At 39.8% G+C, this 57671-nt stretch carries 62 protein-coding genes and 6 pseudogenes (2 of these 68 only partly in view); 17 read left to right on the plus strand and 51 right to left on the minus strand.

The annotated features are described in order from the left end of the window. The 10 genes from ACGG81_RS13560 to ACGG81_RS13605 all read right to left on the minus strand — a co-directional run. Window positions 1-241 carry the start of an ABC transporter substrate-binding protein/permease gene (locus tag ACGG81_RS13560; RefSeq protein WP_330678887.1) on the minus strand. Its footprint begins 1271 nt before the window's first position, so the window shows 241 of its 1512 coding nt (coding positions 1-241); its start codon is at window positions 239-241; its stop codon lies beyond the left edge, outside the window. 62 nt (window positions 242-303) lie between these two features. Then, a complete protein-coding gene (locus tag ACGG81_RS13565) occupies window positions 304-1140 on the minus strand; it encodes a sugar phosphate isomerase/epimerase (RefSeq protein WP_270602106.1) in 837 nt (278 codons plus the stop codon). A 41-nt stretch (window positions 1141-1181) separates the two neighbouring features. Further along, the gene (locus tag ACGG81_RS13570) at window positions 1182-2276 is read right to left on the minus strand and encodes an SIS domain-containing protein (protein WP_270602105.1); all 1095 of its coding nucleotides are present in this window, start codon (window positions 2274-2276) and stop codon (window positions 1182-1184) included. Window positions 2277-2298: 22 nt separating this feature from the next. Continuing rightward, entirely contained in the window at window positions 2299-3165 is an 867-nt protein-coding gene (locus tag ACGG81_RS13575; protein ID WP_270602104.1) for a PfkB family carbohydrate kinase, read from the minus strand. A gap of 11 nt (window positions 3166-3176) precedes the next feature. Further along, a complete protein-coding gene (locus ACGG81_RS13580) occupies window positions 3177-4151 on the minus strand; it encodes an SIS domain-containing protein (RefSeq protein ID WP_270602103.1) in 975 nt (324 codons plus the stop codon). Between the two features lie 103 nt (window positions 4152-4254). Beyond that, window positions 4255-5679 carry a YfcC family protein gene (locus ACGG81_RS13585; RefSeq protein ID WP_270602102.1) on the minus strand — a complete coding sequence of 475 codons (1425 nt, stop codon included), beginning with the start codon at window positions 5677-5679 and terminating at the stop codon, window positions 4255-4257. Between the two features lie 15 nt (window positions 5680-5694). Beyond that, a complete protein-coding gene (locus tag ACGG81_RS13590; RefSeq protein WP_270602101.1) occupies window positions 5695-7245 on the minus strand; it encodes an amidohydrolase in 1551 nt (516 codons plus the stop codon). A gap of 224 nt (window positions 7246-7469) precedes the next feature. Next, on the minus strand, window positions 7470-8195 hold the full coding sequence (locus ACGG81_RS13595) for a GntR family transcriptional regulator (RefSeq protein ID WP_270602100.1): 726 nt from the start codon (window positions 8193-8195) through the stop codon (window positions 7470-7472). A gap of 399 nt (window positions 8196-8594) precedes the next feature. Beyond that, window positions 8595-8825, minus strand: a complete 231-nt coding sequence (locus ACGG81_RS13600) for a hypothetical protein (protein WP_270602099.1) — start codon at window positions 8823-8825, stop codon at window positions 8595-8597. Between the two features lie 145 nt (window positions 8826-8970). Further along, window positions 8971-9150 carry a hypothetical protein gene (locus ACGG81_RS13605; RefSeq protein WP_270602098.1) on the minus strand — a complete coding sequence of 60 codons (180 nt, stop codon included), beginning with the start codon at window positions 9148-9150 and terminating at the stop codon, window positions 8971-8973. A gap of 587 nt (window positions 9151-9737) precedes the next feature. On the opposite strand from ACGG81_RS13605, the gene ACGG81_RS13610 reads away from it, so the two are divergent. Next, a complete protein-coding gene (locus ACGG81_RS13610; protein WP_330678886.1) occupies window positions 9738-9902 on the plus strand; it encodes a helix-turn-helix transcriptional regulator in 165 nt (54 codons plus the stop codon). A 106-nt stretch (window positions 9903-10008) separates the two neighbouring features. Next, window positions 10009-10659 (plus strand): annotated as a pseudogene (locus ACGG81_RS13615) (transposase); the annotation flags it as partial. Window positions 10660-10661: 2 nt separating this feature from the next. Here the strand turns inward: ACGG81_RS13615 and ACGG81_RS13620 are convergent. The 19 genes and pseudogenes from ACGG81_RS13620 to ACGG81_RS13710 form a co-directional block, all read right to left on the minus strand. Then, window positions 10662-11012 (minus strand): annotated as a pseudogene (locus ACGG81_RS13620) (ParB/RepB/Spo0J family partition protein); the annotation flags it as partial. Window positions 11013-11703: 691 nt separating this feature from the next. Continuing rightward, the gene (locus ACGG81_RS13625; RefSeq protein ID WP_270602096.1) at window positions 11704-12678 is read right to left on the minus strand and encodes a translation initiation factor 2; all 975 of its coding nucleotides are present in this window, start codon (window positions 12676-12678) and stop codon (window positions 11704-11706) included. 15 nt (window positions 12679-12693) lie between these two features. Next, window positions 12694-13131 carry a DUF4869 domain-containing protein gene (locus ACGG81_RS13630; RefSeq protein WP_022238954.1) on the minus strand — a complete coding sequence of 146 codons (438 nt, stop codon included), beginning with the start codon at window positions 13129-13131 and terminating at the stop codon, window positions 12694-12696. A 64-nt stretch (window positions 13132-13195) separates the two neighbouring features. After that, entirely contained in the window at window positions 13196-13636 is a 441-nt protein-coding gene (locus tag ACGG81_RS13635; protein WP_270602095.1) for a DUF4869 domain-containing protein, read from the minus strand. 189 nt (window positions 13637-13825) lie between these two features. After that, on the minus strand, window positions 13826-14500 hold the full coding sequence (locus ACGG81_RS13640; RefSeq protein ID WP_330678884.1) for a hypothetical protein: 675 nt from the start codon (window positions 14498-14500) through the stop codon (window positions 13826-13828). After that, entirely contained in the window at window positions 14493-15887 is a 1395-nt protein-coding gene (locus tag ACGG81_RS13645; RefSeq protein ID WP_270602092.1) for an AAA family ATPase, read from the minus strand. Before ACGG81_RS13645 ends, ACGG81_RS13640 begins: the two co-directional genes overlap by 8 nt. A gap of 206 nt (window positions 15888-16093) precedes the next feature. After that, window positions 16094-16583 (minus strand): annotated as a pseudogene (locus ACGG81_RS13650) (site-specific integrase); the annotation flags it as partial. A 434-nt stretch (window positions 16584-17017) separates the two neighbouring features. Next, on the minus strand, window positions 17018-17776 hold the full coding sequence (locus tag ACGG81_RS13655) for a MerR family transcriptional regulator (protein ID WP_390108846.1): 759 nt from the start codon (window positions 17774-17776) through the stop codon (window positions 17018-17020). Between the two features lie 245 nt (window positions 17777-18021). Then, window positions 18022-18273 carry a hypothetical protein gene (locus tag ACGG81_RS13660; RefSeq protein WP_270602088.1) on the minus strand — a complete coding sequence of 84 codons (252 nt, stop codon included), beginning with the start codon at window positions 18271-18273 and terminating at the stop codon, window positions 18022-18024. A gap of 3 nt (window positions 18274-18276) precedes the next feature. Then, window positions 18277-18402 carry a ParB N-terminal domain-containing protein gene (locus ACGG81_RS13665; protein ID WP_390110404.1) on the minus strand — a complete coding sequence of 42 codons (126 nt, stop codon included), beginning with the start codon at window positions 18400-18402 and terminating at the stop codon, window positions 18277-18279. Window positions 18403-19329: 927 nt separating this feature from the next. Beyond that, the gene (locus ACGG81_RS13670) at window positions 19330-19770 is read right to left on the minus strand and encodes a DUF4869 domain-containing protein (RefSeq protein WP_009247014.1); all 441 of its coding nucleotides are present in this window, start codon (window positions 19768-19770) and stop codon (window positions 19330-19332) included. A gap of 41 nt (window positions 19771-19811) precedes the next feature. Then, window positions 19812-20270, minus strand: coding sequence for a Fis family transcriptional regulator (locus ACGG81_RS13675; RefSeq protein ID WP_008977274.1), 459 nt, complete (start codon window positions 20268-20270; stop codon window positions 19812-19814). 15 nt (window positions 20271-20285) lie between these two features. Then, window positions 20286-20723, minus strand: a complete 438-nt coding sequence (locus ACGG81_RS13680; protein WP_008977275.1) for a DUF4869 domain-containing protein — start codon at window positions 20721-20723, stop codon at window positions 20286-20288. Between the two features lie 123 nt (window positions 20724-20846). Continuing rightward, window positions 20847-22097 carry a Fic family protein gene (locus ACGG81_RS13685; protein ID WP_008977276.1) on the minus strand — a complete coding sequence of 417 codons (1251 nt, stop codon included), beginning with the start codon at window positions 22095-22097 and terminating at the stop codon, window positions 20847-20849. Continuing rightward, complete coding sequence (xerC, locus tag ACGG81_RS13690) at window positions 22097-23488, minus strand: tyrosine recombinase XerC (protein ID WP_039925177.1); 1392 nt, start codon at window positions 23486-23488, stop codon at window positions 22097-22099. The genes ACGG81_RS13685 and xerC overlap by 1 nt, the downstream gene beginning before the upstream one ends. A gap of 1 nt (window position 23489) precedes the next feature. Then, the gene (locus ACGG81_RS13695) at window positions 23490-24449 is read right to left on the minus strand and encodes a helix-turn-helix domain-containing protein (protein ID WP_009247017.1); all 960 of its coding nucleotides are present in this window, start codon (window positions 24447-24449) and stop codon (window positions 23490-23492) included. A gap of 100 nt (window positions 24450-24549) precedes the next feature. Then, a complete protein-coding gene (locus ACGG81_RS13700) occupies window positions 24550-24726 on the minus strand; it encodes a helix-turn-helix domain-containing protein (RefSeq protein WP_009247018.1) in 177 nt (58 codons plus the stop codon). 100 nt (window positions 24727-24826) lie between these two features. After that, window positions 24827-25099: a hypothetical protein gene (locus ACGG81_RS13705; RefSeq protein ID WP_009247019.1), complete on the minus strand. Its 273-nt coding sequence runs from the start codon at window positions 25097-25099 to the stop codon at window positions 24827-24829. Between the two features lie 30 nt (window positions 25100-25129). Next, the gene (locus ACGG81_RS13710; protein ID WP_009247020.1) at window positions 25130-25540 is read right to left on the minus strand and encodes a peptide deformylase; all 411 of its coding nucleotides are present in this window, start codon (window positions 25538-25540) and stop codon (window positions 25130-25132) included. A 374-nt stretch (window positions 25541-25914) separates the two neighbouring features. On the opposite strand from ACGG81_RS13710, the gene ACGG81_RS13715 reads away from it, so the two are divergent. From ACGG81_RS13715 to ACGG81_RS13740, 6 genes are all read left to right on the plus strand, one after another. Continuing rightward, entirely contained in the window at window positions 25915-26307 is a 393-nt protein-coding gene (locus tag ACGG81_RS13715; RefSeq protein ID WP_016439442.1) for a plasmid mobilization protein, read from the plus strand. Further along, window positions 26279-27826 (plus strand): relaxase/mobilization nuclease domain-containing protein, encoded by a 1548-nt coding sequence (locus tag ACGG81_RS13720; RefSeq protein WP_390108853.1) that lies wholly within the window; start codon window positions 26279-26281, stop codon window positions 27824-27826. Before ACGG81_RS13715 ends, ACGG81_RS13720 begins: the two co-directional genes overlap by 29 nt. 27 nt (window positions 27827-27853) lie before the next feature. Next, window positions 27854-28180, plus strand: coding sequence for a hypothetical protein (locus ACGG81_RS13725; RefSeq protein ID WP_004606466.1), 327 nt, complete (start codon window positions 27854-27856; stop codon window positions 28178-28180). Then, window positions 28167-28946 carry an FAD-dependent thymidylate synthase gene (locus ACGG81_RS13730; RefSeq protein WP_009247023.1) on the plus strand — a complete coding sequence of 260 codons (780 nt, stop codon included), beginning with the start codon at window positions 28167-28169 and terminating at the stop codon, window positions 28944-28946. The genes ACGG81_RS13725 and ACGG81_RS13730 overlap by 14 nt, the downstream gene beginning before the upstream one ends. Beyond that, window positions 28936-29349 carry a dUTP diphosphatase gene (locus tag ACGG81_RS13735; protein ID WP_009247024.1) on the plus strand — a complete coding sequence of 138 codons (414 nt, stop codon included), beginning with the start codon at window positions 28936-28938 and terminating at the stop codon, window positions 29347-29349. Before ACGG81_RS13730 ends, ACGG81_RS13735 begins: the two co-directional genes overlap by 11 nt. Window positions 29350-29432: 83 nt before the next feature. Continuing rightward, on the plus strand, window positions 29433-29642 hold the full coding sequence (locus ACGG81_RS13740; protein ID WP_009247025.1) for a helix-turn-helix domain-containing protein: 210 nt from the start codon (window positions 29433-29435) through the stop codon (window positions 29640-29642). A gap of 104 nt (window positions 29643-29746) precedes the next feature. Here ACGG81_RS13740 and ACGG81_RS13745 read toward each other — a convergent pair whose 3' ends face one another. After that, window positions 29747-29923 carry a hypothetical protein gene (locus ACGG81_RS13745; RefSeq protein WP_008976817.1) on the minus strand — a complete coding sequence of 59 codons (177 nt, stop codon included), beginning with the start codon at window positions 29921-29923 and terminating at the stop codon, window positions 29747-29749. Between the two features lie 182 nt (window positions 29924-30105). Between ACGG81_RS13745 and ACGG81_RS13750 the strand changes: the two genes are divergently transcribed. The 3 genes from ACGG81_RS13750 to tet(40) all read left to right on the plus strand — a co-directional run bounded on the left by ACGG81_RS13750 (window position 30106) and on the right by tet(40) (window position 34013). Continuing rightward, complete coding sequence (locus ACGG81_RS13750) at window positions 30106-30456, plus strand: TnpV protein (RefSeq protein WP_035102904.1); 351 nt, start codon at window positions 30106-30108, stop codon at window positions 30454-30456. A gap of 366 nt (window positions 30457-30822) precedes the next feature. Next, a complete protein-coding gene (tet(O), locus tag ACGG81_RS13755) occupies window positions 30823-32742 on the plus strand; it encodes a tetracycline resistance ribosomal protection protein Tet(O) (RefSeq protein ID WP_000691758.1) in 1920 nt (639 codons plus the stop codon). Between the two features lie 50 nt (window positions 32743-32792). Continuing rightward, window positions 32793-34013 (plus strand): tetracycline efflux MFS transporter Tet(40), encoded by a 1221-nt coding sequence (tet(40), locus tag ACGG81_RS13760; RefSeq protein ID WP_009247026.1) that lies wholly within the window; start codon window positions 32793-32795, stop codon window positions 34011-34013. Window positions 34014-34240: 227 nt separating this feature from the next. Here the strand turns inward: tet(40) and ACGG81_RS13765 are convergent. Then, window positions 34241-34525 (minus strand): annotated as a pseudogene (locus ACGG81_RS13765) (phage integrase N-terminal SAM-like domain-containing protein); the annotation flags it as partial. A 287-nt stretch (window positions 34526-34812) separates the two neighbouring features. On the opposite strand from ACGG81_RS13765, the gene ACGG81_RS13770 reads away from it, so the two are divergent. Then, window positions 34813-35235 (plus strand): hypothetical protein, encoded by a 423-nt coding sequence (locus tag ACGG81_RS13770; protein WP_002801797.1) that lies wholly within the window; start codon window positions 34813-34815, stop codon window positions 35233-35235. Between the two features lie 32 nt (window positions 35236-35267). Here the strand turns inward: ACGG81_RS13770 and ACGG81_RS13775 are convergent, their stop codons facing one another. The 4 genes from ACGG81_RS13775 to ACGG81_RS13790 all read right to left on the minus strand — a co-directional run bounded on the left by ACGG81_RS13775 (window position 35268) and on the right by ACGG81_RS13790 (window position 37023). Next, on the minus strand, window positions 35268-35501 hold the full coding sequence (locus ACGG81_RS13775) for a PF20097 family protein (protein WP_009247027.1): 234 nt from the start codon (window positions 35499-35501) through the stop codon (window positions 35268-35270). A 28-nt stretch (window positions 35502-35529) separates the two neighbouring features. Continuing rightward, window positions 35530-35772 (minus strand): hypothetical protein, encoded by a 243-nt coding sequence (locus ACGG81_RS13780; protein ID WP_009247028.1) that lies wholly within the window; start codon window positions 35770-35772, stop codon window positions 35530-35532. Window positions 35773-35793: 21 nt separating this feature from the next. After that, window positions 35794-36165, minus strand: a complete 372-nt coding sequence (locus tag ACGG81_RS13785) for a DUF2500 domain-containing protein (RefSeq protein ID WP_009247029.1) — start codon at window positions 36163-36165, stop codon at window positions 35794-35796. A 204-nt stretch (window positions 36166-36369) separates the two neighbouring features. Further along, the gene (locus ACGG81_RS13790) at window positions 36370-37023 is read right to left on the minus strand and encodes a Spy0128 family protein (RefSeq protein ID WP_009247030.1); all 654 of its coding nucleotides are present in this window, start codon (window positions 37021-37023) and stop codon (window positions 36370-36372) included. A gap of 1206 nt (window positions 37024-38229) precedes the next feature. Between ACGG81_RS13790 and ACGG81_RS13795 the strand changes: the two genes are divergently transcribed. Then, window positions 38230-39450, plus strand: coding sequence for an MFS transporter (locus ACGG81_RS13795; RefSeq protein ID WP_002584949.1), 1221 nt, complete (start codon window positions 38230-38232; stop codon window positions 39448-39450). Window positions 39451-39530: 80 nt separating this feature from the next. On the opposite strand, the pseudogene ACGG81_RS13800 reads toward ACGG81_RS13795, so the two are convergent. Then, window positions 39531-39866 (minus strand): annotated as a pseudogene (locus tag ACGG81_RS13800) (transcriptional regulator); the annotation flags it as partial. A 61-nt stretch (window positions 39867-39927) separates the two neighbouring features. Between ACGG81_RS13800 and ACGG81_RS13805 the strand changes: the two are divergent. From ACGG81_RS13805 to ACGG81_RS13820, 4 genes are all read left to right on the plus strand, one after another. Continuing rightward, the gene (locus ACGG81_RS13805) at window positions 39928-40872 is read left to right on the plus strand and encodes a M protein trans-acting positive regulator PRD domain-containing protein (protein ID WP_009247031.1); all 945 of its coding nucleotides are present in this window, start codon (window positions 39928-39930) and stop codon (window positions 40870-40872) included. Window positions 40873-40948: 76 nt separating this feature from the next. Continuing rightward, window positions 40949-41167 (plus strand): hypothetical protein, encoded by a 219-nt coding sequence (locus ACGG81_RS13810; RefSeq protein ID WP_009247032.1) that lies wholly within the window; start codon window positions 40949-40951, stop codon window positions 41165-41167. Window positions 41168-41199: 32 nt separating this feature from the next. Continuing rightward, a complete protein-coding gene (locus tag ACGG81_RS13815) occupies window positions 41200-41433 on the plus strand; it encodes a hypothetical protein (protein ID WP_009247033.1) in 234 nt (77 codons plus the stop codon). Between the two features lie 87 nt (window positions 41434-41520). After that, a complete protein-coding gene (locus ACGG81_RS13820) occupies window positions 41521-41838 on the plus strand; it encodes a hypothetical protein (protein ID WP_009247034.1) in 318 nt (105 codons plus the stop codon). Window positions 41839-42095: 257 nt separating this feature from the next. Here the strand turns inward: ACGG81_RS13820 and ACGG81_RS13825 are convergent, their stop codons facing one another. The 15 genes and pseudogenes from ACGG81_RS13825 to ltrA form a co-directional block, all read right to left on the minus strand. Continuing rightward, on the minus strand, window positions 42096-42413 hold the full coding sequence (locus ACGG81_RS13825; RefSeq protein ID WP_390110408.1) for a molecular chaperone: 318 nt from the start codon (window positions 42411-42413) through the stop codon (window positions 42096-42098). Beyond that, complete coding sequence (locus ACGG81_RS13830; protein WP_390108877.1) at window positions 42347-43357, minus strand: DUF5688 family protein; 1011 nt, start codon at window positions 43355-43357, stop codon at window positions 42347-42349. The genes ACGG81_RS13825 and ACGG81_RS13830 overlap by 67 nt, the downstream gene beginning before the upstream one ends. A 12-nt stretch (window positions 43358-43369) precedes the next feature. Further along, on the minus strand, window positions 43370-45481 hold the full coding sequence (locus ACGG81_RS13835) for a DNA topoisomerase 3 (RefSeq protein WP_118393224.1): 2112 nt from the start codon (window positions 45479-45481) through the stop codon (window positions 43370-43372). Between the two features lie 75 nt (window positions 45482-45556). Continuing rightward, window positions 45557-46276 carry a DUF4366 domain-containing protein gene (locus ACGG81_RS13840; protein ID WP_117468706.1) on the minus strand — a complete coding sequence of 240 codons (720 nt, stop codon included), beginning with the start codon at window positions 46274-46276 and terminating at the stop codon, window positions 45557-45559. Next, window positions 46251-46559, minus strand: coding sequence for a DUF4315 family protein (locus ACGG81_RS13845; RefSeq protein WP_016439433.1), 309 nt, complete (start codon window positions 46557-46559; stop codon window positions 46251-46253). Before ACGG81_RS13845 ends, ACGG81_RS13840 begins: the two co-directional genes overlap by 26 nt. A 19-nt stretch (window positions 46560-46578) precedes the next feature. After that, the gene (locus tag ACGG81_RS13850) at window positions 46579-48846 is read right to left on the minus strand and encodes a CD1108 family mobile element protein (protein ID WP_117468716.1); all 2268 of its coding nucleotides are present in this window, start codon (window positions 48844-48846) and stop codon (window positions 46579-46581) included. A 1-nt stretch (window position 48847) separates the two neighbouring features. Beyond that, entirely contained in the window at window positions 48848-51265 is a 2418-nt protein-coding gene (locus ACGG81_RS13855; protein WP_117468707.1) for a VirB4-like conjugal transfer ATPase, CD1110 family, read from the minus strand. Next, a complete protein-coding gene (locus tag ACGG81_RS13860) occupies window positions 51234-51638 on the minus strand; it encodes a PrgI family protein (protein WP_054705754.1) in 405 nt (134 codons plus the stop codon). The genes ACGG81_RS13855 and ACGG81_RS13860 overlap by 32 nt, the downstream gene beginning before the upstream one ends. A gap of 20 nt (window positions 51639-51658) precedes the next feature. After that, a complete protein-coding gene (locus ACGG81_RS13865) occupies window positions 51659-52531 on the minus strand; it encodes a VirB6/TrbL-like conjugal transfer protein, CD1112 family (RefSeq protein ID WP_117468708.1) in 873 nt (290 codons plus the stop codon). A 19-nt stretch (window positions 52532-52550) separates the two neighbouring features. Beyond that, the gene (locus ACGG81_RS13870; protein ID WP_009268903.1) at window positions 52551-52766 is read right to left on the minus strand and encodes a Maff2 family mobile element protein; all 216 of its coding nucleotides are present in this window, start codon (window positions 52764-52766) and stop codon (window positions 52551-52553) included. A gap of 242 nt (window positions 52767-53008) precedes the next feature. Beyond that, the gene (locus tag ACGG81_RS13875) at window positions 53009-53524 is read right to left on the minus strand and encodes a helix-turn-helix domain-containing protein (protein ID WP_117578678.1); all 516 of its coding nucleotides are present in this window, start codon (window positions 53522-53524) and stop codon (window positions 53009-53011) included. 148 nt (window positions 53525-53672) lie between these two features. Continuing rightward, on the minus strand, window positions 53673-54164 hold the full coding sequence (locus ACGG81_RS13880; protein ID WP_009263190.1) for a nucleotidyltransferase domain-containing protein: 492 nt from the start codon (window positions 54162-54164) through the stop codon (window positions 53673-53675). A gap of 294 nt (window positions 54165-54458) precedes the next feature. Next, window positions 54459-54833 carry a hypothetical protein gene (locus tag ACGG81_RS13885; protein WP_021426405.1) on the minus strand — a complete coding sequence of 125 codons (375 nt, stop codon included), beginning with the start codon at window positions 54831-54833 and terminating at the stop codon, window positions 54459-54461. A gap of 93 nt (window positions 54834-54926) precedes the next feature. Beyond that, window positions 54927-55994 (minus strand): annotated as a pseudogene (locus tag ACGG81_RS13890) (VirD4-like conjugal transfer protein, CD1115 family); the annotation flags it as partial. Window positions 55995-56128: 134 nt separating this feature from the next. Continuing rightward, window positions 56129-57671: the 3' portion of a group II intron reverse transcriptase/maturase gene (gene ltrA, locus ACGG81_RS13895; protein ID WP_109258339.1), read on the minus strand. Its footprint extends 365 nt past the window's final position; the window shows 1543 of its 1908 coding nt (coding positions 366-1908); its start codon lies beyond the right edge, outside the window; the stop codon is at window positions 56129-56131.

Raw genomic sequence — 57671 nt, forward strand, 5'->3', positions numbered from 1 at the left:
CCTGTACCTCAGCGATGGCCTCAAGCAGGTCGTAATCAAATCCTGTCAGTTCCCCATCACTGTCCCGGTATTCAAAAGGTGAATACTCGGCATTTGTTCCCACCACGATTTCTTCCGTCTGCTCTGCCGCATTCAAAGAAAACATCCCGTCTGCGGGTATTAAAACTGCGGAGCCGGCAATTGTCAGTGCCGTCAGAAGCAGGAACAGGATTCCTCTCTTCTTCTTTATAATCAATCTCATATTTGCTTCCTTTTCTCTTTGCCGCCCTGCCGGATCACAGGGCGGATCCTGTTTTTTCAGTTTCAGATAATATATGGTTCGTACGCTTTCATATTCCGCAGATCCGCTGCTGCCGGATCATTGAAATAATCAAACTCTGTAATCTCCTGTCCGAGATATCCCGTGTAGTTATGGCGTTTCAGCGCGCTCAGGAACTCTTTGAGATCGTGGGTCCCGTCGCCCCAGATAAGATGTCCGTACGGATTGCCGTCGATAAAATGCATATGGATGATATCTTCGCCCAGAATGTCAAACCACTGGTCGATAGTCTCTCCGGCAACGCCCATTGCCGTCGTGTCGATCATTGCTTTGAGATTCGGATGGTTTACTTCGTCCAGCATCCGTTTTACATCCTGCACGGTTGTCGCCAGATTGGATTCCTGCGGCCGCAGAGATTCCATCGCCAGACGTATACCGCGCTCTTTCGCGTATTCCGCGAGCATGGACAGCATCTCTCTTGAACGTTTCCACGCTTCCTCCCGGTCTTCATTCCAGTATCCCCATCCGGAGTTGATCGCCATGATCTCCGCGCCCAGTTCTCCGCCTGCATCCAGCGCCTTCCTGAAGTACCCGAGGCTCTTTTCAAACTGCTCTTTCTCCTGTGCGGCAAACTGATACTGATAGGTACAGTTTTCCGGTGTGATGACACGGAGTGTCAGATCCCGGTCATTCAGAAGTTTTCTCACCCTTTTACAATCCGAATATTCCAGATAACTCAGGAAAAAATGCGGTGTTCCGGGCCAGAATTCAATCGTCCGGATTCCCGCCGCTGCCTGCGCATCCAGAAAGTACTCCAGTGAATAAAACAGGTAATGGATATTCATTCCTGCAATCTGTTCTCTTTTGATCATTTTTTCCATAGTCGTTCTCCTTTGGATCCTTCCCGGATCCTCTGTTTTTATTACTCCATCTTGCTTCCCATATATTTGTGAAATTCCGGATCCTTCGGCAGGTTCAGGTCGATCCCTCTGGCTCTTGATGCGAGCACAAAAAGCATCTGCTGCGGCAGCATATACTCCAGCGCAGAAAAATCAGGATCATTGACAAAATGGCAGCGCAGAACATTCGCGCTCCGGCCCTCCGGGCAGACAGTCTCCGGAAGATTTACCGCATACTGCCGGTATCCTTTCTGCCCGTAATAGCCGTACAGTTTCTCCATTCTCTTTTTTTCATATCCGTCCGCCGGAAACATGTACAGGAAATCCGTATCCTCTGTCACAGCATTGTATATCCCATGCATAAATTCCTCTGCCTCATAACCCCTGACAGGGAATCGGCAGGTCTCGGAAAATTTCAGGCATCCCTCCAGAAGTGATGCCCGCATGCTGCTTCCGGTGATCAGCATCAGATCCCTGCTTTTCACAAGTTTATCCGCTGTTCTTTCACACCAGCCGGTGCTTTCTTCAAGAATCTCCGGCATATTGCCGGTTACCCTGCGGAGCCGGCTGAGATATTCCGCTTTCTGCATGCCGGTGATCCTGCCCGTTTTCTCAGCAGCCATAAGAAAAAGAAGGATCAGTGTCAGAACGGTAGCTGTATATCCTTTGGTCGTGGCTCCGGCATCTTCATATCCGCACTCCACATAAAGGACGGCGTCTCCGTGCTTCGTAATCTCCGTATCATACTCTCCTGTCACTGCAATGGTGCGATATCCTTTTTCTCCAGCCGCATCAAGCGCTCTGATGACTGCCGTGCTCGTGCCCTGCTGCGAGATACCGATCACCAGCGCTTTGTCCGAGACAACATCCAGCTCTTCCATAACTGTTACTGGGTATACGGGAATCACCCGTATACCCAGCAGTTTCTGTGCAAAGACAGAGGCTCCAACAGCTGCATTGTAGGACGAACCGGATCCTGTCAGAATGACCTCACTGATTCCGTTCCTGTCGAATATTTTCCCGCAGTCCTGCAGGACAGACGCCTGATCCTCAATAATTCTGCTCAGGATATCCGGTGTTTCCCCAATATATTCCATTGCGTCTCCATGATAGATCATCGGTCTTCTCCTCTTTTTCGTTTTATATTTCTCTTGTAATTGTCCTTCCGTATCCAAAAGCACCGTCCAGTGTGCATACATGAGCGGCAAATTTGGATGCTTCTGCAAGAGACGTCCGGATCGCGTCCGGTTTCTCCACGCCTTTCTTCAACTGATCGATATAGCAGTCCATGAAAGAAGTCAGGAATGAATCCCCTGCCCCCATCGTATCCACAACCTCATCGATCATTGTCGCCGGCTGTGCATAAAACTGCTCTCCGTCATACATAATGCATCCCTTTGATCCTCTTGTAAGAGATACCAGTTCCGGTCCCAGAGAATACATAAATTTCAGATGTTCTTTCGCTGCGTCTTCATCTCCGTCAAAGGAACAGAATGCGTATGTCACATAGGGCGCATATTTTTCGTAATATTCTTTTGAAGAATCGTCCGAGAAATCAAAGGAAATCTTAATCCCCGCCTCTTTCATCGGCTTTAACTGTGATTCTGTATAGCAGTAATTTCCGGTGTGGACAAAGTCAAACTGTTTCATATACTCCAGGTCGAACCGATCCAGAATATACGGTGTCTTGCCTCTGACTCCGCCCTCATTGTAATCTCCGAAAACCCGGTCTCCTTCATTCAGTGTACACTTGGACCATCCGTTCTCTCCGACCAGCTGTTTGCACTTAACGGTTTCGATCTCAAGCTCCTGAAGCACGGAAATGACAAACTCAGCAATATCGTCACTCCCGAAATACCCCATATATGCAATACGGTTTGCTCCGAACATTCTGGAATAAGCACAAAGGTTTACACAGTTCCCTCCCGGATACATCATGTGGGAATGCTCATAAATGTCTACTACGTTATCGCCAAACCCTAAAACATTTGTATTATATTTTGCCATCGCTATTCTCCTTAATACTCTACAACACCCATGTATCTTCTCATATCAAGCGGATGTCTTCTCTTGTCCTGAAGTCCAGTACGGTACGCAACAGTCATTGCATAGAATACCATCGGACAGAAATACTCGTTTACGCTTGCATCGATCGCATCAATGCCAAGTTCGACTGCGTCAATAACTTCATATTTCTTCGCATATTTTTTAAGGAATGTAAGTGCCCTTTCATCCATAACTCTTGCCTTGCCGGTTCCCATAAGCAGGATGTAGAGATGATCTTCGTCCGTACACTCGAACGGGCCGTGGAAATATTCGCCTGAGTGCAGGTAGCAGCAGTCCATCCACTGCATCTCCTGAAGAGAACAGATGGAGAAGCCATATGCCTGTGAATAGGAAGCGCCGGATCCCATGATGTAGAGGAACGGTTCATTGAAATATTTCTCTGCGAATACCCATGTACGGTTCTGAACTTTCTTCACAGCCGCGCGTACGATGCCGTCCGCTTTCTCAAGTCCGTCAAGGACAGCTTCATATTTTGTATATCCGGGCTCCTGCATCTTCATCAGTTCGTTTAATACTCTCATCACAATGCCCTGCGGTCTGTCTTTTTCGTTCGTATCCTCTTCCCAGCTGTATACAACCGGATTCATATCCTCCTGCGCGCAGATTGATTCCGGATTGTGTGTCATAGTGATGATCGCGGCGCCTCTTTCTTTTGCAAATCTGGCAGCTTCAACGGTCTCTTTTGTATTTCCTCCATGTGAACACAGGATAACAAGTGCTCCTCTTTTGATAAATTTTGACGGTGATACAGTCATCTCTCTTGCTGTCAGCCAGTGTGAATGCATGGTCTCTGACTCAGAATTGATAAAATAGTATCCCGGATACAGGTCTACCAGAGAGCCTCCGCAGGCTGTAAGAAATACATCGTTGATCTTTCCCTGTTCCTCATAGATTTTTTTGATAAGTTCTTCCGGTCTGTTGCTCATAATTCATTTCTCCTTTTCTACTTTTATAAAATATTTTTCTTAAATTACACAAGAACCGTGGACCTTCTATATCTTCTCGCACTGCTCCACGGTATATCATGATTTAAAGACCTGCTGATATTGTACAGAATGCAATTGCAAGTACTGCAAGAATAATCCATACTTTCCAGATTGTCTTCCACCACTGTGCAAAGGAAATCCGGCACACCGCAAGTCCTGCCACTGTTGTTCCCGCTACAGGGCTCAACAGATTCGTGAGTTGATTTCCGTACTGCAGTGCTGTAACTGCCGCCTCCGGATTTACGCCGTGAAGATCACAGAGCGGGGCCAGAATCGGAATCGAAAGAGCCGCCAGTCCTGAAGAGGAGGGAACAAACAGCGTCAGCAGAGACTGAACCACATATAATACAGCTGCAAATACAACGTTATTCGAATTTGCCACCAGATTACTCAGAGTATTCAGAATTGTGTCAATAATCTTTCCGTCCTGAGCCACTACCATAATACCGCTGCAAAAACCAATTACCATAGCAGCAAATGCGATATCCTTTACCCCCGTAATAAACTCTTCTGCAATCTCTGTCTCAGTAAGTCCACCAAAGATTCCCATCAGAATTCCCATTCCAAGGAAACACATGGACAGTTCATTCATATACCATCCGAAATTAACCAGTCCGAATACAACGATGACCATGCCGATCACAAATGTTGCAAGCACCAGTTTCTGGCGCAGCGTCATATTCTGGTTAAAATCAACATCTTCTCCGCCCATTTCCTTTCTTTTTTGCAGATCATCCTGAAATGTTATTGAATTTTCAGGATTTTTCTTAATCTTCATCGCACGCCATGTAACAAATGCAATGATTACCGCCATCATGATTACCCACTGGATCATACGGAATACCAGCTGCGGATTTCCCTGAATACCGGCAATTCCCTGTGCTACCAGCACGCAGAACGGATTCACAGTTGAAGCCGCATATCCGACTGTAGCCGACAGACAGACCGTCATAAATGTCGTCATGGAATCATACCCCATTGCAAACATTATCGGCATGATCAGCAGGTAGAACGGAACAAGTTCGTCCGACATACCGAATGTACTTCCGCCCAATCCGAACAGGGCCATCAGAATCGGTATGATCAGCACATCTTTGGATCCCAGTTTCCTAACGACTTTCTGGATTCCCATATTCAGAGCGTTTGTCTTTGCCATAATCTGAAACACACCGCCGATAATAAATACAAAGGCCAGTACCTCTACCATTGACTGAATGCCTTTGCCCGGAGCCATCAGTACCTCGGCAATCCCCTGTCTGAGACTCGTGCCATCTTCTGTGATTTTGGCTACTGTATGATAGGTGCCAGCAACTGCGACTTCTCTTTCGCCTGTGGAAGTCTCCATGATCGTCCTCTCAAATTCACCGCTTGGCAGGATCCAGGTGAGGATTGCCACTACAATGATCAGGAAGAAGATCAGAGTGATTACATGAGGCATATGTATCTTGAATTTTTTCTTCTCTGCCATTACTCTCTTCTCCTTTTATTTTTTATATACCGTCTTTCCGTCCATGATTGTCATAACTACGCCGGCGTTTTTTACATTTGCAGGATCTGCGTGAAGAAAATCTCTGTCAAATACTGTAATGTCTGCAAGCTTCCCTTCCTCAAGCGTTCCAAGCTTATCTTCCATAGAAAGGTTTCTGGCTCCGCCGATGGTCCATGCTTTCAGCATTTCCGATACAGTAATGGTATTTTCCGGCTGGAACGAAGTATCCCTGCCATCCAGATATCCGCCGCACGAGTAATAGACTGACTCCGGCAGACTTGTGATCAGAAGCGGTAGATCCGTAGCCCCGCTTAATATCATACCAGAATCCTGCATTTTCCTGCGGTTCCAGTAATACTTTCCCCTTTCAGACCCGATCGTCCTGCTGATATTATCAAGCAGTACCTTCGCTGGATCCAGTGACATGATCTGGAAATAGAGCTCTGCTGTCACTCCCATATTTCCAAGTTTTTCCAGATCTGCAGGGTCGGTAAATTCCATGTCCGTGACAGCATGGCGGTTCTTCAGCCGCCCGTCTTCCTTTTTACACTTTTCATAGATTTGTGTGATCTTTCCTACTGCGCCGTCTCCCTGAGCATGGAGAGACCATCTGAAATCTTCCGCATCCGCTGCAAGTACGTCCGCCTCAATCTCATCATAAGGAATATCAATCGTGCAGGTAGACGTCTGTCCTTCATATGGCGTTTTGAGATCTCCCTTATATGCTGCGATCGTCCCGTCCGTCATCCTGTTAAATCCACTGAATCTTACCTTGTCTCCTGTAAACTTTTCTCTCATCGCTCTTGCATAAGGAAGGTTCATCTTCTCTCCGACCGGCTGGGACATAAAGAAGAATCTGAGATGCATATCTTCGGAGTCTTCCATTTCCTTCAGATAATCCGTAAAGCCATAGAAATCATCGAACCCCATTTCCTTTACAGTTGTTACGCCCCGGGAATTCATCATTTTCATGTAGTCTGAAAATTCCTTTTCAATAAACTCACGGTCATTCAGATATTCCCTCATAATACGGTGATAACTTTCAGGATAACAGCTCTCCGGTGTAAACCCGTAAAGCTCTCTTGCCTTCCGGTTCATAATACAGGTTGATCTGTCAGCGGCAAACAGGATAACAGCTCTGTCCGAATACTCTGTTTCCAGCATCTTTTCCCCTTCAGCCTGACTCCATTTCTCTGGATCCCATCCGTGACCAAAAATGGCTCCCTCTGCACTTCTCCCACACTCATACTTCTGCAGTGCCTTCAGCCCCTGCTCACTGTCGGTTACATCAGACATATCTGCTCCGACATGAAATACCGCGTACCCGGTAAAAAATGTGTGCGTGTCTGTAATACCCGGCATCACAAGTTCCTCATCAAACTGCAGGAATTCCTCTGCCTGATCTGTGATCTCCTGCGGCGGAGCCCCAGTTCCGGCTTTGACGATCACATTGTCTTTCAGGCAGATATAACCTTCGTATGAATCGTCACGAACGCCGTCAAACAAGTGCTTTGCAGCTATCACTTTTGAGAAATTTTTCCCCATTTCTCGTTCCCTCCTTTCTTAAATATATTATATCATCTTATAACGTTATATTACAATATAACCTTTTCTGTGCTTAGGAACTTTGTTACTAATAAATATTTTTCAAGTCCTTTTTTTGTTGTAAATTTACAAAAAAAGGACTTGAAAACAGCATTTCTCATTTTGAAATGTCTAGCTTTTAAGCCCTCTTCTTTTTCAGATATAACCTTTTATAAATTACCGTTTCAGATTGAAATCCGGTATCGTCCGCCCGCTATAATCTCATAGCTGATATAAAGCGGATTCTCCTCTTTATCATTGATATAACTGGTCAGAATCATAACCGGTTCACCAGTGTTCATCTTCAGATGTTCCGTGATCGACTGCGGGATCATACGCACCTCCACCGTACTGTGTCCTTTCTCGGATTCCTGTACATTATATTCCTCGCTGAGCATGCGGGTGAACGATCGGCCTTCCAGGCGTTCCACCTGCAGATCCGGTACCCGGCTTACCGGTATGTAAATATGTTCATAGATGATCGGCAGATCATCTGCCGACAGGATACGTTCGATATGATACAGACGCCTGTCAGCATGAAGCTTCAGAAATTCCATCTGCCAGTTTTCCGCATCCATGACAGTGCAGGAAATAATGTGCGAAGACGGCCGTCTTCCATTTGCTCTGCATGCAGCAGAAAAACTCATATTATTATCATTTTCAATCTTGCGGTAGATCTTCGGAGCTTCTACAAACGTGCCCTTACCCTGACGTTTCACCAGGACTCCCTGGGCACACAGTTCTTCGATCGTCCGGCGCACAGTGATCCGGCTCACCTGATAAAGCTCCGACAGCTGGTTCTCTGTAGGGATCTGATCGCCCGGTTTATAATACCCATTCTGTATCTGCTCCTTAATCTCTTTCATCAACTGCATATACAGAGGCTGCTGTGAATTTTTGTCCAGTTCCATATCCGATATTCTCCTTTTCCCAAATAATAAAATTATCTCTCTGACAGTATGTTATGAAAATATAAGAATACACAGTTTCAGATTTTTCTTATTATTGTTCTTTTACAGATTATTTTACCATATTGGGGAAACGAAGCTCAAGACATGATTTCGGGCGGATCATATGATAAAAAGCCCCGCTTTACTTCAAAATTTTTTCTGTATGAATCTACAGCTTCATGGCAATTTCATATGCGCTCCAGATTGCGTCCATAATATTCGTTGGCTTTTCTGCATCCCCGATGAGATATGTATGATCTCCTTTTATTTCTTTATATAATTTCTGATTTGCATTGTATCCGATGGACACGACAATATGGTCTGCCGGAATTTCATGTTTTGCATTTCCTAAACCACCAGTCAGAATATTCTTTTTGCTCTGTCGGCATCATTGGGTTCATTTTTTGCGATCTCAACTATAGTTGCAATCCCATTTTCATACTTCTCAACAACTACGTTTTTGATTACTTTTACTTTGTAATAGTCCAGTGACTCCATCAGCATATTATAGTATGCTGCCGACAATAGAACATTATCTCCTTTAACCTGCGAATGCAGAAGTGCGTCTACCGCGTAAGTTGCATTTGGCACATCAAATCCCTGGATATTTACTTTTTTTCTGTCGCGCCGGTTACGACAAAAATTTCATCATAACCTTCTGTCATTACTTTTGTAACTTCTATATTTAAATGGAAATGAATATCCAGTTTTTTAATCTGACATTTATACCATTCTATCAGTCTTTTATCATCTTCGTTGAATTCCAGAGCTGCTGCCGCAATAAATACGCCGCCAAGTTTATCTTTTTTTCAAACAGGTCTACCACATGTCCCCGAATTGCGCAGACCGTGGCTGCTTCCATACCGTCAAGACCTCCGTCGACTACCATAATCTTTTTCGTTGTTTCAGTCGACATCAGTGCATAGCTTCTCTCACTGCCGCAGGCAAGACTCACCGTGTAGCTGATATCTTTATTCTGGAAAAATCTTCCGAAGCATCCCTGATGGCATGCAATACATAATTTAATTTTTTCTAGTTTCCCTTCGAAATATTTATTTCCAAGTTCAGGATCTATACCGTCGGATGCGGCGCGAACTAGGAGTCGTAAGTTCCATTGTCACAATTCAGTATATCATACCCATATGATTCCTGTAATCCAGCAGCTTTCTTATTCAGATTTTCCCAAAGATAGGATAAGAAAATGCAACAGTCACCAGATTACTCAGCTTACCATGAGCACTATGGCACTGGCGGGCCTTCCTGCAGGGCACGATAATAACACAGCTAGGATGCTCTCGTGGCAGTTCATGAAAGTATCAGAAATAAAAGTGCTTTACCACTGATGGAAGCAATCTGATTTCCAGAACCTCCGATCAATACAATCACCTACGAAAAATCAGATCACTATCATCCTCACAGCTGTCACCACTGTAGAAGCTGTCCTTGGCTGACTTGAAAAAGCGGACCGCATCGTACGCGCGGCTGTGAAGAAAGTTCAGAATCGTGCATGGATATTCACAGAGAAAGATTTCAATAAATCATTCCAAGTTAAATAGACTTCGGCATAATCAGAATGTAGAAGTAAATACGTTAGATAAGCTTTGCAATATTCTTGAATGCAAAGTAGAAGATATTATGACACATTATCCAGATGATAACGTGTTTTAACCGAAAAAGAGGGGGCTGTCGGGAAATAGATAGTTCCAAACAGGGGCAGATTTGACTCGTATAAGTCAAATCTGCCCCTGAAACTTTTCCGTAAAAAGAGAAAAAGATGGCTAACGAAAACCATCTCCTCTCCGTTCCATGTTATAATGGAACTATGCTAAAACAAGATTATTATAACGAATTTTTTGAATTAGGGCAACAGAAAATTAACTTCAGTTTCTTCGAATTGTGTTTACCTGACGACGATCCAGTCTATACCCTGAAAAAAGTGATGGAGGATTTAGATTTTTCTGGCTTGTTAGCCAATTGTTCAGATAAGGGAAGAACCGGGTTCAACCCAATTATGATGTATGCTGTCGTTACTTACGCAAACATGCGAGGAGTTAGAGCTGTTGACCGTATTGTGGAGTTATGTGAAAGAGACCTTGCGTTTATCTGGCTTACCAAAGGACAGAAATCAAAAAGAGATGCATTCTATGAATTTAAGAATAAAAAACTAACGGCTGATGTATTAGATGAATTAAACTATCAGTTTCTCCGCCATCTGCAAAAAGAAGGACTGATTACCCTAAAGTCGCTTTTTATTGATGGGACTAAAATAGAAGCAAATGCAAACCGCTATACGTTTGTCTGGAGAGGAACGCTCAATTATCATCTTGCAGGATTGCTGGATACCATTGATTCGTTGTATCAGAAATATAACATTCTGATCGACGAAAATGAGTATAGTATCAAATATGACATTCCTCATGCTCATGCCTCATTTTTCATCATGTAAGCATACGCTTTTTCACTGTGGCTTATTTTTTCTCGTTGCAGGTTGGAATCTACCATCGCGATAATAGCTTCTTCATCTGTCATGACTCGAATGATCACAGGAAGTTTGGTGTATCCAAGTTTTTGTGAGGCATATTTTCTCCGATGACCGGAAATGATTTCATAGACACCTTCCGGTCTTGGTCTTACGATCAATGGATTTAATACGCCATACTCACTGATGCTGTCTTTGAGCTGTCTCATTTCTTCATCATCTTTCACCTGAAATGGATGTTCCTTAAAGTCTCTAAGCCTTTCAATCTCAATTTCAATAATCTTTTCTTTTTCTTCCATCACTGCCTCCTTTCTGCGAAATAGAAAAAGCCCGTTCAGACCAGATCTTAGTAAATCTGATCCAAACGAGCTTCTCGTTTGACAAAAATATGTAATCTCTATTGTTCTGCTAATAGCTGTTCTCCGGAAAAATATCCCGCCAGATGGTTTTATACTTTTACCTGCTTTTACTATGTTGTTCCAGAACTATCAGTAATCACTGCCCGGATGTTAGCAGATTGTCCCGATCCGTCTGTTAGCAATAGGGGTAAATCTGTTAGCAGTCTGCTAACAAAAACTATGATGTGTTAGCAGAAATATCATTCATTTGTATGCTGTAATTCGTTCAGAAAATGAAAAGAGCGGGAACTGTTTTAGCAATTTTGCTAACAATTCCCGCTCTTAGAAACCCGTCCCTGAGAGGAGTCGAACCTCCGCTGACGTGCCTTAGGAGAGCGAATAGGTAGTGTCAATTCCTATACCCCACATATATGCCTTAGATAAGACCTGTTTATTAGCAGAATATTTGCATCAGCTAATACTTGGGGAATACCTTCGTGTCACCACCATTATGAAAAATATGGCTACCATCGTTCAAGCATTCGAGAATGATAAACAATATGAAATTGAATTGATTTCTACATATATAATACCGTACTTTAGACTGGTTGTCTACGGTGTTTTGACTACTAAATTATAACTATAGTCTTTTTTATTTTTTCCATGTCAGACTAATTTTTTCTATTTTCTCAAGGATCGTCTCCTTAATCACATCCTGTAGATATGCCGGATTTAATCTCTTTTTCATATATGCAAGATATGTATCTTTCGTTTCATCAATTAAAACTGAGGTAAAAAATCTTTCCCAACTGAAAAACTCTTCACTATCCACATAATCATATGGAGCATCCAATATTTCCGACACATGATTGTTTTTCAGAACTCCGGCAGATAAAATCAGCCACTCAAAAGACTCTGGTAAATACAATGCCACATTTTCGTATCCTTCTATTAACCTCAATACCCGGTCAATTTCTGATCCAAAAGCAGCACCATCCGCAATGACAAGTATTTTTTCATTCTTATGGTCTCTCAAATAATGGAATACATTGGATTTCCCATTCATAGTTTCACATCGTAAATGATTTTCCCGACACACACAATCAAAAAACTGGTATCCCGAATTACTATCTTCAGTAATTACCAATTCCGGCTTTATGTCTTTCTCACGGGTAAGAGTACCATATATCCGATAAAATTCATGGTAACTCTGCTTCAATGTTCCATACTTTCCAGATGTCCGGATTCCATAAATCTCTTCCACACTGTATGGTAAAGTCGGCAATGATTCTCTCGTAACAATCACATAATAATTGTCTGTTTTCTGAATTTCTCTGGCAAACTCCTCAGTCTTGATAAAATCATTTCCCTCATCAATAAATACGATACTGTCCGTAATCTCCGCCAGTTGTCCTTTCCACAAAGCACCTTCCAGCACATAACATTTCTTATCGCATGTCAAATCTACCGGACTTCCTGTTGGATTGTTCACATACTCCTGAATCATATCTACAAGAGTAGTTTTTCCCGTAGCGCTGTCCCCGCGAATGATCGTCAAATTTCTCCGAATTTCAAAATCATATTTTAAACGTTTTGTTGATACAATAACTCTATGTTTCCCTCTCATCGTACCACTCCTCCATTAGACAAATTCTCCCGCAATCGGTACCAGTTCTTTCATAGAGTGAACAATTTCGTTGGTATTCAAAATACGGATCGTAAAAGGTTCCTTACCAAAATCCATCAAATGCCGCAGATTTACCGTCCTGTCTTCCGATTCTGCAATTTTAAGCAGCCATTTCGCACAGTTATCTCCACAAGTTGATGCATTGAAAATTTTATCTTTATTAAATTTAAAAAGGATTAAAGTTTTTACTCCGCCAGATAACCCAGTTGGCGGAATCTTTCCCAAAACCGGACTGTCTATCACTCCACTATCCAAAACTGTTGACTTATCTACATCCTGAATCATTTCTTTCACAAAAGGATCTACAATCCAACTGTCTTCATAATCATATTTAAAATAAGCCGATGTATTATATACAGCTTCCTTCATATCACCATAATAAATATTCAGCATAAAAATCCCTTCCTTTTTACGTATATTGTAATTTTCATTAAGACTTTTCGGACATTTCCCTTATCTAAACATACTCTCCTGCAATATCAACATATTCTAGCATATTATGGACAATATCACCTGTATTGAGAATTTCTATTTCAAAATCCTCATTTCCAAAATCCATAATATGTCTCAAATTTATTGTTAAATCTTTTGTCTTTGCTATAGACAAAATCCATTTTGCACAATCATCTCCACATACAGACGCATTAAACACGTTTCCAGATTGGTCAAATGCCATCAGCATCAATGTCTTTACAGAACCTGACAGTTCTTTTATGGAAATCGGTCCTAATACCGGACTTTGTATCAGATGAGAACTTATCACATCTGACTTATCTACAGCTTTAATCATTCTGATTGATAATTCGTTTGTAATCCATTCATCCTGATATCGATTATCGAAATAAGTCGGAGGATGATAAATCGCATTCTCCATATTCCCTAAATATATTTTTAACATAATAATCTCCTCCGTTAGACAAATTCTCCGGCAATCGATACCAGTTCTTTTATAAGGTTTATCATCCATTCCTTTATTCTTTCGTCCATATTACACCCTATTCTGGATGAAACTTTCAATAGTTGGATAAAAACTGTTGTTTCAAATATATAAACCTAAATTAACTCGTTGTGCTAGATTAGTAATTTATCACTTAAAAATCAAATGTATATTCGTAAATCTTTCCAATGAATGTTTTTCCTTTTCAATAAATCGCCAAGTTTGTTTAAAAGTACCCGGAGCAATTAAATCTTCCTGGGAAATAAATTCAATAAAGTCTTCTACTTTACCTTCATACTCTTCTGCAAAATCATCAGCCATATCTGCCTTTTCATCATCTGTAAAATCTTTCAATTCATTAAAAAGAACATGCTCCAAATTGCAAGAATTAAAATAGATTCTATAACTGACACCATTGATTTTCCCGGAAGAATATAATTTTGATAATATTTCTGCTTTTTGAGTATGCTTTCGGATTAAATAATCCGGATATTTGGTCTCTATGCGATCCAAATAATACTGGACTCCCTCAACATCTTTTTCCACGATTACATCATTGCAAAAAGCTCCATCCATATCAACAATGTGTATAATTTTTAAAAAGTCCTCTACCTTGTACCTGTATTTTTGTTTTACTGATTCAATTAAATTGTTAATCTTGGATAGTATATTATCTGTTGATGTGTAATCCTTTGTCGTGATATCTCCATGAACTACTACAAACTGAATTTCCGCACTTGAAAAATATTCTTTTAAAATGGAACCCAATGCAGCTTCATCACTCGGTCCTTCTACAATGACTGCAATTACTTTTTTCTCATTCACTGCGAACACCCCGCCCTGCTTTTCTAAATGCTCTGGCAATTTTCAAACTATCGGTTTTTTCATAAATTTCTTCGGATTGACCACCTAATGTAATACTTCTGATATACATATTGCGAAGATTGTTACTTTCTCTTACATTCTTCATATGGATATAACGATTATTCGGATTCGTAGTGGAAAACATAATACTTTCCTTATCAATCATTTCAAGTGCTCGAAGATTATGTGAAGTGAAGATCAATTGTCCTTTTGCGTTCTTTTTGAAAATATCAAGCAATTCTCCCAACATGTATTCAAAAATTCCGGAATCAAGTTCGTCAATCACAAGACAAATCGAAGGATTTCCAAATGCCTGTATGAGTGCATTCAGAATGGAAATGATTTTAATAATTCCCTCTGATTCCATTCTGATTGGAATCTCTTTCATACCCTCTCTCTTTGACATTAATTCCAGTTTCCATCCTTCTTCTCCATCATCCAATGATTGTTTCCCGTAATTTTTAATCGTTACCTGCAATCCTGGAATAATTGTGTATAACACAATATTAATCTGTTCAACAATTGTCTCTAACAGATTTTTCCTTTCCTCGTCCACCAAGATCGGTTCTATCAAAGATACCGTAAAATCCCCTTTTGCTCCAATATTATCATTTTCAATCCGAAAAGCCATCGGTAAAACAAAATTAGCAGAAATCACTCCTGAATGTGTATTGCGAATCACAAATAAATCTTTCAATGCAAATTCAAACAGAGAAGAAATAATAACAGAGAATTGTTGAAATCCATTTTTATATTCTCTGCAGAATATTTCCCGACTGCTTTCACCAAAAATATAAGAGCAATTACTTTTTTCTGCCATTTTACGTGCTACAATCAAATCTGTTTTTATTTCTTTATTTTCTTCCAGTATTTCATCCAGTCTTTTCTGTGGTTTAAAAATGGCATTCGCTTGATCTCTTTGGTAATCCATAAATACAGTCTTATTGGTTCTGATTCCATTTTCATTTTTTGCAGCACTTAGTGTTTCTCGACTGATAACAACTTCTTTTTCTTCTCTGCTAAGACTTAATCTGTATCCTATTTCAAACACAATATCATCCATAAAAATATTGAAATCTGCAAAAATTTCAGCAGTATCGGAATCCATGTCCATGTAATCTTCTAATGACTGATCCAGATCGACCCCTATCATTACTTTTTGTAAAAAATACAAGGCATCAACAATTGCTGTTTTTCCCGAACCATTTTGGCCATAAATCCCAAGTATTTCCGCTTTATCCGCTGATAGAATTTTATTTACAGTATTCGGCATATATATAGTGCCCTTTTTTACATTTTTAATATTTGTCAATTGTAATGATGACAAACGAACAATCGGTCTTTTCATCTTTATTCTTCTCCTTACAACCATCATTTCACACTATATGCTATGACTATAACGATACCACAAAGCATTGATTTCTTCAATATTTTTCTCTGTTTCCGAATTTTTTATTCGTTTCTTTAAATTCTTTTTTTATATTTGTGACTCACCTAAAATTCTGCACATCGAATTTTTTCACTAAAATTTCACTATTTTTTCACTATTTTTCATTACTTCATTGTTTTCGCTAATGAAGTCAACAGTGCAGCCATCTCTGGATTAGCCAGTACTTTCATCAGAAGTTCTGGATCTACACCTTCTGGAATAGCAGTTGTTGGTACTGTCTGTATTTCTCTGAGCTGTGGATTCAAATTCTTCTTTTCGTAAAATGCTTGTTCAAATAATTCCGCATTCTTTCTTCGATCCTCATCAATAATATGCGAATACACATCTGTAACCATATTGATCTGTGAGTGACCTGAATCTCCCTGAACCGCTTTGATGTCTCCACCATTTAATTTCAATTCGTATGTAACACTTGTATGTCGCAAACTGTGAAATACAATCGGAGGAAGATTATGCTTTTCAATCTACTACCATGAGAGTAATGCTCTTTGGCAGGAAGACCTTACGAATACTGCTTTTTGTCTTTGGTGTTTTTAAGATACGAACTATTTTGCATTTCTTACTTTCTTCTGGAAATGTCAATAAGACATCCTCTTCTTTGGTTTCTTCTGTGTCCTATCGTGCAAAACAGTTTGCTCCTTTTGCTGCTTTAAAGGAATTTGAAGCCTGCGTATGTAAAAAGGAAGAACTCTACGTTCCTTACTTAGAACTCTCAGACGAAGCAAAAGAAGAAATTGACTTTAAATTGCGCATGCTCAATTACATGACAGGATCCGTCTGACTTATTTCCAGAAGAATCCAGAAAGCTTCCTGCCTGTTGAAGAGTACAAAAATAACCGGTACAGTAGTATACATTGACCCACTGCACCGGTATATTCGCATTGATGATACCGAGATTATACTGATATCCATTACAGAAATTGAAGCTTTATGATGAGACTTTCTGTAATAAGAAACTCACACCAAAACTGGAATTCTTATGCGTTTTGATTAATTTAAAAGGTAAGAATTATACGTCACTTTAATTTTTATTTAGCCCAACACTGTACTGCAGCAACTAAAAATTCTGCACAGCCATTCACATTTCGATTATAATATTGCAAAAATCGATCATCTGCCAAATACATCTGCACTAATCCATTATGCGCCTGCGCTGTATATTCCTTCCAGGTAAAACCCAACCACTCCTTATGAAGCATCACGATTCTTTTACCTGTTTCGCTATCAGGTTTTGCTCCTTCTTTTACCGCTTCTTCTAACTGGCGAAGTACTTCCTTTTCAAGATTTTGAAAACGTTCATAATCCTGCTCCGTCATATTCAAAATTTTTTTGTGAGATGCATCCACAGATTCATCTCCATATTTTTCTCGTGCTTCTTTTCCATATTTCTGTTCATGTTTTTCTACCAAACTTTCCTTAAATGCTTCAAATTTCATCTGATCGCTCATATGATATGCTCCTTTCCAATCATCCAATGTAAGTTCTACTGTTCTGATCAGAGCAAGAATCCGTTCTTTCTTCTTTAAAAGAACTGACAGATGTTCTTTCAAAGCTTCTTCCACATCAAAATCGGGCTGATGAATGATTTGCTGTATCACATCTAATTTCACATCATGTTCTCTATAAAACATAATCTGCTGAAGTAGATCAACTTCTTGTTTTCCATAAAAACGCATGCCATTCTCATTTACCTTGCAAGGCTTTAACAAATCAATTTCATCGTAATACCGTAATGTTCTTGTACTGATTCCTGCCAAATCAGCCAGTTCTCTGATGTTGTATTCCATCTTCCCACTCCTTTCATTACACTCAGCATAACAGTTAACGCAACGTCAATGTCAAGGGCTTTTTTCATCATATATTTATTATACATAATTTAATAAGTTTTTTTCAAAACAACAGGGGAAATCAGCTAATATCGATTTCCCCTTCCTGTTTCTATTCACAGTTCCATTACTTAATATTTCTTTCCTTTAAAAATCTTCTCTGTGCTCAGATTGACTGTTCTTCCATTTGCTCAATAATTCCTCAATCACCTGTTCCATCTGTGCACTGGTCTTCCGATGGTACTGCCATTTAAAATATCAATCATCTGACTTTGACTGATTTCACCATCCATCACTGCCTGACGCAAGAGTGAAATCTGCTTCTGATTTACATTTTCAGATTCATGGATATACTCACAACTCCAACCTTGGATTATCTTGTCTAAATAAGAGATTTCAACAGCGGCAGTGAATTGAAGTCGTTTGGAATCCACCATATAACACGACTGCTTCATCATCCTTCAACACGCAATGATTACTGGGACTTTACAATATGCTAATTGTTTCGCTGCATATTTTCTTTGATATCCAGATATGACCTCATAATAGCCATCCAGTGCTGGATAAACAAAAATCGGTGTTAAGATCCAACCAGATAAAGAAAAAACAGCCTATCTGGTCTAAATCTTCATTTCAAGATTTACGCCAGATAAACTGTTCTATCTGTGATGGCAATGCCACCAATAAAATATTGATTTTTGCTAACAGATGTTGGCAGATTCATTTTTCATCCATCTTTCTTTCGATTTCCATCATTTACTGTACTTTACACCAATTAACAGACCTAATTTTTGCGTATCAGAGTGCCAAACCCTTTTGGTGGCAGTTTCCAATGATTTTCATGTCCTTCTGCTAACAAAAGTTCATTGCTCAAAAATACAAAAATACCTTGAAAATAACCTTTGTAGCCAAACGTTTCCTGCGGGAATCGAACCCACAACTAGTGCTTAGGAGAGCGAATAGGTAGTGTCAATTCCAGACAAGAACTATCATTATAAGCCCTTTAAAGTCACGGCTTTTTTCTACTTCCGAGTCAAATCAAGTCAATTCCTGTACCCCACATATATGCCTTAGATAAGACCTGTTTATTAGCAGAATATTTGCATCAGCTAATACTTGGGGAATACCTTCGTGTCACCACCATTATGAAAAATATGGCTACCATCGTTCAAGCATTCGAGAATGATAAACAATATGAAATTGAATTGATTTCTACATATATAATACCGTACTTTAGACTGGTTGTCTACGGTGTTTTGACTACTGATAATGTAAATTTTTTATGCCAACATTTTTCCTTCTAAATAGGAACATCGCAAGTAATCCGGATTCGTATAATATACATTAGAATTAAAATCAGAAATTTCATCCGTAATAAATGATGAAAAAATATCATCTTTCTGTTTGTCCGTCATGAATAGATTCACGCTTTTCAAATGTAACTCCCATGATATATTACTTGTAGTGACATCCAAAACATTAGTAAAGTTATATTTTTCAGGCATTTACCTGATCTAAACATACTCTCCTGCAATATCAACATATTCCAACATATTATGAACAATATCACCTGTATTGAGAATTTCTATTTCAAAATCTTCTTCTCCAAAATCCATAATATGTCTTAAATTTATTGTCAAGTCTTTTGATTTACCTATAGAAAGAATCCATTTTGCACAATCATCTCCACATACAGACGCATTAAACACTTTTCCAGATTGGTCAAATGCCATCAGCATCAATGTCTTTACAGAACCTGACAGTTCTTTTGTGGAAATCGTTCCTAATACTGGACTTTGTATCAGATGAGAACTTATCACTTCTGACTTATCTACAGCTTTAATTATTCTGATTGATAATTCGTTTGTAATCCATTCATCCTCATATCGATTATCGAAATAAGTCGGAGGATGATAAATCGCATTCTCCATATTTCCTAAATATATTTTTAACATAGTGATCTCCTGCTACTTATAGTACATGCATATTCTCCAAGCTACTCATTTGTCCCATATATCCGATATAATTCATGGTAACTTTGCTTCAATGTTCCATACTTCCCGGATGTCCGGATCCCATAAATTTCTTCCACACTATATGGTAAAGCTGGCAAGGATTCTCTCGTTACAATCACATAATAATTATCTGTTTTCTGAATTTCTCTAGCAAACTCCTCAGTCTTGATAAAATCATTTCCCTCATCAATAAATACGATACTGTCCGTAATCTCCGCCAGTTGTCCTTTCCACAAAGCACCTTCCAGCACATAACATTTCTTATCGCATGTCAAATCTACCGGACTTCCTGTTGGATTGTTCACATATTCCTGAATTATATCTACAAGAGTAGTTTTTCCCGTAGCGCTGTCCCCGCGAATGATCGTTAAATTTTTCCGAATTTCAAAATCATATTTTAAGCGTTTTGTTGATACAATAACTCTATGTTTCCCTCTCATCGTACCACCCCTCCATTAGACAAATTCTCCTGCAATCGGTACCAGTTCTTTCATAGAATGAACAATTTCATTAGTATTCAAAATACGAATTTCAAAAGGTTCCTTACCGAAATCCATCAGATGCCTCAGATTTACAGTCCTGTCTTCCGATTCTGCAATTTTAAGCAGCCATTTCGCACAGTTATCTCCACAGGTTGATACGTTGAAAATTTTATCTTTATTAAACTTAAAAAGGATTAACGTTTTTACTCCTCCGGATAACCCGGTTGGCGGAATCTTTCCTAAAACCGGACTATCTATTACTCCACTATCCAAAACTGTTGACTTATCTACATCTTGAATCATTTCTTTCACAAAAGGATCTACAATCCAACTATCTTCATAATCATATTTAAAATAAGCCGATGTATTATATACAGCTTCTTTCATATCACCATAATAAATATTCAGCATTAAAATCCCTTCCTTTTTTTCGTATATTGTGATTTTCATTAAGACTTTTCGGGCATTTACCTGATTTAAACATACTCTCCAGCAATATCAACATATTCCAACATATTATGAATAATATCACCTCTATTGGGGAAGGTTCTCATTTTCCATAGCATCTTTCCGTACATAGAACGTTCCCCTCCCTGAACCGCACTTTACAATTATCTCTTCTTTTGTAAGCTTATTCAATGCATTTAAAACAGCTGATCGACTACCAATCGGGCATGCTGCGATAACCTCCGCACCAGTAAATTTACCTATTTTTTCAGTTACATAATTTTTAACAACATCATATACCGTACTTCTATTTTTTTCTGACATCAATCCAACTCGCTCTTCAAATTCTTTGTAACAAGCGAGAATTACCTGAAGCATATACTTAATAAAAGGAGTTGGATCATTCTCTTCCTCGTGCCATCCATAATCAATTCGTTCCAATACATCGTAATACGCATCTTTGGTTTTTTCAATCTGCTTCTCTATACTGATATACTTTCCAACTTCATATCCATTTTGATACAGAAGCAATAAAGTCAGTAATCTGCTCATTCTTCCGTTTCCATCATTGAATGGATGGATACAAAGGAAGTCAGAAATAAATGTTGGAATTAAAATCAACGGATCAACCGTTTCCATTGCCAATGTTCTTCTATAACTTTCACAAATTGCCTCTATTGCCTGTTCCGTTTCATACGGTGACAACGGAATAAATCTTGTTACTACTGTTCCATCAGCCTTTGTCTCATTGATATAATTCTGTGTATTCTTAAATTGACCTCCATAGGAAAGACCTGCATGTTTTAACAAATCACGATGTAATTGTAAAATATATGCTGTTCTAATTGGTATGAAATCATGACTCTCATGAATGGTATTAAGTACATCACGATATCCAACAATTTCACTTTCATCTCGTGATTTAGGTGTTGTTTTCTCATTCATAAGCTGTTTAATACGTGTACTTGTTGTAACAATACCTTCTATTTTATTTGATGCCTCTGTACTCTGTACACGTGCAATTTCTATCAAACGCTCCAGTTCAACCGGCTTCTGCCTTGTAAATAATTCCTGACGCCCTTTACATTCATGAATTTTTGCAATATATGACACGACTTCTCCATCCCACAATCTATCTGCTAATTTCATATAATCAAACTTTCTCACCTCTACACCTACCTTCCTTAGGTTTATCATCCATTCCTTTGTTCTTTCGTCCATATTATACCCCATTTTGGATGAAACTTTCAATAGTTGGATAAAAACTGCTGTTTTATATTTTAACTTGCTGAAAATTCTGCACATCGAATTTTCCACTAAAATTTCACTATTTTTCATTACTTCATCGCCTTTGCCAACGAAGCCAATAGTGCTTTCATTTCCGGATTTGCCAATACTTTTGCAAGCAGCTCTGCATCCACATCATCCGGCACATCTACTGTCTGAGTTGTGGTTTCCTCTCGCATCTTTGGATCCAGGTTTTTCTTCTCATAGAACGCTTCCTCGAATAATTCTGCATTTCGTCTTCGATCCTCATCAATAATATGGGAATACACATCTGTTACCATATCCACTTGTGAATGCCCGGAATCCCCTTGAACCGCTTTGATATCTCCGCCATTCAGTTTTAATTTATATGTCACGCTGCTATGTCTCAAACTATGAAAGACAACCGGCGGAAGATTATATTCTTCGATCAGTTTATTTAATTGTCCCCGGATTGCTCCGGTACCAATGGGATTTCCAAATGTCGTTGCCATCACCAAATTATAATCTATATATTCCTCACCTAAGACTTCTTTTACTTCGTCCTGCTCCGCTTTCCACTCAACCAACATATTAGCAACGCTTTTGGGAAGAAATACCTTACGGATACTGCTTTCTGTTTTTGGTGTTTTTAAAATCTGAACAGTTTTGTTGGTTTTATGTTGCGAAGGAAATACCAGCAACACATCTTTCCCTTCCAGATTTTTCAGAGTTTCCTTTGTTACCCGTTGTGTTTCTTTATTGATATAAACGTATGCACGATTCTCTTCGATTGCTTCCGGAGAAATATCTACACAATCCCAGGTCAAACCAAGCACTTCCCCTAATCGTAGGGAACAGGAAAATGACAGATTGATTGCCAGCTTCAGCCGTTCGTCTTCACAGACATCCATTGCATACATCAAGGTTTCTGCTGTCCAGATTTCCCGTTTCTGTGATTTATGTTTCGGCACCGTTGCATAGGTGCACGGATTTTTTTCTATCATCTCCCATTTGATTGCCTGCTCAAAACAATTACGGAGCAGCTTGTGGATTTCTCTGACAGTACTCGCAGAAACAAATTCATTTTTCTTATTCCCCTTCACCGGATTTCCGACTGCTTTTGTCTGTAGCAATCCCTGATAATATTTTTCCATAAAGCGGGTGTTAATCTCCGAAAGTTTCACAGAGCCAACCATAGGCTCAATATAATTTCTGATCAGCCCTACATTCCCTTCATAAGTGGATAATGCCCATTTTTCTTTTCCATACAAAGAAACGTATTCCGTGAGCAGATCCGACAATGTATTGCACTTTCTCACAACAAGTGCGCCCATTTCCTGTTTATATTCGATTTCTCTTTTTCGCTTCTTTGCTTCTGCTTTTGTATCATATGTTTCCCACTTCTGTCTCCGTTTACCGGAATCATCCTTATAGTTATAGATCACATTAAATTTTCCGTTTCGTTCTCTGATCGATGCCATGCTAATTCCCTTTCCTTTCTTCCAACCAAGCTTCAAATTCATCTCTTTTTACTCTGGATATGTTTCCAATCTTCACTGCTGAAAATTTCCCATCATCCATCCATTTGTAAATCATCCCTCTACTGACCTTTGCAAGAAACGCTGCCTCATCAAATGTCAGATAACTCAGATTTCCATTCTTACTACGATCTCCGGTTTTGGCTAATTTCTTTCGCCTGTAATTTGCCAAACTAAAATTTTGTTCCATTGACAACTCTTCATAATCGTTGGCCGGATCCAATTTATAATGATCTTGTCCATCTAAAAATTTCTGAAAGCTCTCTTTTGTAATTCTTTTCTTCTCTGCAATTTCAATCGTTTCAAAAAAATGGCTGTATTTAGAATTCTTCAAAATCTCATATACCTGACGTCTTGGAATTCCCAGAAGCCTTGCCATTTCTGGCATGGTAATTGTTGCTCCTTCCAGCTCCTTGTCCTTTTCCCTGTCTTTCTGTGTGCGATATTTCGATTGCTTCTCATACCATTCCTGAAAAGATTTTTTCGGAATCCTGATCCAGTAATCAACAGTAACTGTTTTTATACCGTCACGTCTAATCAGATCATAAACCGTAGTTTCACTAATCCCCAACATCTTGGCAACTTCTGATATGGAATAAGACCATTTTTTTAGGTTTTTCCCCGGTTCTTCCCCGTTCACTTTATGATACTTCACCTGGTTTGCATACCATTTCTCAAAGCTCGCAATATTCACTCGCATCTGTCCTGCGATTTCTCTGCATTCAAAATAATTTTTCTGAACCAGCCAGTATCTGCCTGTCTTCTTTAGTCCCAAAAGATTTCCAATCTCTGGAACTGTCATCCAGGTTTTTTCCTTTGGAGGAAGTCGTTTGTATTTACTGTTCTCCTCTATTTCTGAAAGCACTTCTTCAAACGAAGTTTCTTCTATAACAACTTGATTCATCTGATCAACTCTCCTTTCTTTTCTGCATCATACATCATTTTCAAATAAAAAATTAGGATGTCGATTGCGACTTTTTCTCTCAACCAACATCCCAGATTTTTTACTCCGGCTGTTTATCAAGCCAGTCATCAAAACTCTTTTTTGAAATTCTATACTTTCCTCCATCCAACTGGATCCATCGGAACTCTTTTTTCTTTAATAATGCATAGACTGTCGGGCGGCTTACATCTAAAATTTCCTGAATCTCTTTTACGGTATAACATCTTTTTTCTGACATATAAAAAACCCTCTTTCTTCTTTCATACATATAGGAAGGAAAAAGATCCTTCTATATAACGAAAGGAAAAAGAGGATTTTTACAGGGTGACTAAAAAAATTTATAATCCATTTCTATAAATCTCATTTATAACAGCCTGCGACTGCTCCATTTCTTTTTTCTTTATGATTTCTTCCCGGTCACTTAGGATTGCAATCATTTCATCTATCACATCTTCCAATCTGGGCTCTGTGTAACGATACAAGTATCCCAACATCCTGGTCGCTGTATAATCTGTATTCAGATTCTTATAGGCTATTTCTGCACAAAGTTCTTTCGGATATCCTTTGGTAAGTAAAACCTTATATAATTCATCTGTTCTTTCCGTTCCCATAAAGTATCACTCCTGTAAATTTCTCTCGGCTTAAATCAGTATGCCCTCCAAATGATCCAGCTCATGCTGACAAATCTGTGCAGTCCAACCATCAAGTTTCAATTTCTGTTTCTTCCAATTCATATCCAGATATTCAACTTCTATCATCTGATATCTCGTTGTCTTACGCACTCCTGTAAGAGATAAGCATCCTTCTTCAGTTTCATAAGGTGATTCTTTTCTTACCAATACAGGATTAAACATTACCACATCTACGAATCCCATATTTACAATAATGACACTTTTTTTCACACCGATCATATTCGCTGCCATTCCAACACATCCCTCACGGTTCGCAGCTAACGTATCCATTAAATCTTTTCCAACTTGAAGATCGGCTTTTGTTGCCGGTTCAGATTTTTGTCCCAGAAAAAATATATCTTTCATAATTGGTTTTACCATTTTCTTCATACCTCTATTCTCAAAATCGTTTTTTTTGCTTTGTTCTGAATTGTAGTATAGCAGTTTTTTTACTTTTTTTCTATCTCACCCTGTATTTTCTGCCCTGAGCCTTTCGTTATATGAGAGGGTTAATCTTTCAAGAGCAAGATCCACCCGGGTAATACCGTATCCTCATTTTATGAGAACGGTCTTATCCCCGGGTTAGGTATCTTGATGGGGATTACGTTTCCCCATACCCTCGCTTTTGCATCAAAGATGCAGTCAGTATCCACAAAAATGGATACTGCACTAATTCTCTATCGGAAGGGACAGCCGATAAAAATTAGTGAACTGTAACACTATTCGATGTCACAGTTTAGAAAGGAAGGAGGAGTATGCCACCAAAAGAAAAATCAAAGGAATTGAAGCATCGAAACATAATCTGTCTGAAACTTACAGACATTGAATTGGAAATATTAAATCAGGCCGCAAGCTCTGTGGGAATCTCTCGTTCAGAATATCTACGAAGATTGTTCCTAAATAGACCAATTCAAATTCATTATGAAGTTGTCGCAGACATCAAAGTACTTCGGGAGCTGGTCGGGCAATACGGTAAAATCGGTTCCAATCTGAACCAGATCGCCAAGTATTTTAATACCGGTGGAACTCATTCCCAGGCTATGGAAAATGAAATCCATCAATGTATCTCCGACCTCTTCCTCTTGCGAAAAAAAGTGTTAGAAATGGCAGGTGATTTTCATGGCAATACTAAAACACATCAAAAGTAGAAATGCCAACTATTCAAATGCCATTGATTATCTGCTTTTCCAACATGATGAGAGCACTGGAAAAAAGATAAAAGATGAAATGGGGCGAAGTCTTTTAAGAGATGAGTTCTACATGGATGGTCTCAACTGTGATCCGATGTCTTTTGACAAGGAGTGTAGTCTGACAAATGCGAAATTTCATAAAAACAAAAAATCATCTGAAATCAAAAGTCATCACTATATCATCAGTTATGATCCTGCTGATGCTATTGAATGTGATCTGACGGGAGAAAAAGCACAGGCTCTATCTTTAGACCTTGCCAAAAAAATATTTCCGGGATATCAGGCTCTTATCGTGACACATACCGATGGTCACAATGGTTCCGGCAATATCCATACGCATATTGTGATCAACAGCGTCCGTAAGGAAGCTGTCAGAAGGCAACGTTACATGGATAAGCCCCATGAAGAAATTGCCGGATACAAACACCGATCCACAAATAAATTCCTGAATTATTTCAAAAAGGAAATTATGGATATGTGCATCCAGGAGGGACTTCATCAGGTTGATCTTCTCTCTCCGGCTGAAACAAAGATCACACAGGCTGAATATATGGCCCAAAAATCCGGGCAGAAAAAATTAGAAGAGACCAACAAAAAAATCATTGCAGATGGATTGAAACCAAATGCCACAATGTTTCAGACGCAGAAGCAGGAACTCCGAAATGCCATCGAAGAATGCAGCTCGCATTCTAAAAGCTTTCAAGAATTTCAATCTCTTCTTTTTGAAAAATATCAGATTTCCGTCATTGAAGAAAGAGGAAGATATCGTTATCTCCATCCGGATCGGAACAAACGGATTACAGAGAAGGCTTTGGGAACTCAATACGGCAAAGAACATTTAGAACAGCTCTTCTTACGAAAAGATCCGATAACCATTCTTTATGTCAGATCGCATTTACGGTTGGTAGTAGATCTTCAGAAAAATGTGAAAGCAATGCAAAGTCCCGGATATGCTCATCGGGTAAAAATATCCAATCTTCAAGAAATGGCAAATACCATTATCTATGTGCAAGAACATGGATACAATACCCAAATCGAATTAAAAAATGCCTTTTCCGAATCTCAAAAACAGTTAGATCAGGCAACAGATCAGCTAATGAAAATGAATGCAGATTTGAAAAACATCAACCGTCAGATCCATTACACCGGACAATATTTTTCACAGAAAGCAATCTATACCGAATTTTTAAAGGCGAAAAACAAAGGCAGATTCCGAAAGGAACACACCACTGAAATTCAGGCATATGAAGAAGCCCGTGACTGGCTGAAATCTTTTTATCCCGATGGAAAGATGCTTCCTATCAAAACATTGAAGGAACAAAAAAACAGCTTGCAGGAACAGATCGACCAGCAAAAATCATCCATCCGATCTCTAAAGGATCTGACACAAGATTTAAGAACCGTAGACAAAAATGTGGAAGCAATTCTCCACAACCAGGTTCCGAAAAAGCAAAAGACACAGGAACCCGAATTATAAATCATTTTACGAAGGAGGAATTACAATATGACACAAAATGAATTTAATGTTGTCCTTGAACAACAATATCGAAAATGTGCCGATGTCCTGGCACACAAGAAGAAAGAATACACCGGAGACCGCATTGACCGCCTGAGTGCGTTTAAAATCGCTGCCTCATTACAGGGATGCACACCTAAGGCTGCTCTGGCCGGAATGATGTCGAAGCATGTCGTATCTCTCTATGACATGTGTTACTCTTCGCTGCTCCAATTTGACTTAGAACAATGGGATGAGAAGATCACAGACTGCATCAACTATCTCATTCTACTGAAAGCATTGATAAAGGAGGAACAAGCCTATGGATCACATTGAGACAAAGATTTTAAATAGTTATACCATTCAAGAAGCAGCTCAGAACATGGTATTCGCAGCAAGGCTTACCCAACAGGGGCATTCCATTCAAAACATGGATGATCTTATGGCTCTTTATCAGAAATCTTTTACAGATAAAACCGTAGATCGGATTGCCAGTCTTCCTCATCCAACCGTACAGAAATTTACGGTGATCACTGTTGCGATTGTGGGGGCAAGCAGACGTTTTCTTGCACAGATTACTCGTCATCAAAACGAAGTAAAATTCATGAGTGCATCTCTGCAATATAGCAACTATTCAGAAAAAGCTGCATTTACGATCCCATATGAAATCCTTTTTTCCGAACAGAGATACATTGATCTCTATCTGAAAAGCTGCTTATCGGATCTCAGATGTTATCAGGAATTGTGCTCTGTGGGATTTCATCATGATTCTGCAGGATATGCCCTCCCTCATGCTTTAAGAAATATTCTGATTATCTGCGCTACACCTTATGAGTGGAAACATATGATCAGTCAGCGAATCTGCAGGAGAAATACCGACGAAACAAGAATTGTAATGTTGGACATCTGGCAGAAATTATATGAATTTGATCCGGTGTTATTTTCACCGAAGCTGACCGGTCCTTTCTGCCAGAGGGGATGTTGTGAAGAAGGTGCTATGTCCTGTGGAATTCCTATCCCAAAAGAATGGTCTCCATTAGAAATAATGAGAGCAGATTATCCTCTGCTCGTAGAAGGGAGGGAAACTGTTTATGAAAATTAAATTGATCGACTTTGGGTTAGAGAAAGATCATTATCCTTTCCGACCTCATGAAAACGATGCCGGGGCCGATGTATATATGCCTTATGACTACACATTAAAACCAGGAGAGATTGCAAGAATCCCATTAGGATTTGGTCTCATGATTCCAGATGGATATGCCGGTTATGTTTTTCCAAGAAGCAGCATGGCAGCAAAAGGGTTGGTCTGCGAACTTCCGCCTATTGATTCCGGATATCGAGGAGAAATTCATGCCATCATCAGTAATGTTAGTTCAGAATCCCAAATACTCCGCAAAGATACCCGTGTAGGGCAACTGGTTATCACTCCGGTTCTAATCGCCGACTTTGTTCTGGATCTCGGAGAAGCAAGAGATATCGGGGCTTTTGGAAGTACCGGGGAATAAAGATCATAAAACCAGAGGTGCCGAATAATTTATGATTCGACACCTCACACACTCAAAATAACTTGCAGAAAGGAATAACTACTATGATTACATTTGGAAGAAAATTAAATCATTTGAGACAGAAAAATCATCTCACACAAAAAGAACTTGGTATCGCACTTGGCTTCCCCGAAGATTCTACTGATATCAGAATTACACAATATGAAGCAACTACAAGAAAGCCTCTCGATGAAATCCTTGTTAAATTGGATAAAATACTTGGAGTATTATCACTTTACGACAAAATTAACTAACCTTAACATTTGTTCCACTACCACTATAAATTTCTAATAATCCTAAGGTTAACTGCTTTGTGTGTAGATATAAAATTGTCAAACTGGAATTTTATTTTCGCTTACTACTCTATATCATCATCATGTTTATTAGTAAAAAGACTCCCAACAAACATTCCCACTCCCAGTCCTATAGCTAATCCTAATATAGTATGATTGAATACCACGCCTAATGCAGTTCCTACACCTACACCGATGCACATCCCATATATCATTCCATTATATTTATTAGTTTTTTTCATAACTGGTCTCCTTTGCAAATTCAAGATTTATTATTCTTTCCCATTCAATAGTTTATTTACTCTTTCAACCGGAAATCGGTCTTCAATGTCAATTATTTCAAAAAAATTTAGGGGCAATTCTTTTTCTCCAATCAGAGTAAGATATTCATTAACAGCTCTGCGATCAATCATTATTTGAGGAACTGGGCGGCAAATACGAAAGGCAAGGGGATTATTTGATACCGTGCTTAACTGTACCCGCCGAAGAAGAACAGGCAATAGGCATCTGGGGGCAACGGCATTTAGATTATCTAAAACAGTACCGTAAAGTTACATACACCAATCTTCTTACAAGCGGCAGGCTAAACGCCTACCTTGCCGACATCAACAGACAGGCACAGGAACGCTTTGAAAGGCTCATAGAGGGTATGAAACAGGCACAGGGCATAACGGAACAGCTAAAGGCAGAAAACGCCTTAGAATGGACAGGATGCCTCAATAACATAAGGGCTTGTGCGAGGGAGATTGTGGAAAAGGAAATTATTTTTGCATAAACAGATGATTAGTGGCAGGGGGAAATCCTGCCGCTTTTTCTGCTTTAGTTTGTCAGCTTGACAAATAAAGGGTTAAGGAATATAATTAGATTCAGTATTATACAAGGAGTTAATAAATATGCGGCAAGGTATTCTTAAATAAACTGTCAATTTGATAGTGGGAACAAAAAGTAGCAGTCCCGTTTCACTTTTAATATGGGGCTTAGTTTTTTGTACCCAGTTTAAGAATACTTTTATCATGTAATTTTATATGCCCGAAAACATATAAGTGTTTTGGGGCTATTGGAGTTATTTACCCAGTGATAGGAGTATTTATCACTGGGTATTTTTATGCCCTTTTTTGGGTGTTGATAGGAGGAAAATCACATGAAAATAATTAACTTAGGCATTCTGGCTCACGTTGACGCAGGAAAGACAACATTAACGGAAAGTTTATTGTATACCAGTGGTGCAATTGCAGAACTAGGGAGCGTAGATGAAGGCACAACAAGGACAGATACAATGAATTTGGAGCGTCAAAGGGGAATCACTATCCAGACAGCAGTGACATCTTTTCAGTGGGAGGATGTAAAAGTCAACATTATAGATACGCCAGGCCATATGGATTTTTTGGCGGAAGTATACCGTTCTTTATCCGTATTAGACGGAGCAGTATTATTAGTTTCTGCAAAGGATGGCATACAGGCACAGACCCGTATACTGTTTCATGCACTACAGATAATGAAGATTCCGACAATTTTTTTCATCAATAAAATTGACCAAGAGGGGATTGATTTGCCAATGGTATATCGGGAAATGAAAGCAAAGCTTTCTTCGGAAATTATAGTGAAGCAAAAGGTTGGGCAGCATCCCCATATAAATGTAACGGACAATGACGATATGGAACAGTGGGATGCGGTAATTATGGGAAACGATGAACTATTAGAGAAATATATGTCAGGGAAACCGTTTAAAATGTCAGAACTGGAACAGGAAGAAAACAGGAGATTCCAAAACGGAACGTTATTTCCCGTTTATCACGGAAGCGCTAAAAACAATCTGGGGATTCGGCAGCTTATAGAAGTAATTGCCAGTAAATTTTATTCATCAACGCCTGAAGGTCAATCTGAACTATGCGGGCAGGTTTTTAAGATTGAATATTCAGAGAAAAGGCGGCGTTTTGTTTATGTGCGTATATATAGCGGAACATTGCATTTGAGGGATGTTATTAGAATATCTGAAAAAGAGAAAATAAAAATCACAGAGATGTGTGTTCCGACAAACGGTGAATTATATTCATCCGATACAGCCTGCTCTGGTGATATTGTAATTTTACCAAATGATGTTTTGCAGCTAAACAGTATTTTGGGGAACGAAATACTGTTGCCGCAGAGAAAATTTATTGAAAATCCTCTCCCTATGCTCCAAACAACGATTGCAGTAAAGAAATCTGAACAGCGGGAAATATTGCTTGGGGCACTTACAGAAATTTCAGATGGCGACCCTCTTTTAAAATATTATGTGGATACTACAACGCATGAGATTATACTTTCTTTTTTGGGGAATGTGCAGATGGAAGTCATTTGTGCCATCCTTGAGGAAAAATATCATGTGGAGGCAGAAATAAAAGAGCCTACTGTTATATATATGGAAAGACCGCTTAGAAAAGCAGAATATACCATCCACATAGAAGTCCCGCCAAATCCTTTCTGGGCTTCTGTCGGGTTGTCCATAGAGCCGCTCCCTATTGGAAGCGGAGTGCAGTATGAAAGCAGAGTTTCACTTGGATATTTAAATCAATCGTTCCAAAATGCGGTTATGGAGGGGGTTCTTTATGGCTGCGAGCAGGGGCTGTATGGATGGAAAGTGACAGACTGTAAAATCTGTTTTGAATATGGATTGTATTATAGTCCTGTAAGTACCCCCGCAGACTTTCGGCTGCTTTCCCCTATCGTATTGGAGCAGGCTTTAAAAAAAGCAGGGACAGAACTATTAGAGCCATATCTCCACTTTGAAATTTATGCACCGCAGGAATATCTCTCACGGGCGTATCATGATGCTCCAAGGTATTGTGCAGATATTGTAAGTACTCAGATAAAGAATGACGAGGTCATTCTGAAAGGAGAAATCCCTGCTAGATGTATTCAAGAATACAGGAACGATTTAACTTATTTCACAAATGGGCAGGGAGTCTGCTTGACAGAGTTAAAAGGATACCAGCCAGCTATTGGTAAATTTATTTGCCAACCCCGCCGCCCGAATAGCCGTATAGATAAGGTTCGGCATATGTTCCACAAGTTAGCTTAACAGCTTGCAAAAGTCATATAAAATGAGATTTGAAAGGAGAATGTAACTTCATGTTTGCTAAAAATTCAAAGGCATATTCTGTCTACCTGCTGTTCCGATTTGTCTGTTCCCTGGCGGTTTCTATGTCCACAGTGCTTTCCATCGTGTACCACCTGGAGGTGGTGCAGCTGGATGCTTTCCAGCTTGTCCTGGTAGGGACGGTTCTGGAGACCTCCTGCTTTCTGTTCGAGATACCCACCGGTGTGGTGGCGGATTTGTATAGCCGTCGGCGCTCGGTGCTGATTGGAATGTTCCTCTACGGCCTGGGCTTTCTGATGGAGGGTGCGCTACCGTGGTTCGCGCCGGTTCTGCTGGCCCAGGTTGTCTGGGGTTGCGGTGATACCTTCATCACCGGCGCTCTGGAGGCGTGGATTGCCTCGGAGGAAGAGGACAAACCCATAGACAAGGTGTTCCTGCGGGGCAGTCAAATGGGGCAAATCGGCGGCGTTCTGGGCGTGGTGCTGGGCACACTGCTGGGAAACATAAACCTGCAAATGCCTGTCATCTTGGGGGGCAGTTTGTGCTTGTTGTTGGGGCTGGTGTTGGTTCGCATCATGCCAGAAACCAACTTCTCCCCTGCTATTGAGGAACGGCAGGGCTTGCTTAAAGACTTTGTCTGCCTGTTCAAGCTCAACCTGGGCTTTGTGAAAGGCGCACCTGTGTTGCTGGCGCTCTTAGCAATCACACTATGCGGGGGACTTGCCAGTGAAGGCTTTGACCGGCTCTCCACCGCTCATTTTCTGGATGACACGGTAATACCCGTTATCGGGCCGCTGAACAGCGTCACTTGGTTCGGTGTTATCAGTCTTATCGGCAGCGGCTTAGGTATTCTGGCTTCTCAGTTGCTCATCGCCCGCATGGAGAAAAAAGGGACTGTCAGCCGAACCAGTGTGGTCATGTCCACCAGCGCCGGGTATATCCTGTGCCTGGTTCTCTTCGCGGTGGGGCGGAGCTTTTGGTTCATGTTGTTGGTGTTCCTGCTGGCGGGGCTTATGCGCACCATCAAGGAGCCTGTGCTGGCCGCCTGGATGAACGACCATGTGGATGAGAAAATGCGCGCCACAGTCTTTTCCACCAGCGGACAGCTGGACTCTTTCGGGCAGATCATCGGCGGGCCTATTGTGGGGCTGGTAGCCCAGCAGGTGTCCATACCCTGGGGGCTGGTCTGTACCGCTTTCCTGCTGTTGCCCGCGCTGTTCTTAGTGCCGGTGGCGGGAAAGAAGCGGGATTGATATGGCATAGTTAAGTTTACTGACGAGCGGGAGATTACTTCCGCTCGTCTTCATTTAGTAGCGCAAAATTTGAGGACTCTTTATTTCCTTATTCGGTATAGCGGAGGCGGCTGTCAATTCGACATAATTTTCTTGTGATACTTTACCGTACATGAGCATTTGTTTCGTATTTGAAAGAACAAACTCACCAAATAAAAAAAACGATATTCGGGTGGGTTATTTTGTTATAGGATCATACGTGGAACTGTGATGTCATCCCAAAGGATATGCAGGACATTCCGATAGAAAAAACGGATGGCAGAATTGTAAAGATTCAGAGTTGTGGCTTTCAGTCCTTCCTCTTTTTTCACAAGCAAAAAAGCCCTGACATCCTGACAGGTAAGTTCTTTGGGATTCTTATTCTGATATTTCAGAAAGTAAGAAACATAGTTTTTATAGCAACTGATGGAACGTTCTTTGAGGTTACGAATTTTCCCGGCTTCCTCAAGCTGTTCTAAATATTTTTCATACATAATAAAATCCTCCCTATAAAATCAGTAGTTATCAGAAACACTACTTTATACGGAGGGGCATTGGGGTCATAAAACCGCTTGCCAACCAAGTGGAATGGTGGTATTCTTTTCATAGGCAGTGGAGAGGTCGATCCTGTTTGATTGTTATTTTGTGGTGATTTAACAATACTACTTTTAGGACTTGCTTTCCACTGTTTTGTTATAAAAAACAGAAAATCGCTATGCCACAGCCTTGGCAGGCCATCGCGTAGCGATTTTGTTCAATTAGAATTTGACGGGGAGGTCTCATGAGGACAGAATATAAACACAATCCGCCCATTCCATATAGTCTGCATGATATGCGGGTCAAAAAGATTATAATTCAAGATAAAACAATAGTCCTTGAATTCGAGGACGGATATGAAAAACTTACAGAACCTTTTGAACAGGTCGAGGGAAACATCACAATCGAAGGTGTGGATTTTGATTGTACCTGCGTTATGTTGCAGAGCAAATGGGGAAACTATGGAAAATTCAACGGTGAGAAATTAGAACTGGAACGCTTTATAAAGAGATACAAAAACTATAGCTTTGAAATTGTAGATGAATTATACGGGTATAATCAAGTATTGTATTCTGGTTATTTATCTATCTTAGAAACAGAAGATTTAGTTCAAATGGACATTTCAATTTACTTTACGGGCAAAATTATTTACGATACAAAAGAGTAACAAATTCTAATTTTCAATTTTACAAGTTGGAATTATTCTTTACTATCCATCCACATTAAAACCTTCTTACAATTAGGACAATGCCATGCAGGACTTTCTATAACTGATGTTTTTAGGCTAATGCTTTTTTGCGTAAAAAAGCCTTTTATTCCAGTTTTCCAGTTTTTTTCTTCATCAGAAGTAAATTCGTACCAATGCCCACCACCTTGTCCTATACCTTGAACAGTTCCCTGTTCCATTTCCATTCCACAATCTAAACATTTCATATGCTACTTTCACCTCCACGTAAATTCTTTACATAAGTCTGCTTATCAGGTTATATGCTGTGACTACATAGACGAAAATTGCGATGCCTACAAATATCATAGCATCTTTCTTCGCACCCTTATCATAACACTCCTTTGCATTTGTCAAAAAAGTTAATCCCATAAATACAAACATAATCGGTAGTGTTATATTAGTAGAAACTATGTTCATCAGTCCCAGCGAGCCAAAAATGATAGTTAATACGCTAAATATTGCTTTCCATATACGCATACATAGTCCTCCTTTACAAATTCATATTCGTTCAAACGACAAATATCTCGTTCCTTGAAAAGTCAGCCTGCCAGTATCACCTTCTACAAGCATTCCATATTCTGTTCCAGAAACGCAAAGCTCTATTCTGTCTCCACTTTCCACCAAAAACGTCACATAATACGAAGTGCTGGTTGTAGTATGGAATCCGTGTGCACTGCTCAAATCACCTACATTTGCATGTTGATGATGCGTAATGTTTTCTCGCTTTGCAGCAACGACAACTGACACTGTTAATCTAGGTGACTGATTATTCTTATTCCATGTGATAATTCCTCTCACCAAAGAGAAAATAATGATACCAACCACAATAATAAACATGATTGGAAACATAACGTTTATCAATTCAAGCATCTCAAACGCCCTCCTCGTGTCACCAGATTTTTTGTTTTGGAAACTTCTAATTTTCAATTTTACAAGCTGGGATTTTATTATCGCTTACTACTCTATATCGTCATCATGTTTATTAGTAAAAAGACTCCCAACAAACATTCTCACTCCCAGTCTTACGTTTTACATAAGAAAGGTAGTCATACACCTATATGACTACCCTGACTACTAAGCTCTATTGTTCTCTTTCTGATTATTTCTCTTAAAATAACCTAACATTACGATCAGCATTAATGCAACTGAGGCAATCATTACATGCAATTTTATATCTGTGCTGTCCCCTGTTTGTACCTGTTCTGCCGGTTTTGATGGTTTTGAAGGTTTTGAAGGATTGTCAACCTTCTTATTATATGAATTGTAAAACATTAATTCTCCATACTTCTTACCATCATTTTTTTCTGCAATTACTTGTGGAACCAATTTCCCATTTTCTCCGTTTTTGATATAAACAGCTATAATATAAGAACTTCTATCATATGTATAATTTTCTTTATCCTTACTTGTTTGAACCAAATGATAACGGTATACTCCGCCATGCTGGAACTGCAATGAAATCATCTTTTCCGCATTATTACCATCAAGTACAAAAACATGTCTGTCGTTATCAGAATCTCCCGGCATAGGAATGCCTATGTCTAATGCACGAAATTCATAAGTTCCAGTAAGATCAATTCCTTTTTCATTGCTATTTTCTTCAAAATTTTGCTTAACTGTTAACGGAACCTCTACTACATTTGACGCAGCTAAAACTTTATCAGCAGGAAAACACAAGAAACCAAACAATAGAGCAGCTAACACAAGTATCTGTCTATTTTTCTTCATATTGCGGTTCTCCTTTTTCATCAGCAGTATTTTCTAAAATTCTTCCAATTAGAAGATGTCTGCCGTTTGTACTCTCTGAAGTACAAGTAGATAGCGTTACATATCTTTCATTATCATCAAAAGATGTTTTCTTCAAATATTTTGCGTGTTCTTTAGGTCAGTTTACAAGGAACTACACGCAGACCGTGAAACGGGCTGCTGACAACAAACGGCGCTATGCTCCCGGCTGGGTGCATAGCACCTGTTTGTTGCGGGGGTTTCCAAAGGGGGCAGCGCCCCATTTGGCACACGACTTTGCGGAGCAAAGTGTAGTGTGTTATACGCTCTGTCGGCGTTGCCCTGAAAATACCGTTGCCGCCGGGGAGGGCAAGGGCATTTGACGCGGCAGGAAAGCAGGGCTTTGTTTGGGGCTGGTAAGCCGGAAACAAAGGGCTGATTTCAGCAGCAGACAGGGCGTATTATGAAAGCCCCCGTCCCTCGTCCTCCGCCCCCGGCCTATGGGACAAAAAGTCCCAAAGCTCTGGACACCGTGACCAGATGTGTGGCCACACTCCGGGAAAAGTAGCAGGACGGCAGGAAACCGTCAAGGCTGAAATGAATGGGCTGACGCCCGGCCTTGACCGTTCCCCGCCGCCCCGCTGGATGGGTGGACAAGGTGGCCAATCCCTAAAAGTGTTTGGCCGCACTCGTTCATTTTGGGGCCTTTCTTCTCCCAAAATTGAAATGGGCGGGAAAGCCCTAAAATGGCTTTCCCGCCTTGATTACCCATTAGCAAAGACGGGCGAGACTGTCAACGGCGGCGCTGAAAGCGCCGTTCATCTTGACCGTTGACTGGCTCGCCTGGCTTTGCTACTGCCCGTAAGAGATGGAAAAACAAGATGGAAAACAAGGTTAAAAATGGTTGACAAGTCTATCGGATGTGTGTTATACTGTGCGACAGTTTGAGATTGGAAGGAGGCTTACGTGTGTTAATTTGTGTACGCTAATAAGCAATAAAAAGTAGAAGTACCTTTCCACATGATGGTGGGCTTTTTTTGCGTGCGTATGCAAAGGAACACGTAGGTTTGACACGAGCAGTCTTTGAACTGTATCGTGGTGTTTTTTCGTGCTTTGTTGTTATGCAGGCGTCTGCCCTCTCTGTGGGACAACGCCTGCTTTTTATTGCAGAAACAAAGGAACAATGCAATAAAAAAGGAGGTTCGCATTATGACCCAAAACAACAATTCATGGAGAAAAACTTATTTTACACTTCTTGCCGGACAAGCAATATCCTTTATTAGCAGCGGTATTTTGCAAATGGCCATTATCTTTTATTTGGTTGCGAAAACTAATTCTGCAATCATATTGACGGCGGCAACACTGATTGGATTTTTGCCGCAAGCCTGTTTAGGCCCGTTTGCAGGTGCTTTTGTTGACCGGCACAGCCGTAAAAGCGTAATGATTGGTGCGGATTTGATAATTGCCGCCGCTGGCGGTATTCTGGCGCTGGTGGCGTTTTACATGGAATTGCCCGTATGGTCTATTATGGTTGTCCTGTTAATCCGAAGTGCGGGAACTGCTTTTCATTCTCCAGCATTCAGCGCAGCAACACCTATGATTGTGCCAAAAGAGGAACTTACAAAATGCGCTGGTTACACGCAGACCATGCAAGCAGTAAGTGCGATTATCAGTCCAGCTGCCGCAGCGTTTTTATATGCTGTTTGGCCTCTTAATGCAATTATATTGTTAGATATTGTGGGTGCAATCCTTGCCTGTGTGACTGTTGCGATTTCGTCCATACCAACGCCTGAACTATGTCCAGAAACGAAAAGACAACAGTTTTTACAGGATATGAAAGAGGGGTATGTGGTATTAAAGCAAAACAGGGGCCTCTTTGCTCTGCTCTGGATTGGTGTAATTTATATGTTCTTTTATATGCCAATCAGTACGCTTTTTCCTCTCATCTGTATGTCATACTTCAAAGGAACACCGGCCCATGCCTCTGCCGCTGAAATTGCTTTTGCGGTTGGTATGCTGCTTGGCGGAGTCATTCTGAGCATTTGGGGCGGTTTTAAGAAACGGCGGTACACCATCGGTCTTTCCGTTCTCCTGATGGGCGTTAGCAATATGCTCTCCGGGCTTTTGCCGCCAGACGCATTTCTTGTCTTTGTTGTGTGCTGTACTGTTATGGGAATTTCCGCTCCATTTTACGGTGTGCAAAATGCGATTTTTCAAGAAACGGTCAAACCAGAATATCTGGGGAGAGTTTTTTCTCTACTGACAAGCGCCGCTTCCCTCGCCATGCCGTTTGGCCTTGTCATTTCCGGGCCTCTGGCGGAGCGGCTGGGAGTTGAGAAATGGTTTGTCATTTGCGGAATTGGCATTATCATCGTTGCGCTTGCCGTATTTTTACTACCCGGTTTGAGAGAGATTGACAATACGCAATAATCAACTGCACCTTTTTCTATTACTAAACAAAATGCCTGGATGGTGGTTCTGAAAAACCAGAACCGCCGTTCAGGCATTTTTTATCTTCGTCCTCTCTGCGGTTTTGGATTCTTCAGCAAGTCGGATTTTTCCGCAATCTTTTTCAGCCACTTCCGTTCTTCTACTGACAGCTTCCTAAAATTCAGCTTGAGCCGTTTGCAGATAAACGCCAAGTACGCTTGTTCCGTGTCGCTGTCCTGGCTGACGATTTCACCAGCAGTTTCCAGCATTTCTTTTAGCGGGTTATCCTCTGGGACGCTGAAAAAATCGTCCTTGTGTGTTTCCCGCAGAGCAAGGGCAATCCCGTTTATGTCCCGTTGTATCACATAGCGGCAAAACTCGTCCTCATCAATATGGGCGGTGATAAGCTGTCTTACAGACTCTGATTCAATCCAGATAGCAAGGGAGTTTATCATTTCAACCAACGATAAAATAGACATGAATTTTCTTGAATGTACTTCTGCGGAATACGGATACTTTGAATATCTATTGATTCTTGCATGGAAAAGAAAAAAATATCCTCTAACTTTTGAAAAATCAGAGGAACTGGAAAGCCTCAAGCAATTATTTGTTTTTCCTGAATTAAAAAAGTACTTACAAGAAAATCTTGAAAATAAATTGAATATTTCATTTTCTGATCGTGATTATGATTACATATTTTTAGTATATTGCTGTACCAACAGCTGTGTATTTGCTGATAAATGGAAACGGGAAGATATTGAACTGGTTCATAAGATTATTTTTGCAAATGGTAAAGTGAAACACTTAATCAAAAAATTTGAGAATAAATTTTGCTTAGATGTAACGCAGTCACATGCGTTTAAATCGTCAATCATATATTTTTACAAAAAATGTTTTTTCAATCTTCATTGTATCATTCCAGATAAACACTTTTATTTGGATTCCAAGAAGGATTCGTCGAAACTCATGGTTCGACAATGCGTATCAGAAATGATTGATACATGGAAAAAAGAAAACCATATTCCTTATCCTGTTGATGCAGGGCATTTGCAGTATTTATCTTTGCAAATATTTTCTATTGTTCAGCAGTTCATGAAACCGGTACAAATTTTCATTGTCTCTGATTTAACAGCTGAATTAGAGATTTTAAAATTGTATCTTGCACGAAAGTTTTCTCGCCATAGAATTACCATCAAGCCTGTTCTTCTAAATGCTCAGGATTTATCTTTTATGTCAGAATTAGATAATAGTGTCATCATAACAAAAAAAGTTTTTGCACATCTACTTTCGACAATGGGAATATCAAAAAATAATAGTATTGTACCTATTAATATTGAGGTAAACGAATTAGATAAACAAGCTATTGTAGATGCTTTAGTAAAGTGCGAAAAAAATATATTCAGACAATATGTCTTGAAATAAATAACTTGACAAAATATATGTTGTCTGATAATATCCGAGTTAGTTGCCATTAACTTTGACTATTGGAGGTATGTATATGAACAACTCTATAAAAAGTGGATTTTTAATTTTAAGTGGAACCATCGGTATTGTAGGAATAATAATAGCAGCTATGATTTCCCCTGCAACCTCATGGGTAACACCGCCTGGAAGAATGATAGTCAGCATATTGGATAACGGCTTACTAATTCCTTTTATTTTATTTCTTATACTTTTTTTATGGGGTATATATATGTTACTGAAAAAAGAAAAATAAAGCAAAAGTATATAAATTACGGAGGAGTGTATATGCATATTTTCAAAAAAATTTTTACTATATTAGCAATTATATTTGGTTCTCTTGGATTAATGAATATAGTATCTACTGACGTTGCATTGCCATTAATGTATTTTTTTATGGGATTAACACTCCTGACAACCGCAAAAGAATTTTATGATAAAAACAAAAAGAAAGATGCCATAATCTCGATAGTAGCTGCAATTTTGGTCTATACAGCTACGATTCTCAAAGTATTTGCCTAATCCTAATAAAGTAACTCTATTTCAGTTACAAAGGCAAATCTTCAAATTCAAGAATTTTTATGAGAAAACGGCATGGGAGGTTACAATATGGAAAAAATAAGAAAAAAATGGAGTAGCATGGATTTATTTGGTAAATGTTCCTATTTGTCAGTTGGCTTATTATTTTTTTTGATTCCATTTACAGGTTTAGTTTTGGAGTCATTAAACATATCTATTATAAAATTTGAGATTATTTTGGGAATATATGTACTGAGCATTATCTGTTCTATTCTAGCAAAAAAATGGAAATTAATAATAATTGCAACTGTTGGGGCATTACTGCTATGGGCAATCACAATAGGTATTGCAGAGATTTTATGGTATTATCTAAAGTCCTGGTTCGATATAGATATTTCATATCGTTAAAAACTAATCTATGCAAGAAAATATAAGAGAAATGTTAAGGTCGTTTCAAATTTTATGTAAACTAAAAACTGATATCAGATATATCATGAGTTACTTGGGCAGAGCCGATTTTTTGAGGTTCTGCCCTTGCTTGTATTATAATGTAGCTTCCAGACATATCAAGCTTTCTCTTTATAAGCCTTTATACTTTATCACAGAATACCTTTTGTTTTCAGTTTTCCTCATGGTCATGAGATATTTTTCGCTTAAATCGTGTTTTATGAACCTTTCGACTTCTCTTCACGTGCCATTTGAATTGTTTCTAATGCTTTCTGAATTCGTTCCTTTGCATAAGGAGGTCTTAAATTCAATGATAACCGTCCCTTTTGGATTATATAGGTTTCACTCCCTTCTTTTGTTGAGTTGCTTAGATAGCAGCATTCCGGATATCTCTCTGCAAAATTCTTTAGTCGTTTCTGTAATCCCTGATTAAATGTATAGACACTATAATATCGATCTTCTTCATTTGTCAGGATAATCGTTTCTTTCTCATACTTTGACAGTTGGCTGCCTTTTCTTTCTGACGCTCTGCAAATTTATCTGCCCTTTCAAATACCCGGTCTTTCACATCATAATGATAGACATGATCGGAAAGTCGTTCTTCCGGAGCGACTTCATTTTCATTGATCGTCTGGACCATATCCTCCAGAACCCGGTAATCAAATGCTCCATTATCCGGAATGACTAATGTTTCATGAGTGGAAGAAGGCAGAATAAAAAAGTTTCCCTGAAAGCCTTCCCCGATCTGATCCATTACTTCCGGATAAAAAATCACACCTGCTCCACCTACTGTCTGTGAGTTCGTTACAATAAACATCGGATTCTCACTTCCCATTCCATTTGAGATAACTTCTGCAATACTCTGAACAGATTCATCTTTCAGAATTGTTTCTGGTCCCATTCCCATAAGCTGCTCGATCATACTTCCCATTACCATCACATGGATGGGTCTGACATTCGGACTGTTTTCCATAGCATCTGCATGAAGCTGTTCCTCACTGATCCCATAACGCTTTAAAATATCATTCGTGATCGTCGTAGAACCCACCCCAATATCATCAATGCGGATGGCAAGATGATAGGTAATTGCCAGATCTTCTCTCATCTGGTGAGGTACGTTCTGCAGCATTTCTTCATTTTTTTCTGCCGAAGATACGCGGATGAACAGCTTCTTCTTTGCATTCTCATATTCTGTAATGCTCTTCGGATTAAACTGCTCCGGTACATCAAGCACCAGTTCCGTAATGCTTCTCAAAATGCTTCCCATAGAAATCTCTGGATCTGACTGATACATTTTGTACAATTGATTCAGATTAAAAGTGGGAGCGATTACCTGATTTTCTTTTAAGACCGTAATTCCGAGATAATTCTCATTTAATTTCTTTACCTCTTCAATTCTTACCTGTGCATCTTCATATTCAATCGGAAGAAACTGTTTGATTCCTCCCTTTACTTCGTTAACAAATTGATTAAATTCCATATTTTATTCCTCCTATTTTCTCTTATTTTTCTTCATTGTTTTTCTTTTCGGGAAAGATAATGAAAATGTCACTCTCCCGTTTTCATCGGTTTCCATATGCAGATCTGCTTCAAAATACAGATCTTTCTTTCTGGAATACAGATCCTTCACATGAACACTTCCATTTTTCAGAAGCTCAGCAGTCATCCTGGCATCCATATCCTTTTCCATGCTCTGTAAATACTTGTTTTCTTTCCAGAGACAGAAATTACATTCACGGTTACCGCAATAGAAATTTTTCTTTCCTTCATAGACCAGGCCGCCACAGACCGGACAGGTTCCCAAGCTCTCTTTTTTCTGGAACCTTCGTGTCTCTTCTTCCGGAATGGAGTCACAATGATTCAGCATCATGGAAAGCAGTTTTTCGATACCTGTCATAAACTGTCCCGGAGCCATCTTTCCCTGCTCCATCTCTAACAGTTGGTTTTCCCATTCCGCTGTCATGGTGGCAGACTTCAAGAAATCCGGTAAGATATCGATCAATACTTTTCCGTCCTCTGTCGGAAGTATCTGTTTACCTTTTCGTACCGCATACTGGGAAGCGATCAGTTTTTCTATGATCCCTGCTCTTGTTGCCGGAGTGCCCAGCCCTTTCTTCTCGGTATCTTCCTCAAATTCTTTATTTCCAGCAGTCTCCATAGCTGCAAGCAGGGTATCCTCACTATACGGTTTCGGTGGTGCTGTAAAATGTTCCGTCTTCGCTGCGGATACGTTGTAAAACTTATGATCTGCTTCTACTTTTGGAATGCTGTCCTTCCCTGCATCCGCCGGGTTTTCTATAGCAAGTCCATCCTCATTCTTGAAGCATTCTTCAAAAAGTTTCCAACCGTTCTGCTTGACCACTTTCCCTTTTGCTTTAAAAATCTCATCCTGACATCGCACTTCCACCTCTGTCTCCATGAATACATGATCTTCTTCCATTGCTTCTACGGTATGTACTGCGATCAGGAATAAAATCTTCTGTTCCCATTCTCTTAACTTAGAAAAATCAAATTCTGCAAGTTCTACCGTAGGAATGATTGCATGATGATCTGATACTTTCTTGTCATTCAGCACCTTCTTTACATCCGGTGTTTTGGGCTGGTCAAACGGTCCCAGCAATTGATATTTCTCATGGATCTTACGGATCACTTGTTTCGCTGTTTCTTCCATATCACTTGTCAAATACTGGCTGTCTGTACGCGGATAAGTGATCAGCTTCTGCTCATACAGGCTCTGCGCCGCATTTAATGTTTGCTGAGCAGTCATTCCATAGATACGGTTCGCCTCTCTCTGTAGGCTTGTCAGGTCATACAGTTTCGGCGGTTTTACCGTCTTTTCCTTTGACTCCACCTTTTCCACAATCGCATCACTGCCCTGACAGGTTTTCCACACTCTTTCTGCTTCTTCCACATCGAAGATTTTCTTCTTCTCTGCGATCAGTCCATCACAATCCAAAACCACATTAAAATATTTTTCTTTTTTGAAACCTGAAATCTGCTTCTGTCTTTCGACAAGCATGGCAAGTGTCGGCGTCTGCACGCGTCCTACTGTCAGCTTTTTAAAATATTTTGTTGTGTAAGCTCTTGTCGCATTCATACCGACAAGCCAGTCTGCCTGTGCCCGGCAAACCGCTGCTTCTGCCAGATTATGATAGGTTTCTCCAGCTTTCAGATGTTCTATCCCTTCTAAGATCGAAGAACTTTCCAATGAACTGATCCATAATCTCTTGACCGGTTTTTTACTTCTGGACAGATCATATACATGCTTAAAGATAAGTTCTCCTTCCCGTCCGGCGTCACAGGCATTTACCACAAACTCGATATCTGGGCGGTTCAGCAGCTTTTTCAAAATATAGAACTGTTCTTTCTTATCTTTGGATACTGCCAGTTTCCATTCTTCTGGGATGATCGGAAGATCCTCATACAGCCATCTGGTGAACCTTTCATCATAAGAATCCGGTGGAACATATTCTGCAAGATGACCAAAACACCAACTGACAATGCAGCCCTTTCCTTCCAGATACCCTTCTTCTTTTTTTGATGCCCCGATCACTTCTGCAATCGCTTTGGACACGCTTGGTTTTTCTGCAATTACTAAATACATAACTTATTACCTCCTTCATATAACGAAAGGAAACGCCCCAAAAATACAGGGCGTTCCACTCATTTTTTTTATTTTTTATTCATTTTCTTCTTCCCGGTCTTCAAATTCATCCTCATTGATGATTTCCAAGCCATCACTTGTTTCCAGTCCTTCCTCTTCAAAATCATCTTCTTCCTCTTTCTTTGGCTTATAGATCTTGAAGTAGTAATAAGCTGCAACTCCACCTAACGCAAGAATAAGGATTGCTGCCATTGCTCCCATATTCGCTTGTGGCATCTTCTCTTTTTCTGGCTTTGCTATCTCTTCTTTTTTATCGGTTTCTTCGGTTTTATTTTCATCGATGACTACCTGCGGAGTGGGTGTGACAGTTGCCGGCTCTTTTTCCTGATCCACAAATTCCTTCAGATCATTTTCATCTACCTGAGATAACAGATATACATTCTGGGAGGTAGAACTACGGTCAATCACAAGATAAAAGGTATTGTTATTCTTTGTTGTGATCGTAAGGAATTCTTTACTGGATCCATTCTGGATATCATCCTGGACTTCCCCATTTCCCGGTTCTGTAAAAGCATCTTCTTTCTTCTCTGTTTTATTATTTTCCGGCAGAACCCCCTCATCTGCCGGCTTTTCTGTTTCTTTATTCTGTACCGTCTCCGTCTGTGCCGCTTCTGTATTTGTCGTCTCTGCCGACGGATCCACATATGCAAAGGCTGTTGTGGATGCAGAAAAAAGCACCATAACGCCTAACAATACTCCTGCCACTTTCTTATTCAGTTTTTTCCATTTCACCATACGGATGTCCCTCCTCTTTCTTTTCTGTAAATACAAAGGAGCCTGTTCCTTCTTCCTCAGACTCCTGGCTGACCTGAAATTTTACGGTTCCTTCCTGGATTCCATTCAGAAGATCATGCAGGGCATGACTGTCTAATTTCATTCCACGGATGCTTTTGATCATCTCATTATCTTCTTCCTGTTTTAAAGCAGCATGAAGTCCTTTGAGATACTGCTGAAGATCAGCGATCTTCTGTTCTGTCTTATGGATCTCCTCCATATATTTCTTGATTTTTTTATTCAAATCTTTCACTCTCCTTTTCTTATGGCAATCTGCCAAAACACATAAAATGTTGCTGCCAGTATGCTGTACCGATATTGGAATAATGGATCGGATCTCCACAATGGATCATCATGTTATTTCCCACATAGATACCCACATGGCTTGCTCCTGGCGTACTATACGTTCCCTGGAAAAAGATCAGATCTCCCGGCTTTGCATCGCCCGGAGAAACAAACGTACAACTGTTTCGCAATCCCTCTGCAGTCTGTCTTCCCAGGTTCCATCCGTTTCCACAATGATTGATCACATAGGATACAAATCCGGAACAGTCAAATCCAGAAGGGGAATATCCTCCCCATACATACGGGACTCCCAGATATTTCTCAGCTTCCCGGATCATCCGGGCAAATTCTTCATCTTGTAATGCTTCCGGCGGTATCTCATAACTCATTCCGTCCGAACCGGAGCCTGTGGAGATATTTCCTATATCCCACAAGTAATTTCTGTTTCCATAGGTGGTATTCAAAGCATTGTATAGGATCATCTGTTCTTCATTCAGATTAGCTCTTGCGACTGCATCAAATCCCGTATTCCCTAATGTCACATACAAGATCTTCTTCGTTGTCGTATTCGTTACTGTCACTTCATTGCTTCCGTTACTATCCGCAATAAACGCTTCCCAGGTCTTATGACCATGTGCGGATGCTGCGCTATGATTATCATAGTAAACATCGAACTGCACTCCATATCTTGCAAAGGCTCCCGTATCCTCTACGGTATATTCCACGCCATTCATCACAATCTTTGTTCCCATCGGAACAAATGGATCAGAAGCATCTACCGCGATCGTATGGTTTGCGGTTGGATAAACGCCACTCGCTGTAGGACCGCCTGACCATTGCCCGCAACAGATCGAACAATTACAGTAACCGCTGGTAACTACGTTCCCTAAGGATTCCCCTACCCGTACTGTCTTCGTTTCTGTCACGGTTTCTGTTTTGCTTTCTGTATCCAAGCTGTACTGTGCTTCAAATAAAGCCTGTAATTCATCCTTGATGTCTTCAAATTTCCAATCCCCATATTTTGCTGTCAGATAGGAGATCAGATGATACGGATTATGAGCGATCTCGCCTACGTTGTACTGGTATTCGTCATAGTCCGGATGAGTGGTTTCCATCTCATTGATCTGCTGGTTCAAAGCTATTTCCAAAGAAACATAGTAGTTCTCAGCTGCATAGATATCTTCATCTGTTCCCGGATATGTGGTGATCTCGATCACAGAGCCTCCCCCTTGTATGGAAGCGCTGCAGCTTCCCAAAGATACTGCCACGATCAGAAATAAAAGCACAAAAATACCGGCGCCGAAAAATACAGCCCGATTCCGCTTCACAATCTCTTTTAATGCGATCTTCGCTTTCACGGTTATATTCTCAACGCCGGCAACAGTTGCCGCCCCGCCTGCACTGCCTGCAGATTTTCCTGTTCTGGCAGCCCGATAGGCATCCTTATATCGTTTTCTCTGGAAAAAGCGGTTCAAAACCCTTTTCTTCTCTTCCGACTTTTTGGCCGTTTCCTCCGCCCCTGCTTTCCCCATGCTGTCACTCATACCAAATTTTAACTTTTCTCCGGTTTCATCCAGATGATATCCTCTCCGGTTTGCCTTTACATCTGCACGCTGGCTCCGATGCTGTGCATAGCGCAGACCTCTTATTGCTGTTTCGGTCCCTCTTTCTGCAAACTGAACCGTTTCCGTTGCAACATCCTGTTCCTCTTCTTCTGGATCCGATACCCCTTTTGAAACTGCATCTCTTACCGCATACCTTCCAATGGTCCTGCCCGGTTTCATCCCCGGGCCTTTTACCATCTGATTTTCCTCATCATCAAAGGATAATCTTCCGGATTTTGTCTGCTCTTTTCTCATCTGTTTTTGGATCTGCTTTTTCCGGATCTTTTTCTTCTGTCCTGTCAAGGAGTCATCTTCCGGTATCTGTGCATGTTCCCGAAACTTTTTCTTGTATTTGGGGGATTCTCCAAAAACGTTTTTCTCTCCAGTTCCTTCTCCATCTAACACAGATTCTTCTAAAATAGGTTCTTCAGATATTGCTTCTTTTCGCAAAGAGGATTTTCGGATCTGCTTTTTTTGCAGATTCCGTTCCTCTCCTTGTCCATCCGACTGCTGGGCTTTCTTCTTTTCCCGGTCAAAAACAAAGTCCTGTTTCATTTCCGGCGGTCTGCCCCGGCTTTTATGGCTGATATCTTTTACGGAACCATCTGCCAGATTTTCTTCCGTCAGACCGTCTCTTGTCATTTTACTTACAACTTTCTCTCTTCCTTTCAGTTCTTTCCCTGCCAAGATTTCCGCCTCCTTCCTTTTCTCTTTGTTCCACTTCTTCCGGCTTTGTTGTCATCAGAGAATATAACTTCAGGGACTTATCAAACTTATCCTTAAACGGAATGATCGTTGTCCCATAAAAGAGAAGTCCTTCTCCTTCCCCGGAATTCGTAACATAAGACAACTGATACGGTGAGATATTTAATTGTTTTGCCAGGATCTGCCGGTCACCTGCAGCCTGATTTAACATCAAAATAAAATCACTATTGTCCAAAATATTTTCAATCTCCCGGCTAGCAAGAAGGTCCTTTATATTCTGCGTGATTCCTGTCGGAATGCCCTGCCACTTCCTAAATCTCTTGAAGATCTCCACCGAATAAGATGCGGTCTGCTCTTCTTTCAGAAGAAGATGGAATTCATCGATATAGTACCAAGTAGACTTCACGCCTCGGTTGACAGTCACCCGGTTCCATACCTGATCCTGTATGATGAGCATTCCAAGCTTTTTCAACTGCTTTCCAAGCTCCTTGATATCAAAACAGACAATCCTGTTATTCAGTTCTACGTTGGTCTGGTGATTGAACACCTTCAAAGATCCGTTGACATAGATTTCCAGAGCTGTGGCAATCCTCTGTGCCTGGGGTTCTTTCTGTTTGCGGAGACAATCATACAGATCTCCAAGGATCGGCATATTTTCCGGTTTCGGATCAGAAAAATAGTTCTGATATACAAGCGGAAGGCATCGGTCAATGACAGACTTTTCTTCTGCTTCAATTCCATCCCGGCTTCCCATGATCAATTCACAAAGGGATAAAATAAAGTCAGATTTTACTCCCAGCGGATTATCATCCTCAGAATAATTCATGTTGATATCCATCGGATTGATGTAATCCTTACTGTTTGGGGAAATATGGATGACCTGTCCTCCCAAAGCATGGACCAACGGATAATACTCACCTTCCGGATCTCCAATGATAATGTCATCATTGGTTGTAAAAAATACATTCGTCATTTCCCTTTTTGCTGCAAAGGATTTTCCTGAACCGGGTGTACCGAGGATCAGGCCATTAGGGTTTTTCGACTTCTTTCTATCTACCATAATCAGATTATTGCTGGTAGCGTTCAGTCCATAATACAAAGAATCGCCGCCCATAAATAATTCCTGTGTGGTAAATGGTACAAAAATCGCTGTACTGGTCGTTGTCAGCGCTCTTTTTATCGGAATATGGCTAACCCCAAGGGGAAGGCTGCTCATCAAGCCTTCTTCCTGCTGATAATCCAGACGCTTTAACATACAATTATATTTCTGTGCGATACCGGCTGTCTGAAAGATCGCATTATCCAATTCCTGCTTGCTTTTTGCGGTATTTAAAAAGAGCGCTGTTACAAGGAACATACGCTCATTTCGTGACTGCAGATCTTCCAAAAGCCGTTTTGCTTCCCCTCCATAGGTATTCAGATCCGACGGAATGATATCCATATCGTACCCTGCTCTTACTGCTTTTTTCTGCTCTTCAATTTTCATTCTGTTGATATCCGTTACTTTACTTTTTACCAGCTTGATCGCTTTCATCTGATCCACAGACTGAATATGCAGATTTACGATCAAGTCCTTATCAATATCCAAAAACTCTGCCAGCATCTTGTCTGTCAGCTCCGGAGCCAGAATCTGTAAATAAGAAACCGCCCCCATCGTATTTCCCATCTGGAAGGTCTTCCCTTCCTTAAAGACAAAACTGGTAGGCGCTACATAATCTTTTGTGTTTAAACCAGTTTTAATCATAGAACCATAATCAAACTGGAAATCCACCGTAGAATCCGGATTAAAGGTTTCATACAAAATCCGTAATCGTTCTTCCCCATTCAGAGGATACGCCATCACACCAAGGATCTTAAAGTTATTTAGGATATCGGATTCGATACGCTCCAGCTTCGGTTTTGCTTCCCGGATATTTTCCGCTTCAATGGAAAAGGTGATGTATTTCGTTTTCACCAAACCATTGTTTCCTCTTGCAAGCTGTTTTTTCAGCATATTGGCATATTCCATACGGATATCATCATAAGCATCTCCCTGTGGACTGATCTTGATCACCTGCTCAAACTCCTTCATGCTGCTCTTATGATTGATAAAACTGAGCTGAAAATGTATGCTGCTGTCAAAATAGTTCAGGAAATCACACCAGTTTTCAAAGATCGCATTCTTGTCTTCATTCTGCGCCAACTGGTAGTTGATATCGTAAAACCGGATACATTTGGAATAGACATTTCCCTGCACCCTGCAAATACCATCCCTTCCCATTTCTTTGTAGGCAATGGTCTGTTGAACGGTAAGTTTCTTTACATCTTTTTTTCCATTCTTCTTTTTATTTGCGGCCTTTTTTCTTTTTCTTACCACCACTATTTCCCCCTTTCCTTTCTTCCTTTCTCATCGTTTTCTGATCTTCTCCATCTGGATCCGATTCATAATAGTTTTCAGTTTCATATTTTCTGACAGATGGCCGGATAAATTTCACCCGGATCACATGCATCAATACGTCTTCCAGATGCATTCCATCTTTCTCATACATGGCAAACAAAAAGGCCGGCAGCATCATAAGTACCATAAGGACTGCAGCATTATTGATTCCAAGAGCATTTCTAAAGAGAAAATAACAGGGAATTCCCATAGCTGCTCCAATGCCAATACAGATCAATTGCCTTTTCGTAAGATTAAATGCCACTTTATTTTTTACCTTCGTTAAATCTTTCGGCACACTCACATACGCCATGTGTTTCACTTCCTTTCTTTTTAATGTGCATTAAAGATTGACTTACTAAGTGATCCTGTCTTGAACAGACTGAAACATAAGATCACCGTATATGCCATTACACCAAATAATGAGGAACTCAGATTATCTGAAAACTGGATGCCGGCCACTAATACTGCATAAATAGCAACACATACCATCATCAGAAATGCCTGGAATGCCAGGGCAAAGAGTCCTCTGAAATAATTCGTTCCGATCTGTCCCCACTCTCTGTTGCTCATCGTTGCGAATGGGATCGGTGCAACTGAGGTATAAAGGTAAATTTCTATCATACGGACATACAAGATAACCGTAATGAGTACAGACATGATCTTCATACAGAAACTTACGATCAAAGTTTCCAATGCCAATATCACAAGTTCTCCGATCTCCATGCTTTCTAATGTAGCAGATAAATCTGTGATCGCAGAGCTGATATCAATGGATGTATCTCCTGAAACCAGCCCTGCCGCCGAGTTTACGACGTTTTGTCCTACATCAAAGACCGCCATCGTAATGGTAAACGTATTGCTTACCAGATAAACGGCAATCCACATTTTTACAAAATACTTAAAGAACATCCATGTATCAATATCATGCATATTATTTCGCTCTGTCAGCATGGAGATCAGTTCATAACACAGTACAAATGTTATGATGATACCTGCAATCGGCATGATGACTGAATTTGACAGTCCTTCGATCATACTAAAGATACTGCCATTCCATCCTTGTGGCGTCTGTCCAACCTGGCCCGCAATCTCACTTGTCTTCTGATTGACATCCGTAAACATACGGTCCAGGTTAGAACTGATCATACCTGTTAGAAGTTCCCTCATCCATTCCTCAATCGCATCAAAAATTTGATTGAACATGGATCTCTACTCCTTTCCTTTAACCAAATAATCCACTCAAAAGCGGAATCAACTGTGTACCGATCAGGATCACACCACCGCCACTCATAAGCTGCTTAATTCCCTGTGATTTTGCGCCCGGATTATCATTTCCGTAACCTTCCATCAGGTTGATAACTCCCCAGACACCAAGACCTGCACCAATCGCTACGACTAATGTCTGTAAGATTGTAATTGCACTTCCGAAAAATCCCATATTCTTTTCTGAATAAACGCTGTTTCTATGGTCTGTCAGCGTTTCCTCTCTCCTTTCCCTATTATTCAGACCTCTTTTTTTACCTGTTTTATTTGCAAGGTGATCTTATTTTTATCTTCACTTTTTTCTCCTTTCTGCCTGATCATCAGGACCTTTTCTTAAAAAAACGCAAAAAAAGAGCACATAGATGGATATCTACATGCTCTAACGCTTTTTATTCTGTTTTTCTTATGAAATTTGATTTATCGTTTTTTATATGTGAATACAATTCCAATGATTGATCCCGTAAGAAGAAATGGGGCCAATCTGATAAATAAAAACTCAAAACCATGTAATAGAGTACCTACGATTGCCAACTCTGGATCATTAAAATCCCAAGTCAAATATTCACCATTCATAGCAGCAAAAGCAATAAAAATTATTGTAATAATTGCACATAATGAAATAAGCAAATAACGGACTGTATGAATTCTCATAGAACTTCTTTTAGCAAGTTGAAGATTGATAACTTCAAGCTTCTCTGAAATGCTCTTCATATTTTCTTTATCCAAACATTCTTCCTGTACAGTTTCCCCAAGTAAGGTGCTTACAGATGTATCTAATTCCTCTGCTAATGAAATAATCATACTTGAATCAGGAACGGATAATCCTTTTTCCCATTTGGATATTGTTTGCCTTACTACGTTTAACCTGATAGCTAGTTCTTCTTGCGAAAGTCCTTTTGATTTTCGCAAATTTCTAATATTCTCGTTTAACATACCCTGTGCCTCCTTTGTTTTGATACAATCATTAAATATCAAAACAACCATTGCCACAAGCAACGCAAATTAACATCTCCCATTATTGCATCAAATTCATATTTTTCAGTTCTACAAACTGCAATTTATCTTAGAAATTACAGCGATGTTATTTTGATAAACTTTCAAGAATTGAAATATCATGCTTATCTTTATCTCTTAATTCATAACCTGAATGGAAAACTTTTTGGCCTTTTAAAGATATACAAGGAATTGTTTTGCCTTCAAAAAAAACACTACCAAAGTAATCTTTTTCAAACTCATACCATCCACCCTCTAAATCAGCTTGTTTTGAAGTTCCGTCCTCATTTAAAACGAACGGGTGAATGTCTAAGTAACCAAGTTCATCACTATATAACTCTATTCTAACCGGTTTCCAGTCTGTATCAATTTTATAGCCCAGATTCAAAAGCACATTTAACAATTTTTCCGTATGTTGAGCATCAAAATTTATATCTATATCTCTATGAATTCTTGTTTGTTTACCAGCTAAAATATCTACACCCCATCCGCCATCCAACCAGTATGTAATTCCAGTATTTTCGAATAATTCTATTACTTTCATTAAATCTTCTTTTGTTGTTATTTCTTTTCTACCCATACAAAGTCTCCTTTACAACTTCTATATAATTGTTTAGTTAAGTCAATATCAATATCTAATTGCCAAGGCTCAAAATCAAAAATCATGGTCATCACACTCCTTTTTAAAATTCCAATTTGTTATTCTCATTTTACCATACTGCTCCTGTGTTTTCTATACTTATTAGATGAGGACAATCAGTTTTTATCTGACTGCCCTCATCGTTATTAAAAACTTTATCTTTCCATATTGAGTTCTGCAAACTGAAATTTGTCTTTGCGTGTATCTCCTCCTCAAACTGAAACCTGCTTGACTTTATCGTAAGCCTGAGTAAATTATAAAAACGCCAAATAAAAATACTAATAAAGCAACAACCTCTATACGAAAATCAAAGCATTTGAAAACCTCATTTCCATATTTTTCATTCTTAAATACAGAAATTTCTTTTCCAACCTTCCTCTTTCCCAATGATAAAAAGAAACAACCATGTGCAGTATAATACTTTTTGTTTTTAATCTTCACTATATAAGCATGCTTTTTAACATTAACACCACCTACTGAATAACCAGCATTTTGTTCTACAATGTCGATTATTTTCCCTTTGCATTTTTCGCCAGTAAAAACAACCCTATATTTTAGATATAGAACTAATAGCGATGTGATTATAAAAATACTCCCTAAAAGCCACATTTAATACACTCCTATAATTAAATCTTATTCTTATTAAATTCCAATTTGTCTTTATAAAAACATATCACATTTCTAGCCCAAAAGATACTCTTTTTAGTTTACTTCTTCCTCTATCACTGCTTTCACATCCTCTTCTGTTACATTTACTTCATACACTTCAAATTCTGTATCCTGCGAAAAAACCAGCTTATGCTCCAGGTATTTTTCCACATCAAACGCATTCCTTTTATTCGCATCCGACAATTCCTTATATCTCTTATGCTTTGTGATATCATATTTGTTACTGAGAAATGGCCGTACACCTCGAAGCTGTAAGATACATTTATTTCCATCCATTACAGCTAGTTCATCCCGGCTCATCAATTCTTTCCCTGTCTTCTGATAATTCAAACCATAGGACTGGCTTGTCCCTCTAGTATCAGATGTATTGTAAAGATCAATGGTCTCTTTTCCCAACGTTTCCGAGATTTCCTTTAACGTGGAGCTTTCTTTTCCTCCAAGAAATAATACAGTATCACAATTCCCCGTGATGGTTTCCGCAGCATCCTTATAAATGGTTTTTAACTGGCTTTGCGACTGTAAAATAATAGAAGCGGAGATCTCACGGCTTCGGATCGTTGCGATCAGTTTATCAAATTTGGGAATCTGGCCGATATTACTGAACTCATCCAGCAGTAATCGTACATGGTACGGAAGTCTTCCACCATGCTCATCATCTGCTTTATCACAGAGCAGATTAAAAAGCTGTGTGTACATGATCGCCACCACAAAATTGAAAGTATCATCGGTATCACTGATAATGACAAACATTGCTGTCTTCTGATCCCCGATCATATCCAGCTCCATCTCATCATAGGACATGATTTCCCGAAGTTCCTGAATATCAAATGGAGCAAGTCTGGCGCCACAGGAAATAAGGATCGACTTCGCTGTTTTTCCGGCAGCCAGCTTATATTTTCGATATTGTCTGACTGCAAAGTGTTCCAGATTCTCTGCCTCCAATTCTTCAAATAATTCATCTACCGCATTCTTAAATTCTTCATCGTCTTCTCTCGTTTCACTGGCGTTGATAAATTCCAAAAGCGTAGAAAAATTTTGTTCTTCTTCCGGTGCTTCATACCAGATATAACCGATCAGGGCAGAGTACAGAAGGCGTTCCGCTTATAGTGATAGGTAAGGTTTTGATATTATCTCCACCTTTTCCCCCACTTCACACCGGACATGCGACTTTCACCGCATCCGGCGCTCCATCGATTGTCTTCACAAGACATTTAATCAGTCACCAAATTTAAGTTTTATATTATTGCTGACAGGTTCGCCTGCTCTCGCAGACTATTGATTTTCACGAGCATCTTTTTTGTGATATTGAGTGTTTTTATCAGGTCTTTTATTGCTGCTTGGGGCAGTTCTTGTAACAGAATCAGATATTTTTTGTGAATCAGAACCATGTTTTTATATCTTTCAAATCCACCAAGTGATCCTGGTACTTTGAGCCATACAGCTACATGTTCCGCATCTGCGAATTCTTCTCCACTGATTGCACATTTTCCCTTTTGAGCAGAAAATAAAGATATTTTACTGTCATGGTATTCTGTGCTATGACCAACGGATATTTTTTCTCTCAGTCCTTTCAGAACATACTGATTAAGGTTAAGTTCTGTATGAATCAGAGCACGACCTTCTTTTGTATAACTACAAACGATTGATCGCTTCGCCATCGGTATTTTATTTTTGATGAATGCAATCGGATAGATCATCTGGTCAATTCCTGAAACATATCGAATCATTTTTGACTGTCCGAATCTTTCCTTTTCTGCTTGGGTGATAGTTCCACCCTCACGTTTTAGCATACTTCCTGTTTCTGTATTTAACCTGTTCGTCAAAACTGTCATTACTCGCCTATGGAATTCTCTGCAATCAATACTGATACAGGTGGCAAGCTGATAGTAATTCTGTATGCCTAACACCATGGAGTTATATAGCTGAATTTCTGATAAACAACTTTTTTTCTCTCTGGGTTTTGCGATGTTTTTCGCTTGTTCCACTAGCTTTGCTCTTTCAATTTCAACCTTTTTGTCACAGATTGCCGACTGCACCACATATTTATGATGCTTCAACCTTACCCTTATTTTGAATCCAAGAAACTCTGACCACCGTTTTCTGGTGTTCACAATCCTTGTTTTCTCAGGAGACACCTCTAATTTCAACCTCTCTTCAATCCACTCCGTAACCGCTTCTTTTGTCCTGACTGCGTCCTCTTTCGTTCTACAGAAAATCCTAAAATCGTCCGCATACCGAATGATATGCATTTCTTTCATTTCTGTGTTTTTCATAATCCTATAACCATGGCTTTTATCAAAAACCTTAGTTTTTCCGATTATTCTTTCTCGCCCTCTGCTTATAGCAATTGGATTTTCCTCCCATTGACTGGCTATCCACCAATCCAATTCATTTAGAACGATGTTTGCCAGTAGTGGTGAGATAATTCCTCCCTGTGGTGTACCCTTGTCGGGCAATACCGTTGTATTATCGGGCATTTTAATTGGAGCTGTTAGTATTCGCTTGATAATAAAAATCAGCGTTTTATCATGGATACCCAGCGACCATATCTGTCTGATTAACTTGCTATGATTTACGTTATCGAAAAATCCTTTAATATCAAACTCAATAACATAATGAAGGTTCATCATTTGAAGCATGGTGTAGGTTCTGTTAATGGCATGTTCAACGGATCTGTTCGGACGAAATCCATAACTATTATTGCTGAACTTTGCTTCGCAGATTGGTTCCATGATCTGCTTGATACATTGCTGTATCAGCCTATCCCATATGCATGGG

Origin of the sequence: Faecalimonas umbilicata (genome assembly GCF_042846195.1) — a bacterium.
Classification (GTDB): domain Bacteria; phylum Bacillota; class Clostridia; order Lachnospirales; family Lachnospiraceae; genus Faecalimonas; species Faecalimonas umbilicata.

Bases quoted from the DNA above. Each gene is read 5' to 3' on its own strand.
- ACGG81_RS13565 (WP_270602106.1), bottom strand. From the start codon at position 1,140: ATGGAAAAAATGATCAAAAGAGAACAGATTGCAGGAATGAATATCCAT.
- ACGG81_RS13570 (WP_270602105.1), bottom strand. From the start codon at position 2,276: ATGATCTATCATGGAGACGCAATGGAATATATTGGGGAAACACCGGAT.
- ACGG81_RS13575 (WP_270602104.1), bottom strand. From the start codon at position 3,165: ATGGCAAAATATAATACAAATGTTTTAGGGTTTGGCGATAACGTAGTA.
- ACGG81_RS13580 (WP_270602103.1), bottom strand. From the start codon at position 4,151: ATGAGCAACAGACCGGAAGAACTTATCAAAAAAATCTATGAGGAACAG.
- ACGG81_RS13585 (WP_270602102.1), bottom strand. From the start codon at position 5,679: ATGGCAGAGAAGAAAAAATTCAAGATACATATGCCTCATGTAATCACT.
- ACGG81_RS13590 (WP_270602101.1), bottom strand. From the start codon at position 7,245: ATGGGGAAAAATTTCTCAAAAGTGATAGCTGCAAAGCACTTGTTTGAC.
- ACGG81_RS13595 (WP_270602100.1), bottom strand. From the start codon at position 8,195: ATGGAACTGGACAAAAATTCACAGCAGCCTCTGTATATGCAGTTGATG.
- ACGG81_RS13605 (WP_270602098.1), bottom strand. From the start codon at position 9,150: ATGTCGACTGAAACAACGAAAAAGATTATGGTAGTCGACGGAGGTCTT.
- ACGG81_RS13625 (WP_270602096.1), bottom strand. From the start codon at position 12,678: ATGAGAGGGAAACATAGAGTTATTGTATCAACAAAACGTTTAAAATAT.
- ACGG81_RS13630 (WP_022238954.1), bottom strand. From the start codon at position 13,131: ATGCTGAATATTTATTATGGTGATATGAAGGAAGCTGTATATAATACA.
- ACGG81_RS13635 (WP_270602095.1), bottom strand. From the start codon at position 13,636: ATGTTAAAAATATATTTAGGGAATATGGAGAATGCGATTTATCATCCT.
- ACGG81_RS13645 (WP_270602092.1), bottom strand. From the start codon at position 15,887: ATGAAAAGACCGATTGTTCGTTTGTCATCATTACAATTGACAAATATT.
- ACGG81_RS13655 (WP_390108846.1), bottom strand. From the start codon at position 17,776: ATGGAATACAACATCAGAGAACTGGCTGATTTGGCAGGAATCAGTACA.
- ACGG81_RS13660 (WP_270602088.1), bottom strand. From the start codon at position 18,273: ATGATGAAGCAGTCGTGTTATATGGTGGATTCCAAACGACTTCAATTC.
- ACGG81_RS13670 (WP_009247014.1), bottom strand. From the start codon at position 19,770: ATGTTAAAAATATATTTAGGAAATATGGAGAATGCGATTTATCATCCT.
- ACGG81_RS13675 (WP_008977274.1), bottom strand. From the start codon at position 20,270: ATGAGAGGGAAACATAGAGTTATTGTATCAACAAAACGCTTAAAATAT.
- ACGG81_RS13680 (WP_008977275.1), bottom strand. From the start codon at position 20,723: ATGCTGAATATTTATTATGGTGATATGAAAGAAGCTGTATATAATACA.
- ACGG81_RS13685 (WP_008977276.1), bottom strand. From the start codon at position 22,097: ATGAAAAATAGTGAAATTTTAGTGGAAAATTCGATGTGCAGAATTTTC.
- xerC (WP_039925177.1), bottom strand. From the start codon at position 23,488: ATGGCATCGATCAGAGAACGAAACGGAAAATTTAATGTGATCTATAAC.
- ACGG81_RS13695 (WP_009247017.1), bottom strand. From the start codon at position 24,449: ATGAATCAAGTTGTTATAGAAGAAACTTCGTTTGAAGAAGTGCTTTCA.
- ACGG81_RS13700 (WP_009247018.1), bottom strand. From the start codon at position 24,726: ATGTCAGAAAAAAGATGTTATACCGTAAAAGAGATTCAGGAAATTTTA.
- ACGG81_RS13705 (WP_009247019.1), bottom strand. From the start codon at position 25,099: ATGGGAACGGAAAGAACAGATGAATTATATAAGGTTTTACTTACCAAA.
- ACGG81_RS13710 (WP_009247020.1), bottom strand. From the start codon at position 25,540: ATGGTAAAACCAATTATGAAAGATATATTTTTTCTGGGACAAAAATCT.
- ACGG81_RS13715 (WP_016439442.1), top strand. From the start codon at position 25,915: ATGCCACCAAAAGAAAAATCAAAGGAATTGAAGCATCGAAACATAATC.
- ACGG81_RS13720 (WP_390108853.1), top strand. From the start codon at position 26,279: ATGGCAATACTAAAACACATCAAAAGTAGAAATGCCAACTATTCAAAT.
- ACGG81_RS13725 (WP_004606466.1), top strand. From the start codon at position 27,854: ATGACACAAAATGAATTTAATGTTGTCCTTGAACAACAATATCGAAAA.
- ACGG81_RS13730 (WP_009247023.1), top strand. From the start codon at position 28,167: ATGGATCACATTGAGACAAAGATTTTAAATAGTTATACCATTCAAGAA.
- ACGG81_RS13735 (WP_009247024.1), top strand. From the start codon at position 28,936: ATGAAAATTAAATTGATCGACTTTGGGTTAGAGAAAGATCATTATCCT.
- ACGG81_RS13740 (WP_009247025.1), top strand. From the start codon at position 29,433: ATGATTACATTTGGAAGAAAATTAAATCATTTGAGACAGAAAAATCAT.
- ACGG81_RS13745 (WP_008976817.1), bottom strand. From the start codon at position 29,923: ATGAAAAAAACTAATAAATATAATGGAATGATATATGGGATGTGCATC.
- ACGG81_RS13770 (WP_002801797.1), top strand. From the start codon at position 34,813: ATGAGGACAGAATATAAACACAATCCGCCCATTCCATATAGTCTGCAT.
- ACGG81_RS13775 (WP_009247027.1), bottom strand. From the start codon at position 35,501: ATGAAATGTTTAGATTGTGGAATGGAAATGGAACAGGGAACTGTTCAA.
- ACGG81_RS13780 (WP_009247028.1), bottom strand. From the start codon at position 35,772: ATGCGTATATGGAAAGCAATATTTAGCGTATTAACTATCATTTTTGGC.
- ACGG81_RS13785 (WP_009247029.1), bottom strand. From the start codon at position 36,165: ATGCTTGAATTGATAAACGTTATGTTTCCAATCATGTTTATTATTGTG.
- ACGG81_RS13790 (WP_009247030.1), bottom strand. From the start codon at position 37,023: ATGAAGAAAAATAGACAGATACTTGTGTTAGCTGCTCTATTGTTTGGT.
- ACGG81_RS13795 (WP_002584949.1), top strand. From the start codon at position 38,230: ATGACCCAAAACAACAATTCATGGAGAAAAACTTATTTTACACTTCTT.
- ACGG81_RS13805 (WP_009247031.1), top strand. From the start codon at position 39,928: ATGAATTTTCTTGAATGTACTTCTGCGGAATACGGATACTTTGAATAT.
- ACGG81_RS13810 (WP_009247032.1), top strand. From the start codon at position 40,949: ATGAACAACTCTATAAAAAGTGGATTTTTAATTTTAAGTGGAACCATC.
- ACGG81_RS13815 (WP_009247033.1), top strand. From the start codon at position 41,200: ATGCATATTTTCAAAAAAATTTTTACTATATTAGCAATTATATTTGGT.
- ACGG81_RS13820 (WP_009247034.1), top strand. From the start codon at position 41,521: ATGGAAAAAATAAGAAAAAAATGGAGTAGCATGGATTTATTTGGTAAA.
- ACGG81_RS13830 (WP_390108877.1), bottom strand. From the start codon at position 43,357: ATGGAATTTAATCAATTTGTTAACGAAGTAAAGGGAGGAATCAAACAG.
- ACGG81_RS13835 (WP_118393224.1), bottom strand. From the start codon at position 45,481: ATGTATTTAGTAATTGCAGAAAAACCAAGCGTGTCCAAAGCGATTGCA.
- ACGG81_RS13840 (WP_117468706.1), bottom strand. From the start codon at position 46,276: ATGGTGAAATGGAAAAAACTGAATAAGAAAGTGGCAGGAGTATTGTTA.
- ACGG81_RS13850 (WP_117468716.1), bottom strand. From the start codon at position 48,846: ATGACAAGAGACGGTCTGACGGAAGAAAATCTGGCAGATGGTTCCGTA.
- ACGG81_RS13860 (WP_054705754.1), bottom strand. From the start codon at position 51,638: ATGGCGTATGTGAGTGTGCCGAAAGATTTAACGAAGGTAAAAAATAAA.
- ACGG81_RS13865 (WP_117468708.1), bottom strand. From the start codon at position 52,531: ATGTTCAATCAAATTTTTGATGCGATTGAGGAATGGATGAGGGAACTT.
- ACGG81_RS13870 (WP_009268903.1), bottom strand. From the start codon at position 52,766: ATGGGATTTTTCGGAAGTGCAATTACAATCTTACAGACATTAGTCGTA.
- ACGG81_RS13875 (WP_117578678.1), bottom strand. From the start codon at position 53,524: ATGTTAAACGAGAATATTAGAAATTTGCGAAAATCAAAAGGACTTTCG.
- ACGG81_RS13880 (WP_009263190.1), bottom strand. From the start codon at position 54,164: ATGGGTAGAAAAGAAATAACAACAAAAGAAGATTTAATGAAAGTAATA.
- ACGG81_RS13885 (WP_021426405.1), bottom strand. From the start codon at position 54,833: ATGTGGCTTTTAGGGAGTATTTTTATAATCACATCGCTATTAGTTCTA.